Genomic DNA, 46131 nt, shown 5'->3' with positions numbered 1-46131 from the left:
CTTCCGGGACGGTGGATCAGGTGCGGTCCGAGCTGGGAATCCAGGGCCTGGCCCCGGAGGAAAATCCCCCGGATTTATCCGTGGGGATCGTTAAGCTGTTGGCCTCGGCGGACGAGCCGCCGCCCTGCTGGCTGCGCAGGGAGACGCGGAAGTAGTCGTTGAACTCGGAGCCGAACCAGCCACCCGGCACCTCGCTGGTGACGAACCGGTAGCGGACGCGTACCGCGGTGACGTCGGCGTCGGTGGTGAACGCGCGGGACACCGACTGCTCGCCCTCCCCGGCGGTGCCGAGGGTCAGGTCGTTGTCGACGATGCTCGACGGGGTCGGCTTCGCGTCGGTGGCGGGAGGCGTGGCCGGGGTCATCGGCGGCGTTGCGGCGCGCTGTCCGCGCTGCGCCGACAGGCCGTCGGCGGTGGCCAGGCTCGGGATGCCCTCCACGTGCGGGGCGATGGTGACGGGGGCGGTGCCGGTGTTCCAGCCCGCCGTGCCCTGGCTGAAGTCGTTGTTGGCGACCGTGCTGGGCGGGGCGAAGCCGAGCAGCGTGACCCGGACCGACCCGTCGCCGGCGTACACGCCCGCGACGCCCTGCCGGTTGCCGCTCGCGGTGGCCTTGACCAGGACGGTGCGGGACGGCACGTTGGGCACGGTCAGGTGGCCGGTGGAGGTGGCGTCCTCGGTGAAGACGTCCTGGTCGTCGGTGAGGCTGACCCGTACGGTCACCGGGTCGGTGACCGGCGCGCCGGTGTCGTCCACGACGTCGACCCGCAGGGTGTTCGCGCCCGCCCAGACGGTGGCGGTGTGGTAGAGGGGCCGGCCGATGGCGTCGACGCCGGCGAGCCGCAGCTCGTTGCGGCCGTCGGTCAGCGCGGAGGTCGCGGTGACCCGGTGCGCCTCGACGGCGATCCGGTCGGCCGGCACCCGGTGGCCGTTGACGGTGAGCGCCATCTCGGCCGGGTCGTCGTGGAACTGCGCCCCGGAGAGGCTGAACGCCACCGGGGTCGACACGGCGTTGAAGCCGTCCGGCGCGGCGCCGGTGAGCGCGAGCGCGTCGGCGGGCAGCGCCTCGTCGAGGGGGTTCTCGACGGTCAGCCGCAGTCGGGTCGCCGCGCCGAGGTTGAGCGCCGCGACGATCCGGTCGAACCGGTTGATCCTGCCGCTGCGGTCCACGTCGGCCCAGGGCGAGTACGCGGGCGCACCGTACGCGGTGCCGGCCAGCGAGTCGATGAGCACCAGGTCGTCCTGGTCGACCTGGAAGTCGGCGTTGGCGTCGCCGGCGAGGAACGCGGAGAGCTGGTATGCGCCGGAGGTGTTCCTGTCGGATCTGAGCAGGACGTCGTAGGCGCCGCCGGGGGCGAGGGCGGCGACGGTGAAGCTGGACTTGCTGCCGGGGGTGTCGGCCCGCCAGGGCACGGAGACGTACGGCGGCGGGCCGGACTTCGAGCGGACCACGATCATGCCCGGGTCGAGGGCGCTGCCGGGCGCGGCGTCGAGCGTGAAGCCGATGAGCATCCGGCCGTGCCCGGCCGGCGTGTAGTCGTCGGCGGCTACGGTGAACGGCACGCTGCCCTGCTGCCCGGCCGTCAGTTCGCCGCCGCTGACGCTGTAGATCGCGCTGGCCGCGGCGTCCACGGGTTCGGCGGTCGTCGCGGCCAGCGCTGGGGCGGCCGGGATGACGAGGCAGAGCGCGGCCAGCCCGATCAATGGTCGAGCACGTCTCATGTCCCCTCCAACACATGTGTCGGGATGCCTGTCGACATAAGGCGATCACCGAGTCCAGGCACGAAAAGTAACAGCCTGATTACGCAAGGTGCATCGGCTGTTCGCGCGGCCGGTACCGTCGATCGACAGCCGGTGGGGACACGTCCAGCGGCCGCGTGCACCGGGTGGGGTATTGACGGCCGCCGAGGGCCCCCGCGCGGTGGACCGAACGTGTCCCCGCGCGCGGGCCTTCCGGGCGCTGTCGGGAGGCCGGTCAGAAGTAGTCGAGCAGGTGGGCGGGGCCGCCGGCGGCGAGCAGGTCCAGGGCACGGGGGTCGACGCCGGGGCCGTGTCGCAGCTGGCCGGCGTGCACGAGGCTCTCGGCGGTGGTGGCGCCGGCGTAGAGCTGGGCGAAGCCGCGCACGCTCAGGTGCAGGGCTGGCTCGCCGGTGGCCGGGCGCAGCTCGGCCGCGCCGTCGGCGACCTCCAGGCGCCAGGCGCCGGTGTTCCAGTCGGCGAGGTCGTCGTCGAGGGTGAAGTCGACGACGCCGCGCGCGTGCGGCGGCCAGCCGCGCTCCCGTACGGCCCGGGTCAGGTCGACGGGCCGGTGCATCCAGGGCTGCTGCCGGTGCTCACGGACCGTATCCAGGGGCAGTTGGGCGGTGACGGCGTCGCCGTCGAGCAGCCGCAGCCGCAGGGTGGGGGCGACGCTGCGCCACCTGGCGAGGACGCTGACGAGTTCCCGGGCCGCGTCGGCGGTGGTGGCGAGGACGTCTTCGACGGTGAGGACGGAATCGGGCCCGTAGCCGCCGCGGCCGCGGTCCCAACTGGCGTAGCCGACCAGTTCGCCGGCGTCCTCGACGAGGGTGACGCCGTCGGTGGGCAGGGCGGTGGTGGCGCCGAGGTGGTCGAACAGTTCGCCGCGGCGGGTGAGCAGGCCGCGGCGGTGGCGGGCGACGCGGTCGTACAGGCCGGCGACGGCGGGCATGTCCTCGGCGCCGGCGGCGCGGACGCTGGGGCGGGCCGGTGGCGGGGCAGGTCGGCGGCGGCCAGGTCGACGGTGCGCAGGGTGCCGGCGACCTCCCAGCCGCAGGCCCGGTACGGGCCGGTGGTGGTGGGATACAGGGCGCTGACGGCGGCGCCGCGCTCGCGGGCGCCGCGCAGCAGGGCGGCCAGCAGGGTGCGGGCGACGCCGCGGCCGCGGGCCTCGGGGGCGACGGCGACGCCGGCGACGCCGACGGCGGGCACGGTCCGGCCGGACCACCACTGCTCGTGGTGCAGGTCGACGGCCTTGCCGCACAGCCGCCCGGCGGGGTCGAACGCGCCGTAGCCGGTCATGCCGGGCCGGGCGCGGGTGGTGGCGTCCGGTGGGGGTTGCGGGTCGGAGCCGAACGCGTGGCCGCCGAGGGTCCAGGCGGCGGGAATGTCGTCGGGGGTGAGTTCACGGATGGCGGCGACGGGGTGCACCTGCCGACGGTAGCCACGGCTCGGCCGGCGCCAAACCGGTTTTTCCGTGGCCGGGGGCGGGTCCCCCCGGCCACGGGGTGGGTCAGTGCCGCGGGATGTGGGCGACGCCGATGCGCCTGCGGAACACCCAGTAGGTCCAGCCCTGGTAGGCCAGCACGATCGGGGTGAACACGACGGCGACCCAGGTCATGATCTTCAGGGTGTAGCCGGTGGAGGCGGCGTTGGCGGCGGTCAGGGTGCCGGCGGGGTCGGCGGTGGAGGGCAGCAGGTTCGGGTACAGCGCGGTGAACAGGGTCGCCACGGTCAGGGCGACGGCCACGGCGGTGCCGGTGAACGCCCAGCCCTCGCGGCGTACGCGGGCGGCGGACACAGCGGCGAGCAGGGCCAGCGCCGCCACGGCGGCGAGCGCGACGGCGGCCGCGCTGGAGCGGATGCTCAGGGTCCAGGCCAGGAACGCCACGGCGAGCACGCCGGCGCCGGCGCCGGCGCGTACCGCGAGGGCGCGGGCGCGGTGGCGGATGTCGCCGACGGTCTTGAGGGCGACGAACACGGCGCCGTGGGTGAGGAACAGCGCGCCGGTGGTGGCGCCGCCGAGCAGGGCGTACGGGTTGAGCAGGTCGAGCAGGCCGCCGACGTACTCGTGGTCGGCGGAAAGGGGCACGCCGCGCAGGATGTTGGCGAACGCGACGCCCCACAGCACGGCCGGGACGAGCGAGCCGAGGAAGATGGCGGTGTCCCAGCGGCGCTTCCACCACGCCTCGGGGCGCTTGTGCCGGTACTCGAAGGCGACGCCGCGGGCGATGAGGGCCAGCAGGATCAGCAGCAGGGGCAGGTAGAAGCCGGAGAAGAGGGTGGCGTACCACTCGGGGAAGGCGGCGAACATGGCGCCGCCGGCGGTGATGAGCCAGACCTCGTTGCCGTCCCAGACGGGGCCGATGGTGTTGATCAGGACGCGGCGTTCCCGGTCGTCACGGCCGAGGACGGGCAGCAGCATGCCGACGCCGAAGTCGAAGCCCTCGAGGACGAAGTAGCCGGTGAAGAGCACGGCGACGAGGAGAAACCAGACGGTGGTCAGTTCCACGGTGGGCTCCGCAGGTCAGTAGGCGAAGGCGAGCGGACGCTCGGCGTCGTCGGTGTCGGTGGGTTCGGGCGCGGGGGTCAGGTCGGGTACGCCGGCTTTGGCGTACCGCAGCAGGAGCTTGATCTCGACGACGGCGAGGGTGGCGTAGACGAGGGTGAAGGCGGTGAAGGAGGTGAGCACCTCGGTCAGGGAGACGCTGCGGGACACGCCGTCGCGGGTGAGCATCTCGCCGAAGACGATCCAGGGTTGGCGGCCCATCTCGGTGAAGATCCAGCCGAAGGCGTTGGCGAGCAGGGGCAGCACGGGCATGGCCAGGCCGGCGCGCAGCAGCCAGCGGCTGGTGGGGGTGCGGCCGCGGCGCTGCGCCCACAGGACGAGCACGGCGATCGCGGCGGCGGCCAGCCCGAAGGCGATCATGAAGCGGAAGCTCCAGTAGGTGACGGGGATGATCGGGGTGTAGCTGCCGGGGCCGTACTGGCTGGCGTACTGGGCCTGCAGGTCGTTGATGCCCTGCACGGTGCCGTTGGGGTCGCCGGTGCCGAGGAACGACAGCAGGTAGGGGATCTTGATGGCGAAGACCTCGCGGCTGCCGTCGAGGCTGCCGACGGTGAGCACGGAGAACGCCGCGGGGCTCTCGGTGGTGTAGAGGCCCTCGGCGGCGGCCATCTTCATCGGCTGCACCTCGGTCATGATCTTGCCCTGGATGTCGCCGGTGACGAGCACCCCGGCGGTGGCGATCATGACGACCCAGGCGCCGAAGCGGGTGGCGTAGCGGTAGGCGGGGGTGTCGGCGCTGTCGCGGTTGCGGACGAGGTGCCACAGGCCGACGGCGACGACGAGTGACCCGGCGACGAGGAACGAGCCGGCGATGGTGTGGGGGAACGTGACGAGGGCGACCTTGTTGGTGAGCACGGCCAGGAAGTCGGTGAGCTCGGCGCGTCCGGTGTCGGGGTTGATCCGGTAGCCGACGGGGTTCTGCATGAACGAGTTGGCGGCGAGGATGAAGTAGGCCGACAGGTTGCTGCCGATGGCGGCGGCCCAGATGGCGGCCAGGTGCAGGCGTTTGGGCAGCCGGTCCCAGCCGAAGATCCACAGTCCGATGAAGGTGGATTCGAGGAAGAACGCGACGAGGGCCTCGATCGCCAGGGGGGCGCCGAAGATGTCGCCGACGAAGCGGGAGTAGTCGCTCCAGTTCATGCCGAACTGGAACTCCTGAACGATGCCGGTGACCACGCCCATGGCGAAGTTGATGAGGAACAGCTTGCCGTAGAACCTGGTGAGCTTGAGGTAGCGCTCGTCGCCGGTGCGGTGCCACCGGGTCTGCAGGATCGCGACCAGCACGGACAGGCCGATGGTCAACGGCACGAACAGGAAGTGGTAGACGGTGGTGACACCGAACTGCCAGCGGGCGACGTCCAACGCGTCCACCTGGAACCCCCCAGCCTTCGTACTACGGGACGTAGTAAATACTACTCGCCGTCGTAGACGGATCGGCAGGGCAGCAGGTCCCGATCCCGCCCGGGACCAATGACCTTGCTCACCCCGGCCGCCCAGCCCGGGATCCCGCCCGGCCGCGTCCGGCCGGCGCGGCCGTGCGACGATCAACCGCTGATGGACACCCCGACCGACACCTGGCGCCCGCCCCTGATCTGGCGCGGCGCCCAACTGCTCGCCCGCGCCGTCGTCGGCGCCCTGGCCCGCCTGCGGGTCAGCGGCGAGGTTCCCGCGCACCTGCGCCGCGGGCCGCTGATCCTCGCCGCCAACCACATCAGCCCGTTCGACCCGATCGTCATGGCCGCCGCCTGCCGCGCCCGGGGCGTCGCGCCACGGATCATGGCCACCGCCGGGCTGTTCCGCGCCCCCGTCGTCGGCGCCGCCATGCGCCACGCCGGGCACATCCGCGTCGACCGGGGCACCGCCGCCGTGCACCAGGCCCTCGACGCCGCCGCCCGTGCCGTCGCCGAGGGCTCGGTGGTCCTGGTCTATCCCGAGGGCCGCATCGGCCTCGACCCCGGCATGTGGCCCGAGCGCGGCAAGACCGGCGCGGCCCGCCTCGCCCTGGCCACCGGCGCCGTCGTGATCCCGGTCGCCCAGTGGGGCGCCCACGAGGTGCTGCCGTACCGGACGCCCCGCGGCCTGGCCGGGGCCGTCGGCCGGGCCCTGCTGCGCCGCCCCGTGGCGCACGTGCGCTTCGGCGACCCCGTCGACCTGGCCGACATCGACCCCGCCGCGCCGGGCGCCGCCCTGCGCGCCACCGAGCGGATCATCGACGCGATCACCGACACGCTCGGGCCGCTGCGTCCCGACGAGCCCGACCGGCCCCGGCACGTCGACCCCGGACGCCCCAGCGACACCAGCCGCTCCCACCGCCGCCGGCCCCCGGCGTGACCGCCCGCCGGGTCCGCCCGGAACGCGATGTCGCCGACATGGCGCGGTCCGGGCGACCCGGTTCGCGCCATGTCGCCGCCATGACGCGCATAACGTCGCCGGCCGGTCACCGGGAGGCCACCCACGCCCGGCATACTGCCGGGCGTGCAGCCCCCGTCCGGCTACCTCGACGCCCCCGCGCCGCTGGCCTTCGCCCACCGCGGCGGCGCCGCCGACGGCGACGAGAACACCGCCGCCGCGTTCGCCCGCGCCGTCGCCCTCGGCTACCGGTACGTCGAGACCGACGTACACGCCACCGCCGACGGGATCGCCGTCGTGTTCCACGACCCCACCCTCGAGCGGGTCACCGGTGAACGCGGCCGCATCGCCGACCTGCGCTGGGCCGACCTGACTTCGGTACGCGTCGGCGGGGCCGCCCTGGTGCCCCGCCTCGACGAGGTGCTCGGCGCCTGGCCCGACGTGCGGTTCAACATCGACGTCAAGGCCGACCGCGCGGTCGAGCCGACCGCGCACACCGTGCCCCGGGCCGGCGCCGGTGACCGGGTGCTGCTGGCCTCGTTCAGCGACGCCCGGCTGGCCCGGCTGCGGGTGCTCACGCAGGGGCGCGTCGCCACCGGCCTCGGCATGCGCGGCGTGGCCCGGCTGCGCATGGCCTCGCTGCACGGCCGGCCGGTGCGGCTGCCCCCGTCGGTGGTGGCCGCGCAGGTGCCGCCCCGCTACGGACGCGTCCGGGTGGTCGACCGCCGGTTCCTCGCCTACGCCCACCGGCTCGGGCTGCACGTGCACGTCTGGACGATCGACGAACCTGCCGAGATGCACGAGTTACTTGATCTTGGGGTGGATGGCATGATGACCGATCACGTCGGCGTGCTGCGCGACGTCTACCGCAGCCGCGGCCACTGGGCCGCCTGAGACAAGGAAACCGATGGCCGAGACCGTCACCCCGGCGGTGGACACCCCACCGCCGGCCAGCACCGCCCGCGAGCGGCGCGGCTGGTACCTGTACGACTGGGCCAACTCGGCCTTCCAGACCACCGTCATCACCGTGTTCCTCGGCCCGTTCCTGACCACCGTCGCCGAGCTGGCCGCCGGCTGCGAACTCGGCGCCGACAGCTGCGACGGTTACGTCCACCCGCTGGGCATCCGCGTCGCCGCCGGCTCCTACTACCCGTACCTGATCTCCCTGTCGGTGTTCCTCACCGTGTTCGTGCTGCCCGTGGTCGGGGCGATCGCCGACCGGACGACGCACAAGCGGAGGCTGCTCGGCGCCGCGGCGTTCACCGGCGCCGGCGCCACCATCGGCATGGCGTTCGTCACCGGCGACCGGTACCTGCTCGGCGGGGTGCTGTTCCTCGTCGCCAACATCTCCTTCGGCGCCGCCGTGGTGGTCTACAACTCGTTCCTGCCGCAACTGGGCGGCCCCGACGAACGCGACGCCATCTCCAGCCGCGGCTGGGCCATCGGCTACCTCGGCGGCGGGGTGCTGCTCGCGCTGAACCTCGTCGCGGTCAGCACGCTCAGCGAGGAGGGCAACCCGCAGCGCACCCTGGACCTGGCCCGCTGGTCGATCGTCTCGGCGGGGGTGTGGTGGGCGGCGTTCACCCTGCTGCCGCTGCGCTGGCTGCGCGACCGCCCCACCGCCGAGGCGCTACGCGGCGGCGGCAACGTGCTCACCGACGGGTTCCGGCAACTCGGCCGCACGGTGCGGGAGATGAAGGCGTACCCGCTGACGCTGTTCTTCCTGCTGGCCTTCCTCGTCTACAACGACGGCATCCAGACCGTCATCACCCTCGCCAGCCAGTACGGCACCGAGGAGCTGCGGCTGGAGCAGGGCACCCTGATCGTCACCATCCTGCTGGTGCAGTTCCTCGCCTTCGGCGGCGCCCTCGCCCTCGGCGCCCTGGCCCGCCGAATCGGCGCCTGGAAGACCGTGCTGCTCAGCCTCGTACTGTGGACGGGGGTGATCGTGGCGGCGTTCCGGCTGCCGGCGGAGGCCCCGCTGCCGTTCATGGTCCTCGGCGGGGCCATCGGCCTGGTCCTCGGCGGCAGCCAGGCGCTGAGCCGGTCGCTGTTCAGCCAGCTCATCCCCGCCGGCAAGGAGGGCGAGTACTACGGGTTCTACGAGATCAGCGACAAGGGCACCAGCTGGCTCGGGCCGCTGGCGTTCGGCCTGGTGTTCCAGCTCACCTCCTCCTACCGGGTGGGCCTGGTCTCCCTGCTGATCTTCTTCGTGCTCGGGTTCGCGCTGCTGGCCGCCGTACCCATCCGGCGGGCCATCGTCGCCGCCGGCAACACCCCGCCCCGGGTGCTGTGACCGTCCGCTGGTGCGGCGCCGGCCGGCGCCGCACCAGCCTGATCGTCGAGGGTCGATCGACTAGGCTGCCCGGACGTGACCGACGACGCCGCTGCCGCCCCGATCTGCCTGGCCCGCCCCCTACCGGGCCCGGACGACCTGCGCGCCGGCTGCGCCGCCGCCCGCGCCGTCGACGGCCGGCCGCTGCACGCCGCCGCGCTGAAGTTCTTCTGGGGGCCGATGGACTGCGGCAAGTCCACGATGGCGTTGCAGATGAACCACAACCACGCCCGGCAGGGCCGCCGCGGCCTGGTCACCACCCGCATCGACCGCTCGCTGGGCCCACAGGTCACCACCCGCATCGGCCTGGCCCACGCCGCCGTCGAGGTCACCGACACCCTCGACCTGCGTGACCTGGTCCGCGACGCGTGGGCCGAGGGCGTACGCGTGGACTACCTGATCTGCGACGAGGCGTCGTTCTACAACCTCGAACACATCGACCAGATGGCCGACCTGGTCGACAACTACGACGTCGACGTGTACGCCTTCGGCCTGGCCACCGACTTCCGGTCCTGCCTGTTCCCCGCCGCCCAGCGGCTGTTCGAACTGGCCGACTCCGTCGCCCGCATCCAGGTCGAGGTGCTGTGCTGGTGCGGCCGCGAGGGGCTGCTCAACGCCCGCGTCGTCGACGGCCGGGTGGCTCGCGAGGGCGAACAGGTCGTCATCGGTGACACCGTCGACACCGCCGAGGTGCGCTACCAGGTGCTGTGCCGGCGGCACTACCGCGCCGGCGACCTCGGCGGCCGCTAGCCTCGCCGGCCCACCCTCCCCCGCCGGCCCGGTCACCGGCGGATCACCCGCGCGGGTGATCCGACCCGCGCGCCGCCCGGAAGGACGGGCGAATCGGGAGACTTCGCCAGCAAACGCCCATATGGTCGACCCGTCAACCGCGCGAATACGCCAACGAGCCGGGCACCGGCGCTGACCGTCGCGTGACACATTGTGCGGCGCAGCCGCTCGTGTTGAGAGGTGCATGATGGGACTGGAACTCGGCGACCACGTGTGGTATTGGAACCACCGGATCTCCTTCGACCAGAACATCCCACGTGCGCAGTGGTTTCCGGGTTCGGACCCGCACGACCCGAACGACTACCAGGGGCACGGTAAGGAGATCTGCAATTTCGTCGTCCACGCCGACGAGATCGCCCGCGGCCGGCCGCACATGCGCAACTACGAGGGCAGCTTCGCCTGGCTCAACAACAACCCCGGAAACATCACCGGGCGCCCCGGCGGCCCCAACTTCGGGCAGTACCCGGGCAAGTTCAACTGGCACAACTTCCTGATCTTCCCCACCTGGGCGGCCGGCTACCAGGCGATCGCCCTGCTGCTGCGGTCCGACCAGTACGTGAACCTGTCCATCCTGGACGCGTTCAAGAAGTACGCCCCGGCCTCCGACGGCAACAACCCCGTCGCGTACGCCAACGCCGTGGCTGCCGCCCTCAACATCCCGGTGTCGACGCGGGTGGGGAACCTCACCGACCGGCAGATGGAGGTCATGCAGGACAAGATCCAGGAGGTCGAGGGCGTCATCCCCGGCGCGAGCCTGGCCTGGGACTCCGACGAGATACCGGTCGAGATCGCCGCGCTGCTGCCGCCCTACGTGCGCAAGCCGACCCGCCGCGACGCGCTGATCCAGTCGGCCAACCCCTTCACGATGGACATGTCCGCGCCGGTGGACACGGCCGGCTTCACCCAGGGGCACGGCGGCCCGAATCAGGGCGGCCATGTCGGGGTGAACTGGTACATCAGGTACGGCATGGACATCGGCGGAGTGCAGGGCACCCCGGTGTACGCCGCGTTCGACGGCCACATCACCCGGTTCCAGCCGCACAACCCGGCGCAGGACAACGGCAGGGTCTACGGCGCGCAGATCTTCATGCGCTCCCCGAACGACATGATGGGCGGCTTCTACACCCACCTGACCAACCTGCCGGATGGGCTGGGAGTGGGCTCGACGGTCGCCCGCGGCGACTTTCTCGGCACCATCCACCGCTTCGGCGGAATCCCGCCGCACCTGCACCTGGCCCTGGTCGAGATCATCGGCGGCGCGCCGAACGGGCAGTACCAGGGCTTCGACCTCTACCAGTTCTTCCTCGGCCTGCAGACAGCCGACCCGTCGACCGTCGTGCCGGTACAGTTCTGGCAGGACGGCCGACCCCCCGAGCCGCTGTGGGGCGTCCGCAAGACCGACACCTCCCAGGCGCAACTCCCGCCGACGGCGCAGACGCCGGCCTACGACACGGCCGCCGCGGGAACGCGCAGCGCGCCGTGAGCGACCTGCCGGACGCCGGCGCGCCGCCCGCCGACCCGGCGGCGGGCGGCGCCGGCGATCCCCCCGTCGCTGCGGCCCGTCGTGACCCGGCCGCGGCGACCGCCGCCGCCGTCACCGCGCTGCGTCCCCGCGACCTCGTCTCGTTCACGGTGCGCACGACCGGGCTGCGGGAACGGGTGAGCGCCACCGGCGTCGCGGAATGGGTCGCCGCGGACGCCGACGGCCAACTGATCGTTGACCTGCCGCCGCAGCACCTCGCCGAGTCCGTGCTCGCCCCCGGCTCCACGACCAGCCAGGGACGGCTGGCGGGCCCGTCCAGCCTGTACTTCCGGGTGCCCCGCAACCAGGTGGTCGCCCAGAGCGTCGAGGGCGTGCTCGCCGCGATGAACACCCTGCCGCTGATCGTCGAACCCCGGGAGCGCGGGCGGGCCAGCGCCCTCGAACTGCCGTGGCGGCTGCTGCTCGCGCTCGACGTCAGGGCGCGGTGCCGGCACCGCAGCGCCCCGCCGCCCGCCGGCGACGCCGTCAGCCCGATGTGGCACACCCGCATCGTCGCGCCCACCGCCTCCGGGTACGCCGACGTCTACCCCTTCGCGAGCCTGCCGGTGGAGAGCTCGTTCGGCACGCCGCTGGGCACCAGCGTGACCACGATCGCCGACCAGGGCTGCAGAAACCCCACCCAGCCCGTGGCCACGGAGAAGCTGATCCTCACCGCCTGCGGCGCCTGGTTCTCCGGCTCGGTCGACTACCCGGCGCTGCAGTGGACCCACCGGGCCGCGATGGGGCGCGACTACTACGTGCGGCTGCACAAGCGCGGCGCGCTCTTTCCGTTCGGCCACCGGGCGGCCGTGGTGGAGGTGACCGAGCGGCGCTTCGACACCGCCACGAAGGTCGCAGGCCTGCAACGCACCATCGCCCTGATCGTCACCGAACCCGTGTGCCGGTACGGCATCGACGCCAGCCACGAGCGGGAGTTCCCGTTCCAGCGGGTCGAGATCGAGCCCGTGCAGATCGTCCCGTTGGACCAGCCCGACGACGAACACACCTTCTGGCCCAGGCAGGGCGGCACCGCCGTGCAGTTCACCATCCGCGCCTGGGCGGCCGGCGAGGCCGTCACCATGCGGCTGCCCCTGCTGTTCGGCGACGGCACCCTGACCGCCCAGCAACTCGGCGACACGTACGCCCGCGGCCCCCGCACCGGGATCGCCGCCGCGGCACCCCCGGCCGCCGTCGTGAACCGGTTCATACCGCTGGCCGTGCGCCGGACCGCGCAACAGACCGTGGAGGCCGTCGAGGGCGCCAGCCAGCAGGTCGCCGCGCTGGTCTTCGGCGCGAACCCCGTCGCCAGCGGCGTGGGCTTCCACCCCCGACTCGCCCAGATCGACGTGACGCTGCCCGCCGTCAAGCAACTGCTGGGGCAGGACATGCCGGCCATCCCCGCCACACTCGCGCCGGAGGTGCGCGCCTCGACGGCCACCACCCCGCCCGACTTCCTGCTCCAGTTCGCCTCCCGAAGCCTGAACCTCGGCTTCGCCCAGACCGGCGCGATCGCCTCGCCCAACATGGCCGTCAACCGGATCCACCGGGTGCTGGGCGCCACGGTCGCGAACCTGCCCACGAACCCCGCCCAGCTGTTCGACCGAGGCGCGAAGCTGCTCGGCATCGTGCCGCTGGCGGAGATCGTCTCCACCGTCGACCGCCCGCCGACCATCGTCTGGTCGCAGACCCCCACGCCGCAGGCCACCCTCGAATGGACCATGAAGCCGACCAGGAGCAGCGGCCCGTTCCAGCCCGTGACCGCGCCGCCGGCCAAGGCGTGCGAGGTGAGGATCACCGCGCGGACGGGCACCGGCGACGGCTCGCCGAAGACGACCGTGTTCGGCGCGGTCACCAACTTCGTCATCGGCATCCCCACCCCGGCCGACCCCCTGGTCCGGCTCGACTTCTCCGAGCTGACGTTCCGCGCCGAGACCGGCAAGCTGCCGACGACCGCGTTCACGATCACCTCCGCGGCGCTGGGCCGCAAACTACGGTTCGTCCAGCGGCTCGGCAAGCACCTGGCCGCCGTCGGCCGCAGCGCACCCACGGTGGAGATCTCCGCTCGCGACGTCCGGGTCCGGTACGCCGTCGCCATCCCCACGCCGCTCGGGATGGGACTGTTCACGCTGCAGAACCTGCGCCTGCAGGCCGGCGTCACCCTGTCGTTCGTCGGGGAGCCGGTCACGCTCGACTTCGCCTTCGGCACCAGGGGCAGCCCGTTCCTGGTGACCGTGATGGGATTCGGCGGCGGCGGCTACCTGGAGTTGGGCGTCCGGGCCGGGGGGACCGACTCAGGGCTGGAACGGTTCGTCGGCGGCATCGAGTTCGGCGCCAGCGTGGCGATGAGTTTCGGCGTCGCCTCCGGCGAGGTGCACGTCTTCGGCGGCATCGTGTTCGTCAAACAGCGCGGCGAGGTCGAGATCACCGGCTACCTGCGCATCGGCGGATCGGTGCGGGTGCTCGGGCTGATCTCCGTATCGGTCGAGCTCACCATCAGCCTCACCTACGTGGTGCCGAACAAGCTGCGCGGCGCCGCCAAGCTCGTCATCGCGGTGGATCTCACCTTCTGGTCGACCTCCGTCGAGATCACGTGCGAGAAGACGTTCGTCGGCTCGGAGCAGACACTCGCCGCCGAGGCCGTGTGCGCCCCCGCGACCGGGTTCTCGGTGGAGAAGGCGCTGGGCCCGGTCGGATCGTCGTTCCCCTGGCGCGACTACTGCCAGGCGTTCGCGGGAGGATAGGAATGGCACCACCGCCGAACCTGAGGCGCCAGTTCGTCTGGACCGTCATCCCCAGCGGCCGGGTCGAGCCCGACGGCCAGCAACGGGCGCTGTTCTCGCTGCTGCTCACCCCGAAACTGATCGGCCCGCCCGGAACGCGGCTCACGCTCGGGCAGTTCGGGATGCAGTCCTGGCCGCAACGGCTGGCCGCCGTGCGCTTCACCGCGTACCGGACCGACCGGCAGCTCACCGCCACCCCCGTCCCGCTGGTCACCGAGGACGACCGCAAGGTCCAGTTCACCACCGACCAACAGACGGCCGCATGGCGGCAGATGTTCCCCGCCACCATGCCGGTGCGGCCCCACGCCCTGACCACCTACCAGGGCCGCCGGTACCACGACTTCCCCGCCCGCGACGCCGGCGCGGAGATCAAGAGCGCCTTCCGGGCCACCGCGCGCACCCTGGCCTACCTCTCCGGCGACGACCACGAGCAGAGCGAGCGCCGACAGACGGCGCTGCGGGACATCACCCAGTCCTGGCAGGCGGCGGCCCTGGGCGGCCCCGACGCCGACGCGGCGACCCGGGCCGCCGCGCCCCTTCAACGGGCGTACGAGTTCTACCGCCGCGACGGCGTCACCCCGTTCGAGGCGGAGGCGACGGCGCAGGAGCTGGACTTCCACGACCAGGTCGCCCGCCTGGCCGACCACCCCATCCTGCTACGCGCACTCGGGCTGCTGATGGACTTCGCCGTGCCGGTGCCGGAGCTGACCGGCGCGGGCGCCAACGAGATCCGGGTCGAGCCGCGGTGGCCCAGCGCGGACCCGAACCCGGCCGACGGCTGGGCGCAGGCGCTCCAGGAGGACGTACGCCCGAGGACCGCCTACACGCTGACCGGGTCGCGATTCGTACCGGCACCGTCCGGGGGACAACGATCGCCGGGCATGCTGCCGCTGGCGGGCACCAAACTGCTGGGCGAGGCACCGAACCTGCGGTTCGAGATCGTGCCGTTCGACGTCGACGGCGCCGCGCTGCGCATGGTCGCCGCCGCGCGGTCGGACGGCGGCGCGCCGCCGTCGACGGCGGCGCCCACCGCGGGACTGCCTGCCCTGCGCTCGATGGGGTTCGCCCTCGTGGACGGCAACCGCAAGGGCGACCACGAGGCGCGGCTACGCAGGGCCGGCGAGCGGGACACGCCGAGCAAGCTCGAGGGCTCGCCGTTGACGGCGGACAATCTCGTCGCCGGCTACCGCGTCGACGTGCTCGACGGCGGGCAGTGGCGGTCGCTGTGCCAGCGCCGGGTGGGGTACACGGTCGGTTCGGTGCAGATCGGGTCCGGGACGGGCCTGCTCGACGAGGGCTATGTCCGCCCCGAGTCGGCCGCCACCGGCGCCGGCGCGGCCGACGCGCTGTACATTCACGAGACGGTGGCCCGCTGGACCGGCTGGAGCCTGGTGGTCCCCCGCCCGGAGCGGGTCGACGACCAGACCGGCGGGGCCACGCCGCCCGTGCCGTTCACCGCGCGGGTCGACCTGGAGCGCGGCTCGCTGCCCCGGCTGCGGTTCGGACGCACGTACCGGCTGCGGGTGCGGCTGGTCGACCTCGCCGGCGGCGGGCTGCGCCGACAGCAGGTCGGCGCCGACGAGGAAGTTACCGAGCCGTTCGTCCACCGCCGCTTCGAGCCGCTGCTGCCGCCGGAACTGGCCCCGACCGCCCCCTACGTCGACGGCGCCGGGCAGGACCAGATGGTCATCCGCAGCGACCGGGGCGTCACCGCGGACGCCTACGCCGCGCGGCACGGCTACCGGGCGGTCGACTTGCGCTACCTGTACGCGCCGAAGAGTTCCCTGGAACTGGCCCTGCAACACCCGACGGCCCTCGACACGGCGCTCGGCCCCGGGGCAGCCGACGACGTGGTCCGCCGACAGTTCGACCTCGCCCGGCGCGCCGACGGCGACCTGGGCGACCTGGGAGCGGTCCTGACCCAGGGCGGCGGCACCGAAGCCGGCTGCTACTTCGTCGTGCCCGAGGCGCCCGCCGCCCTGCCGTGGCTGCCGGACTTCGTGGTGGCCTCCGTCGCGATGCGGGTACGGTCCCGGCCTACCGACCCGGGCACCGGCGGGGCCGGTGGCACGGCCGGCTTCGACCGGTTCCACTTCTCCTGGAAGGGCGACTGGCCCGACCGACGGCCCATCGCGTTGAAGGTCGTGGCCGCCGCGGCGGGTTGCACCGCCCGGCACTCGATGGTCGGCAACGACCGCACCTTCACCGTCGAGTTGGGCCCCGCCGAGCAGGTGACCGTGGACATCGTCTCCTGCCCCGCCGTCGACTACGTCTATTCCTGGCTCGGCGTCGCATACTGGGCCGGCGCCTCCCCGCACGACACCGGCCATCCGGTCAACGCGAGCATCTACTACGGGCGCAACCCGCTGGTGACCCCGCCCCGGACGGTGACCATGGTGCACGCCGTGCAGCGCCCCCTGCGCGACCCGAGCGGCCAGCTCACCGCCGAGCGGTCCATGGGCGACACCCATGCGGTGCTCAACACCTCGAAGCTCGCCATCGACGTGCGCAGCACCGGCCGCATCGACCTGCGAGCCGAGTGGACCGACATCGACGACCGGCCACCTGCGGCCCCCCGCCGGACCGCCGTGGCGGTAGGCGTCGGCTCGTACGACATCGCGCACAAGCCGCCGCTGGTGGCACCGCCGAACGGGGCGTTCCCCCGGATCCGCCAGGAGTTCGCCGACACCCGCCGGCGCAAGGTCCGCTACACGGTCGCCGCGATCTCCCGATTCCGTGACTACTTCCAGCGGGTCACCGACCGGGACACGGGCGCGTGCACGGTGCACGGCACCCTGGACGCCACGGACGTGCCCAGCACGGCCCGGCCACCCGCGCCCAAGGTCCGCGGCGTCATACCGACGTTCCGGTGGTCCCGAAGCGACGGCGGCACCGTCATCCGCTCGTCACGCCGCGGCGGCGGGCTGCGGGTCCTGCTGGAACGACCCTGGTTCGCCACCGGGGTGGAGGAGGCGCTCGCCGTCGTCGTGTGGCCGCAGCCGGCGTCGCCCCCCGCGGTCAGGGAACTCGCGTACCTGAGCCTTGCCGGTCGGGACCCGTTACGCACCACTGCGGCACCGGCGGCCATCCTGGACCCCGGCCACTTCACGGCCACCGTCAAGGAGTCGGTGCACCTGCCGGAGCTCGGCAAGACGGTCACGGCGGTGGTCACTGCCCTGGACTTCGACCGCAACTACGACAAGGACGCCGACTGTTGGTTCGCCGATCTCGACCTGGCCCCGCTGGCGGAGGCGGCGTACTTTCCGTTCGTCCAGCTGGCGCTGTGCCGCTACCAGGCCGAAACCGCCGACCGCGGTCAACGGCTGTCTCCGCCGATCCGCACCGAGCCGCTGCAGCTCTTCCCGCACCGCGACCTCACCGTGACGCGCGGCGCCGGCCGGGTGACGGTCGTCCTCACCAGCCCCAGCCCGGGCGGGGCGGCGCCGACCACCGTCCGCGCGGAACTCCAGGCGTTCGCCGGTGATCCCCGCGGTGCCTCGGACGGCCTGATCGGGGCGTCCGGCTGGACGACCCTCACCGCGGCCGCCGGAAAGTTGGGCGACAGCCTCGCGCTCGACGTGCCGCAGGCCCAACGGCGTCCGCTGCGGATCGCCGTCACCGAGACCGAGTCCTACGCCGGCGGGGACGCCGGCACCGCGAGCCGGATCGTCCACGCCGACACCGTGGCGCTTGCACCAGCGGGATGACCGCCCTGACGTTGAGGAGCAGATGATGTTCGAAATCTACCCGCCCGCTGAGCCGCTGGAGATCCCCGGCGGAGGGACGGGACCCCTGTCGGGGTTCTTCGTGCCTTTCGAGGCGCGGGAGACGTACCTGAGGGTGATCGCGTTGTGGCGCGACAACGCTCCCCTCGTCGGCCACGCGCCGACGTTCGAACTCAAGTCGGGCCGCGATGGCGAGCTGACGGCGGTGGACGCGGAGGGGAAGACCGTCGGCATCCGTGGCGCCGGCGACAGCTTCGTGGCCAGCGCCCACTGCCAGCGGCTGCCGGGTGACACCTACCTCATCACCATCTCCGACATCGACGAGGAGGCGGGTCCCTGGTACCTGCGGATCAGGAACAACGACCCCGAGCCGCTGCGGTTCGTCTGGGTCGGCTCACAGCGGGAAAGCGACACCCTGCAACCCTGGATGGCGCTGGATGTCCCCGGGGCCGAGCAGACCCCGGGCACGCTGTCCCTGCTCAGCGATGGGCCCCCGACCGAGGTCAGGGTGCGCAACCAGGGCACCGCCCCGCTCGTCATCAACGACGAACCCGGCACCCAGCTGGACGCCGGGCGGTCGCCCGCCGTGCTGGTCAGCCGCCCCGCGCCGATCGCGCCCCACGACGTCGGCCAGCTGACCATCCAGTGCGGCACGGTGTCCTCCGCCGTCACCGAGTTCGAGCACGTCTTCGACGCCAATGACCCACGGGTCGAGCACCGGACGTTGCGCTTCCAGACCCTGCCCATCTCGGCCGGGACGCCGCTGGGCGGGCAGGAGTCCGAGTCCTTCTGCCGGTGGTGCGGACGGTGCCCGGAATACCTGCCGCCGTCCCCGCCGGGCCTGCCCGGCGGGCCCTGCCGGCGCGCGGGCTGCGCAGACCCGGCCGCCGCCCACTTCGACGTCCCACCCGATCTTGGCAGCTTCGGCGCAGCGGGTCTCGGGCAGTGAGGCGAGGGCGACGCCATGGTGTTTCAACCTTTTTGCACTGATCGGTTGGCGGTGGCGCAGACCAGTTCGCCGGTCGAGTTCGTGGTGTTGTTGGACGCGGCGCGGACGTTTCTGCGTGTGTTGGCGCACCTGCGCGAGGGCGTCGTGCACGGCGGCGCGCCGCCGACCTTCTGCATCCAGGCCGGTACGGGTGCGCCAGCGGAGGTGGACGAGGGCGCCGGGCCGGTCGCGATCATCGGCAGCACCGGCGCGACCGTGGCGACCGCGACGTGTCTGCGCACCCCGGAGGACGACGACACCTACCTGGTCACCATCGACCACAGCGCGCCCTCCGGGCCCTGGCGGCTGCGGATCCGCAACAACGAGCCCGAAGCCCTGACCTTCTACGGCTTCGCCGCCCACGAGGAGGAGGAGACCCGTCACCCCTGGATGCAGTTCTCCGGCTCGATGCGCCTCGGCGGGCTGGAAACCACCAGAGGCAGCGTGCTCGTCTACAACACCGGGACCGCCGACCTGACCTTCCAGCAGTTCCCCGGTGACAAGTTGGGCCCGCAGAGCTCCCCTACCACCATCGTGGAGGTCCCGCCCCCGATCGCCCCGCACCGCGCCTGCCCGCTCGTGGCCGAGTGCGAACCGCTCTTCGAGGTGGTCGAGGCGCGCACCGACATGTTCGAGCACACCCTCGCCACCAACGACCCCGACCCGACGCACGCCGTACTCCGCTTCGGGATCAGCCCGCCGGTCCTGCCGCCCACCCGCTGCCGGGAGAACGACGGATGCCGGGAATTCGTCCCGCGACCAGACCCGGACGAGTTCCAGTGCGCGACCTGCTTCCACGACGCTGGCTTCCACGGGCTGTCCAGCGACCCCGATCGGACTCCCGAATAGTGGTATTCCAGGCTTTTTATACTTATCGGTTGGCGGTGTCGGAGACGAGTTCGCCGATCGAGTTCGTGGTGTTGTTGGACGCGGCGCGGACGTTTCTGCGTGTGTTGGCGCACCTGCGCGAGGGCGTCGTGCACGGTGGCGCGCCGCCGACCTTCTGCATCCAGGCCGGTACGGGTGCGCCGGTGGAGGTGGACGAGGGCGCCGGGCCGGTCGCGATCATCGGCAGCACCGGCGCGACCGTGGCGACCGCGACGTGTCTGCGTACGCCGGAGGACGACGACACCTACCTGGTCACCATCGACCACAGCGCGCCCTCCGGGCCCTGGCGGCTGCGGATCCGCAACAACGAGCCCGAAGCCCTGACCTTCTACGGCTTCGCCGCCCACGAGGAGGAGGAGACCCGCCACCCCTGGATGCAGTTCTCCGGCTCGATGCGCCTCGGCGGGCTGGGAACCACCACCGACGACATCCTCGTGTTCAACACCGGGACCGCTGATCTGATCATCTGCCAGTCTCCCGGCGACAGGCTCGGCCCGGAGGCGTCGCCCGCCACCATCGTGGAGGTCCCGCCCCCGATCGCCCCGCACCGCGCCTGCCCGCTCGTGGCCGAGTGCGAACCGCTTTCCGAGGTGGTCGAGGCGCGCACCGACATGTTCGAGCACACCCTCGCCACCAACGACCCCGACCCGACGCACGCCGTACTCCGCTTCGGGATCAGCCCGCCGGTCCGGATCAGCCCGCCGGTCCTGCCGCGTACCCGCTGCCGGGAGAACGACGGATGCCGGAGATTCGTCCGGAGTCTGTCGAATCCGTACATGTGCGCGACCTGCTTTCACGGCTCCGACCTGCACGGACTGCCCGGTGATCCCCTTGACCAGTACGACCGCCCACGCTGAGCGGGACCAGTCCTTCGGCCACACCTGCGACGGGAGTCCGACGTGGAGTTCCAGATGTTTCCGCCCGACGAGCCGTTGGCACTCGCACCCGGAAAGACCGGCCCGCTGTGCGCGTTCTTCGTGCCGATCCAGGTCGAGAGGACGTTCCTGCGGCTCATCGCGCTCTGGACCGACAACGCGGCGCTGGAGGGCGCGGCACCGACAATCCAGATCAAGGCCAACGACGGCGTCATCACCTCGGTGAAGGCGGACGCGGGCGACGTCGACATCCCGACCACCGACGACGTGGCGGGCACGGCGAACTGCCGGCGCCTGCCCGGCGACGTCTACCTCGTCACGATCGCCAACCTGCCAGGCCGGGACACCCACTGGCAACTGCGGGTGCGCAACAACGCCGACCGGGACCTGCGCTTCGTCTGGGTCAGCTCCCACGAGGAGGAGGCCACCCTGCAACCCTGGATGGCCGTCGGTGACCAGCGGGACGAGACCGGGCGCCGCGTCGTGTCGCTCGTCGGCCGACGCACCGACCAGTTCGTCGCCGTGCGCAACTTGGGCACCAGGCCGCTGGAGATCCGCGACATGCTAGACACACCGGTCGGTGGGCAGGACTCCCCCGTCCGCCTCGTCAGCCGGCCGGCCGTGGTGGCCCCGCACGGCGTCGACCACATCGTCCTGCGGTGCGAGGAGATCGACGCCCCGCTCGACCTGTCGCACACCTTCGACGCCAACGACGAGGAGCCGACGCACCGGACGCTGCGGATCACGGTCACCCCGCCCTGACGCCGCGCGGCTCAGAACGGGTCCCCGCACACCCGCCACCGGCCGTCCTCGCGTACGACCGGCAGCCGGCGATCCTCGCTGCCCCCACCCTCGCGGGTCAGGCGCACCGTCACCGTGCCGAGGGGCCGGCCGCCGCGGGTGGCCACCGACACGTCGGTGATCTCGTAGCCGGTGACCTGCGGCGGGGTACGCACCCAGGCGCTGAAGCCGCCCGCGCTCCACTTCCCGCGGGCCTCGGCGCACAACCGCTCGTACGCCCGGTCGACGTCCCCGGCGGCGACCTCGTGGAGGAATCCGTCCGCGGTCCGCCGCACCGGCTCGGTCGACCGCGTGATCAGCTGAAGGTTCCACGCGCCGAGGCCGGCCACCCCGATCAGGCACAGCAGCAGCCCCAGCCCGGCGAACAGCAGGCCGGCCCGCGCCGGCCGGCGGCGCCGGACCGGCCGCGTCCACGACTGCTGGCTGCCCACATCTGTCGACCGTAGACAACCGGGCCGCCGGTCCGCAGCAACTCGCCCCTGTCGCCGCCGGCCACGCATCGTCTACCGTCGGCGCACACAACGCCACCGCACCCCCGGAGCGAGACGATGACCCGTTACGTGCAGCCGGTGCCCGCCCCCGACGACCCGTACACCGGTGACGGCCTGCTGCGGTCCTGGCTGGAACGCCGGCTCGGCCCGGCCGGGCACGCCGCCGCGAAAGCCCGCCTGGCCGACCTGGCCGCCGACGTGGTCGGGCCGCTGCGCGCCGCGCACGCCGACGCCGAGGCGCACCCGCCGACGCTGGTGCGCTACGACCCGTGGGGGGCCCGCGTCGACCGGATCGACACCTCCGCCGGCTGGCAGGCCCAGCGCGCCGCCGCGGCCCGGCACGCCGTGGTCGCCCTGCCCTACCTGGACTCCGCGCGCGGCACGTGGGGCGCCGCCGCCCGGGTCGTCCAGCACGCGCTGCTGCACCTGTACGGGCCGGAGTCGGCCACGTTCTCGTGCCCGGTGGCGATGGCCGACGGCGCCGCCGCGCTGCTCAGCCTCCCCGAGGTCGACGCGGGCGTGCGCGACGCGTGGCTGCCCCGGCTGACCTCCACCGACCCCGGCACCGCGATCGTCAGCGGGCAGTGGATGACCGAGTCGCAGGGCGGGTCGGACCTGTCCCGCTCGGGCACCACCGCCCGGCCCGCCGGCGACGGTTCGTGGCGGCTGACCGGCGAGAAGTGGTTCTGCTCCGCCGCCGACGCCACCATGGCCGTGGCCCTGGCCCGGCCTGAGGGCGCCGGGGCGGGCAGCCGCGTCCTCGCGCCGTTCCTGGTGCCCCGCTACGCCGCCGACTCCCCCCTCGCCGACGCCGACGCCGACGCCGACGCCGACGCCGCGCCGTACGCGCCGGCGCCCGGGGTCACCGTGCACCGGCTCAAGGACAAGCTCGGCACCCGCGCGTTGCCCACGGCCGAGGTCGGGCTGCGGGAGGCGTACGCGCTGCCGCTGGGCGACCCGGCCGTGCCCGGCCTGGTGCGGGCGATGACCCTGGTCGTGGTGACCCGGGTGCACAACGCCGCCGCGGCGGCCGGCGGGATGCGCCGCGGCCTGGCCTACGCCCGCGCGTACGCCGACGCCCGCACGGTCGCCGGCGGGCGGCTGGTCGACAATCCGCTGCACCGGGCCACCCTCGGCGCGCTCGCGGTCGACGCGGCCGCCGCGTTCGCCCTCGCCGGGCACGCGTTCGCGCTGCTCGGCCGGGTGGAGGTGGGCGCCGACCCGGACGCCGCCGCCGAACTGCGCGTCGTCGCGCCGCTGGCCAAGCTCGCCACCGGCCGGCTCGCCGTGTCCTCGGCCAGCGAGTACGTGGAGGCGTTCGGCGGCGCCGGGTACGTCGAGGACACCGGCGTGCCCCGGCTGCTGCGCGACGCGCAGGTCCTGCCGATCTGGGAGGGCACCACCAACGTCCTGGCCCTGGACGTGCTGCGCGCGGTCACCCGCGAGGACGCCGGCGCGCCGCTGCTGCGCCGGCTGAGCGCCGCCGTGGACCTGGCCCGGCCGATGTCACCCGCCCTGGCCGACACCCTCGCCGCCGCCACCGCGGACCTGACCGCCGCCCTCGCGGACGCCGCCGCCGACCCGCGGGCCGTCGACGTGGTCGCCGGGGCGCGCGGGCTGGCGCTGCGGGCCGCGGCGGCGCTGACCGCGGCGCTGCTGGTGGAGCACGCCGCGTGGGGCGACGAGCAGGCGGAGGTGGCCGCGCGGCTGTGGGCGCGGTGCCGGCTGCGCCACGAGGACATCGCCGCCGACGCCCACCAGCACCTCGACCTGCTCTGCTGAGCCGGAGCCCGCCGCGGGACCTGCCAGCAGATGTCAGGTACCCGCGGCGGGCCCGCACCGCCGCGCGGTCCGAGACGCGGTTGACCCCTGTCGATAGCATCGGCCTGGCCGATACCGCGATACGACGGGAGTCGACCGTGGAGCCGACGACGCGACACGAGGACGGACGGGCCGAGCGGACACCACGGCTGGTACGCGACGCCGTGCGGGACGTCGTCGCGGAGGTGGCCCCCGACGAACTGGTACTCGCCGACGCGCTGCGGCGCTTCGACGACGACACCGCGCTGCGCCGGCTCACCCGCGCACGCCAGTCCCGGGACATGCTCGGGTTCGGGCTGGGCGAGGCCGCGGTCCTCGTCACCCCGCTCGTCTGGATCGCCGTCGACGAGGTCGTCCGGGCGGCGGTCGGGGCCGGGATCACGCGGGTGGGCACGGGAGCGCGTACCTGGCTGCGCGCCCGTCTCCGCCGGCCGCAACCGCCCCGGGCGATGCCGGCGCTGACCGGGGAGCAGTTGCGGGCCGTACGGGACCGGGTGGGTGAACTCGCCGTCGCCGCCGGCCTCGCGCCCGCAGAGGCGGCGACGCTGGCGGACCGGGTGGTGGCCCGGTTGGCGCTGGCCGTGGACGACGGCCCGCGCGACGACGACACCGACCGGGGGTAGGGCCGGTGGTGTCCGAGGCACCCGGACGTGCCCCCGCGCACCAGCGGGCGCCGGGCGCGGGTTCCCTGCCACGCTTCGTCCTGCTGCTCGTCCTCTTCGTCGGCATCGCCGCGGCGACCGCCGGCACCATCATCGACGCCATCGCCGACCAGGACGGCGTGCGGGTCGGCTGCGGGTTGGCCGCCGGGGGCGATCCGGGGCTCAGCGACCTCGACGTGGTGGTCCGGATCGCCGAACAGCAGTCTGCGTACGACGACTGCGTGGACCGTTTCGTGCCGGCGCAGGCGTGGTGGTGGAAGCCGGGCGCCCTGATCCTGCTGCTGGTCTGCGCCGCGGTGGTGTACTGGATCCTGCCTGCCTGGAAGGGGCGGCGGGGCCTGGTCGTGCCGATCGAGGAGGTCGAGGGGCACGCCGAGCTGCGGGCCGTGCTGGCGGAGCTGGTCACCGTCGCCGGGCTGCGGCGCCAGCCCCGCTTCGTCATCGCCCCCGCCGTCTCCACCACCGGGGCGGTCGTCTTCGGTCGGCTGCGTCACCACACCGTCCGCCTCAACGGTGGCCTCCTCGCCCGGCGGCGCCGTGATCCCGAGGGCTTCCGCGCCGTGGTGCTGCACGAGCTGGCGCACCTGCGCAACCGCGACGTCGACATCACGTACGCGACCGTCGCCCTGTGGCGCGTCCTGCTCGGGGTGGTCCTCCCGCTCGACCTGGCGTACATCCTCGCGGTGTCCCTGCCCGAAACGGCGGGCACCTACATGCAGACGCGGGAACAGTCCCGGGTCGTGCACCACCTGGCGATGCTGGCCGTCACGGTCGTCCTGGTCTACCTCGCCCGCGCGGACATCCTGCGTACCCGTGAGTTCCACGCCGACCTGACGGCCAGGCGGTGGGGCGCGGACGTGCGACTCTGGCAGGCGGCGGCCGGGCGCGACCCCGCGGGCGGCCACCGGTCCGCCCTCGGGCGGCTGGTGGCGCGCGGGGCGGCCCTCTGGCACACCCATCCCAGCTGGCAGCAGCGGTTGAGGTCGCTGGCCGACCCGGCGGCGCTGCTCGCGCCGCAGAGGCTGCCGTTCTTCCTGACCGGTGCGACGGCGGCGATCACCGCCACCCGGATGCCGGCGTTGCTGGCCCTGCTCGGCGTCGGGCAGCAGTGGCGGACGTGGGTCATCGCGGCGACCGTCGCGGTCCTGGTCACGGCCGTCACCGGTCTGCTCCTCCGGCCGGGGTCGGCGGACGCGGCGCACGCCGGCGGCCCGGCGTCCGGACTGCGGGCCGGCTGGTGGCTGAGCGTCGGCCTCGTCGTCGGCGAGATCGCGGTCGGCCGCGCGGGCAGCGTCTGGGACCTGCTCCCCGAGCAACCCGCCTTCCTGCTGCTGCTCGCGCTCGCCGCGTTCGGGGTCACCTGGTGGACGGCGGAGTACGCCCGGATGTCGGCCGCGCCGACGGGGTCACGGCCGCGTTGGCCGACGCTGCTGGGGCTCGGTGTCAGCTGCTTCGTCCTCGCCCTGTGGTGGGGGTGGTGGGAGGCCGACGGCACCATCTATGCGGGCGGCATGCTGTCCTTCTTCGGCGACGCGGCGGTCGGCAGCCACGAGCAGGTCCTGACGGGCGGCCAGGGCTACGAGGGGCCGCTGCTGGAACTCGTCCCCGGCCTGCCGGTGCTGCTGGCCCTGACCCGTCGTCCGGACCTGCTGTGGGCGGCCGGCGCGCTGTGGCTGCTGCCGCTGCTGGCCTGGCTTCGCCGCCCGACGGTCGTCGCCCGGCTACGCCCGACAATCGCCGCGGCGGGCATCGGCGGGCTCGGCGCCGTGGCGGTGACCGCCTGCGTGCGGGCGTGGTCCCCGCCGGTCGACGGCCGGGAACAACCCCACCTGATCGCCTACACGATGTGGGTCATGGTCGCGGTGCTCGCGTGCATGTGGCTGGCGGCCGCCGCCACCGCCGCGACGGCCTCCCCCTTCCCGCTGCTGCGCGGCCTGGTCGTGGCGGGTACCACGGGGCTGGCCGGGCTGGGCGCCCTGGCCGTGCTGGTCACCGTCGACGGCTGCGTCCGTCCGCTCGCAGTCCTCGGGTCCTCCTGCGACCCGGACCCGTGGGCAGGCGAGTGGATCGTCGAGCTGCTGGCCCCGACCACGCTGGGCCTGGGACTGTTCCTCGCCGTTCCCGTCGCCGCCGTCGCCGCGGTGGCCGGGGGGTCACTGCGTCGGCTCCGTGCCCGGGGCGCGCCGGCCCCGGCAGGACAGGCAACCGGCGGGGGTGTCACGGCGCGCCCACGGTGGCCGGCCGTCGTCGGGGTGGTCGGGCTGTGCCTGGCGGCGACCGCGACGAGCACCGCGGTGACCGTGGCGCACCTCCGCTCGCCCGCCCCGGCGGCCACCGACTCCGGCGGACTGAGTCCCGCACTCACCGACCGGCCCACCTCACCGGCCGTACGCGCGGCGCAGGTGCGGGCCTGGCTCGCTCTCGGCGGGAACGAGCTGGTCATGCAGATCGCCGGCAGCTTGCTGGAGCTGTCGAAGCCGTTCGGCAGCGACGACGCCGACGAGGCGCGGCGGGCGTTGACGGACTGGGCATTCATCGACGCCGAGATACGGCCCCGCTGCGCCGCCGTCACGGAGCGCGTGGCCCACGCCCGTCGGTACTTCGACCATCCCGAGCCGGGCGGGCAGGCGGCGTGGACGGCCCTGCTGTCCCGCGCGGAACAGATGGGCGTCGACTGTGACCTCGCGGTCCGGCAGCGGGACCGGCTCCGGTACGCCGCCGCGCTCCGGCAACTGGCGGCGATCGTCGAGGACGCGCCCGCCACGGTGCGGGCCGTCGTCGGCTGAACCGCCCGGCGTGCGGGTCAGCCGACGCGGCGCGCCCGGGCGGCCCAGAGGACGTACGCGGGGTCCCGGTCCAGGTTGTGCCGGTCCCGGTCGTAGCGGCGGGTGGTGCGCGGGTCGGCGTGACCCATGGCGTCCTGCACGTCCTCCAGCGGCACGCCCTCCGCGCGGGCGGTGGTGGCGAACGCGTGCCGCAGCGAGTGCGGCGACAGCTTCGCCCAGGCCGGGATGCCGGCCGCCCGGGCCAGCCGGCGCACCAGCCGGAACACCGAGTGCCGGTCCAGGCGGGCGCCGGTCGCGGTGACCAGCAGCGGCCCGGTCAGCTCGTGCGGCGCCACGCCCCGCGCCGCCGCCCGCGCCGCCAGGTAGGCGTCGACCGCGTACGCGGTGGACGGGGTCAACGCGCGCCGCCGGTACCTGCCGCCCTTGCCCACGAACCGTACGCTGCGGTGCCCCCGCTCGGCGCCCAGGTCGGCCACGTCCAGCGACACCAGTTCCCCCACCCGCAGCCCGAGGTCGGCCAGCAGCGCGATGGCCGCCCGGTTGCGGACGGCGGTCGGGCCGGTGTCCGCCTCGGCGGCGGCCAGCAGCGCGTCCACCTCCTGCGGGGTGAGCCCCACCGTCGCCGAGTGGTCCCGGTCGACGCGGGGCCGGTCCGCCCCGGCGACGGGGTTGGCGTCGACGGCCCGCAGCTTGACCAGGAAGTCGTACCAGCTGGACAGGGCCGACAGCCGGCGGGCCACGGTGGCGGGGGTCAGCGGCCGCCCGCTGCGTGCGGTCGGGGTGGCCTCCAGCGCCCGGCCGTAGGCGTTGACGTCGAGGAACGTCGCCCGCAGCGGGTCCAGCTCCCGGGCGGTGCACCAGGCCAGCCAGCCGGCCACGTCCCGCCGGTACGCGTCACGGGTGTGCTCGGACAGCCGCCGGTTGCGCAGCCACGCCTCGGTGAAGTCCTCCGGTCCCGCGCCGGGCAGGACCGGACGGGCCGACGGGCGGGACAGCACCGGGACCTCGGGACGCAACATGCGAAAAAGGCTCTCAGTTCGGGGTCGGATCGGCGGTGAGGCGCGCCGCGCACCCGTGCGCTCATCCGGCGGCGGACCGGGCCGGCTGATCGACCAGCCGGCCGTCGGCCAGCAGCCAGCGCCGGTCGACGCCGACCGCGTCGGCGAACCACGCGTCGTGGGTCACCAGCACCGCCGTCCCCCGGTACGCCCGCAGCGCCTCCTCCACCACGTCGAGGGAGTCGAAGTCGAGAAAGTTCGTCGGCTCGTCGAGCAGCAGCATCCGCGCGCCGCTGTTGACCAGGGCCGCCAGCAGCAGCCGGCGCAGCTCCCCGGCGGACGGTACCCGCAGCGGGGTGTCCCACTGGTCGGGGCCGAACAGGTGTGCGTCGAGCAGCCGCTCGGCCTCGTCGACGTACACGGGCACCCGGGAGCGGAAGAAGTCCAGGACCGTGACGTCGGTGCGCAGCGCGTCGTGGGTCTGCGGCAGCAGCCCCACCTGGGTGGCGGCGGTGACCGTCCCGGCGTCGGGGGCGAGCTGACCGGCGAGGATGCGCAGCAGGGTGGTCTTGCCGGCGCCGTTGGGGCCGACCAGGCCGACCCGGTCGCCGGGGTTGACGATCAGGTCGACGCCGGTGAACAGGGGCTCGGCGTCGTACTGCTTGCTGACGGACACGACCTTCAACACGGTGATCCTCCGCGGGCGGCAGGCGGGACGGACCGACCCGCGGCGGGTCGGTCGGTACGCGTGGCGGCGGGTGGCACCCGGCCGCGTCCTGCGGATCACATGTGTCGGTCGGCTCCCTGCGGGTCGACAAACGGTTCCGGGGCCGAGTCTCGCAGCACGTCCGGGCACCCGCCGCCGGTATTCCCTGGTTCCGGAGGCTTCGGTTCGGGGCGCCCGCGCCGGGCGCCCCGAGGTCGACCCGTGAGGTGGGTCAGGGCCCGGTCGTAGTTTCCAGCGGAAAAACAACGACAGGCCGTTGATCTTGTCTTGGCGTGGCTCGTAGCCTCGACGTCCACATTGGTGTTGATCGAGGTAAGGGCGGGTGCCGGGTGGCGACTCGGGATGTGTTCTCGGCGGAGGAGCAGGTACAGCTTCGGGGCTTTCCGGAGATCGACCGGGCGGAGTTGATCCGGCACCTCACCTTGACCGGGGCGGACGAGGCGTTCGTGCGCCGGTTCCGGACGAGCCGGAACGTGCTCGCTGTCGCGGTGCAGTTGTGCACGCTGCCGTGGCTCGGATTCGTGCCCGACGATGTGCCGTCAGCGCCGGGTGCGCCGATGGGTGAGTTGCGCGGCTACGGGGATCGGGAGCAGACGCGTACGGATCATCTGTCTGAGGTGCTCGCGTACACGGGGTGGCGCACGATGGACCCTGCGGGTTGGAAGGATCTCGACGAGTTCCTGTTTAGCCCGGGCGATGGAGCACGACGGACCGAAGGTGTTGTTCCGGCTGGCCTGCGAGTACCTGTTGTCGTCACGGGTGGTGCGCCCGGGCGTGGTGCATCTGCTGGAACACATGGCCACGGCCCCGGCCAGGGCGCGGGAGGAGACCTGGACGGCGGTACCCGATCCAGCTCACCCTGATCGCGCAGTCGGCCGTCGACGTGCTCGACGAGACGTTGCTGCTGTTCGACCAGGCGATCACCGGGCCGGAGGCCGCCGCCAAGCAGCGGATGAAGGGGCTCTGGAGGATCGGGCCAAGGGTGGGGAGAACCGGCAGGCGCTGCTGGACGAGATCCTGACCATCGTGCTGGATCCAGCCATCGGCGACGAGCAAGTCGGTGGGGTGCTGCGCTCGGCAATCGGCATGGACCGGATGCGGGCGGCATGGGAGGCGCGCCAGCAGCGGCTGCCGCGCGATCACGGCATCTGGCGATGATGGACGCGTCGATGTCGTATCTGCGGCAGTTCACACCGGCGGCGCTGGCCGCGGTGCGGTTCGCCGGCGGGCCGGGCACCGACGAGCTGCTGCGGGCGGTCAGCATGCTGGCCGAGTTGTACGCCACCGGTACCCGCAAGGTTCCGGCCGGTGCCCCGGTCGGGTTCGTGCCGGCCAAGTGGGCCGGCTACCTCGTGGACCCGTACGGTCTACGCCGCTCGCTACCTGGCCGACAAAACCTATCGGCGGCGGATCGCCCGGAAGCTGAACAAGGGCGAGAACCTGCACGCCCTGCGCCGCAGCCTCGCCTACGCCGGCGAGGGCGCGCTGCGCCGGCGCCATCACGAGCAGCAGACCGAGCAGATGTGGTGCCTGACCCTCGCAACCAACGCGATCGTCTGCTGGTCGACCGAGTACCACGGCCTGGCCGTCGGTGCCCTGCGGCAGCAGGGACGCATCATCGACGACGAGGTCCTGGCCCACATCTGGCCGACCCACCACGAGAACATGCGCTTCTACGGCACGCACTCGGTCGACACCGACGGATACCGGCCGCTGCGCCTGGTCACCGACGGCGGTGCCTGGTAGCTGCGGGGTCGGCACTCAGGCCACCGCCAGCGGAAATGCCGAACAGCGGCCCGCTGAACCAGTCGGGCCGCTGTTGGCTGAACGGGGATCAGAGCGAGCGGATGTTCTCCGCCTGCAGGCCCTTCTGACCCTGGGTGATGTCGAACTCCACCCGCTGGTTCTCATCAAGGCTGCGGAAGCCGCTCGACGAGATCGCGGAGAAGTGGGCGAAGACGTCGGCGCCGCCGCCGTCCTGGGCGATGAAGCCGAAGCCCTTGTCACCGTTGAACCACTTCACGGTACCTGTAGCCATGTCTGCTCCTTCGCAGGCTGTTGGAGGCCGCGGTGTGCGGACTCTTACGCCGCCGCGTTGATCGCCCGCGCCGAACCGACACGACAAACGAAAAGGCGCCTGGCCGGGTTTCAGATAACCCGTCAGGCACCGGAAACGTCTACGGAAATCAAAACTGCAACAAGGAGACCGTAGCACAGACGGGTAGCAGTCTCAGTCTCCCTGTGAGCGTTCCTGTCCTGGCGGCGCAGCGGTGCGCGGCCTTCGCAGGTTCTTCGGGGTACGACAGACGGTCCTTCTCGTGGTGGAGAAGGACCCGTGCGGCGTGGGGTCAGGCGGCGCCGGCCTGCTGGCGGCACTGGTGGTTGCGGTTGTGCTGGAGGGCTTCCTCGAGCTGGTCTTCGAGGATGATGATCCGGCAGGCGGCTTCGAGGGCGGTGCCGTGGTCGACCATCTCCCGGGCGCGGGCGGCCAGGCGCAGCTGGTAGCGGGAGTAGCGGCGGTGTCCGCCGGCGGAGCGGAACGGAATGATCAGTTTCGCCTCGTCGAGGCGGCGCAGGAAGTCCTGCGAGGCGCCCACGATCTCGGCGGCGCGGCCCATGGTGTAGGCGGGGTAGTCGTCGTCGTTGAGCATGTCGTCGGGTTGGGCCACACATACCTCGTCATGAACGAGGGCCCCGGCACAGAACGTGCCGGGGCCCGGGGTTACGGGTTGAAAACACCATCTACCGACAGGTTCGTCGGGTTCTCGTTTCCGCACCGTGCCGCTGTCGGCAGACGGTGCGAGGATCGCATAAGCGTGACCGGAGACCACCTCACGTTCGATGGGACAACGGTGTCCACCGTAGAACTGCAACTACGTCCTGACGGCGGGCGATCCAACGGCGTCCAGCCCTCCCTTTCCTCTTCTTCCATTACCTGCGGTGCCACCCGCCCAATGTTGAGCCCACGCGACTTCATGGCCCCGCACACGTGCGGCGGATCCTTCCTGCATCAGGCGGAGCCCCGAACCTCCATCGGCCCTGCCTGCGGTTGCCCTGACCTGGAGTTACGTCAAGGTCTTGTCGTGCACTTGCCGTGTTGCGTGCGGTGATGCGGTTCCACCGCAGTTACCGAGCGAGCCGCGAGAAGTTCCGGGCCCTGCTTTGATGCTCGGCCTGTTTCGTCGGCGTCTTCAACCGATCTCTGTCGTCAACGGAGGCAATACTACCCGCCCCCGCCAAGAATGTCTAGCCTCGGCGGACCAGATTTTCTCGGCCGAGGCTCATGGCTTTCCCGACCGTGCCGCAGGAACGCGGGCGGTCTCATCGAAGAACCGGTAGATATCGCGCACGATCCGGCTCAGGTCCGTCAGGTCGCGAGGCTTGGTGATGTAGGCGTTGACGTGCGCGGTGTAGCTGGCGGTGACGTCACCGGGATCCGTCGAGGTGGTGAGCACGACCGGGATGGCACCCGGTCGAGGATCGGTCTTGATCTCGGCGAGCACGGCCCGACCGTCCAGACGGGGCATGTTGAGGTCCAGCGGGATCAGGTCCGGCCGAGGCGCCTGGTCGTACGGCGGCTGCCGGTGCAGGAACGCCAGAGCGTCCGCACCATCGACGGTGGCGTGTAGCCGGGCCGCTAGCTGGTGAGTCCTCCATGCCTCGGCTATCAACGCCCGGTCGCGTGGATCGTCGTCGACCAGCAGTACCTCGTGCACCGGCGCCGGCAGCGCGGTACTCATGCCGTAGCGGCGCGTTCGAGGACCCGGTACACCCTCGGCCGCGAGACCTCGAACAACTCGGCCAGCTCGGCGATGGTGTGCTCCCCGGCGGCGTGCAACTTGACCAGATGCGCCTGCCGGGGCGCGGACAGCTTCGGCGCGCGGCCCTTGAGATTGCCCTTCGCTTTGGCGATCGCCATGCCTTCGCGGGTGCGCATGCGCAGCAGGTCGACCTCGAACTCGGCGAAGGTGGCGAGGATGTTGAAGAACATCTTGCCCCTCGGGTCGGCCGGGTCGTAGACCATCGTGCCGAGCTACAGCCGGATGTTGCGGGTGGCGAGGGAGTCGCCAATCTGCCGGGCGTCGGGTACGGACCGGGCGAGCCGGTCGAGTTTCGGCACAACGAGGGTGTCGCCGGGGCGAACGGCGGCCAGGGTGTGGTCGAGGCCGGGCCGCTCCCGGGTGGTGCCGGAGTATGCCCGGTCGAGGTAGATGCGGTCTTCGGGTACGCCGAGGTCGAGCAGGATCTGCCGGTCGGCTTGCAGGTCCTGTTTGTCGGTGGAGCAGCGGGCGTAGCCGATCGAGATGCCGGCCACGACACGGAGTGTAATGGATCGCCCCCGCTCACCGTACAAATCATCGGACGCCCTATGTCCCCGCCCACGGCGCGCCTGACTTGCCCGGTCGACAGAACCGCCTTCGCCTCCAGGCCGGATCTGACTGACACAAGATCAGCCGGTGATGACACCCGTGCGGGCCCTGTCGTTGTCTTCTCGCTGGAAACTACGACCAGGCCGTCAGGCGTCGATCTGCTTGCGGCCGTTGCCGTTGCCGGCGGTGCCCGCCGCGGCTTGGCCCGCTCGGCCACCGGGATGCGTAGCGTCAGTACGCCGTTGTCGTAGCCGGCCTCCAGGCCGTCGGTGTCGAGGGGTCGCTGCGGCCCGTCCTCGACCGCGGCGGGCGGCGTCAGGCAGGGTCCGGCCGCCAGTAGACGCCCTGGTCGCGGGCGAGCAGCCGCTCGTCGACCAGGTACCGGCGCAGCGTGACATGGTCGGCCTCGCCGCCGTCGCACCACGCCCGCAGCGCCTCGTCGACCGCCCGCTCCGGGTAGCGCGTCCCGGGCTCGAAGGACCGGGCGGCGATGTGCTCCAGCAGGTGCCGCCGTCGGCCCCGCTGGGCGGGGAAGCGGATCAGGACCCCGTCGCGCAGAAAGGTCCGCAGCACCGCCGCGGCCGGCGACTCCGCCGCCACGGAGTCCCCGGTACGGGTACGCGCCATCTCCCGCAGCCGGCCGTCGTCGACGCGCAGGCCCGGCCCGGCGTCGGTGACCAGGCCGGCGTCGACGAGCCGCCGCACGGCGGTGGCGACGTCCCGCCCGCCCAGCCCGGTACGCGCCGCGACCGCGGCGGCGTCGGAGTCGCCGAGGGTGATCGCGGCGAAGACGAGGCGGCGACGCTCGTCGGCGAGTGCGCCCGCCAGGGCCCGTGCCGTCATGGCGGCCACCCTGCCAGCGCGCCGGGGCGCGCCGCCACCGGATTTCCGCGTCCGAGGGTCAGCCGGTCGGGCCGACGAGTTGGACGGCGGACTGCCAGGGCCAGCCGTTGCGGGCGTTGAGGGTGATGTTGAGGAAGGCCATCTCCTCGAGGCTGCGGGCCATCCGCAGGCCGCCCGCGTCGATCGGCCGGTAGCCCAGCGACTCCAGCAGCCGTGCCACCGTGGCCTTGGCCTCGAGGTCGTCGCCGGCGTAGAAGCCGTCGAGGCGCTGGCCGTCCTCGGTCGGGTTGCCGTGTCGGGACGCGAAGAGGGTGTTGAACGCCTTGACGATCCGCGCGTTCGGCGCCTGCGCCGCAAGCTGCTCGCTCACGCTGGTGCCGAAGGTGGTCAGGTCGCTGTAGGAATCGTTGAGCGGGTTGGTGACGTCGACGACGACCGGGCGGTTGGCCTCGTCGCCGAGCGAGCGCAGCACCGGGGCGGCCACCTGGGCCGGGACGGCCAGGACGACGACGTCCGCGTCGCGGGCCGCGTCGGCGGGGCTGTCCGCCGCCCGCGCCTTGGTGCGCTCGGCGACGGCGTCGGCGCGTTCCCGGTGGGCCGCGACGACGGTGACGTCGTGCCCGGCGCGGGTGGCGGCGTCGGCGAGCGCCCCGCCGACGTTGCCGGCGCCGATGATCGCGATCCGCATGGCGAAGCCCCTTCCGGCTGCGCGACGTCACCCGTCCGTCGGCGGGCGTGGACGCAGCCCACAGCCAACGTAAGCCCGCACGGCGCACCGGCGGGCGCGGTTGACGATTACCGGCCGGGACGTTCGGCGAGCAGGGCGACCCGGCGCAGCAGGTCCGACAGCAGCCGGCGCTCCTCGCCGCTGAGGGCGCCGAGCAGGCGCCGTTCCTCGGCGGCGACCACGTCGATCGCTGCCCGCCAGGCCGTCCGCCCCGCCTCGGTCAGTTCCACGTCGACGCGGCGCCGGTCCACCGTGGACGGGATCCGGCGCACGAGTCCGCGCCGCAGCAGGGCGTCGACCCGCGCGGTCACCGACGCCGGGGCGAGACCGAGGTCGGCGGCGAGATCGGTCGGCGCGGCCCGGCCGCGCCGACCGACCAGGGCGTGCAGCGTGTCGTACTCGTGGGCCGCCAGGGCGTGGTCGGTCAGCGAGCGTTCCTTGACCCCGCGCAGGTGGCGGGTGAGCGCCGACATCCGGACGACGGCGCCCTCGGTGTCCGGGTCCAGGTCCGGCAGCACGGGCAGCCAGCGCGCGACGTGCTCGTCCACCCGGTCGCGGTCGGTCATGCGCCGAAGGGTACGCCCCCACAAGAATTTCGATAGCGAAATATTCGACCTCGAAGTACTGTCCTCGGCGTGACCCATCCCCTCCGCGCGCCGGCCTTCCGGCTGCTCTTCATCGGCCGCACCGTCTCCGCCGTCGGCGACGCCGTCGTACCCGTGGCCCTGGCCCTCGCCGTCGTCCGCGCCACCGGCTCCGCCGCCGCCCTGGCCCTCGTGCTGGGCTGCGCCATGCTGCCCCGACTGCTCCTGTTACCCGTCGGTGGCGTCGTCGCCGACCGGTACGACGCCCGCCGCGTCGCCATCGCCACCGACCTGACCCGCTGCGCCACCCAACTGGCCGTCGGCGTCGAACTGCTCGGCGCCGCGCCGTCGCTCACCCACATCGCCGCGGCGTCCGCGCTCACCGGAGCCGCCTCCGCGTTCGCCCTGCCCACCCGGTCCCCGCTGGTCGCCGGCACCATCGAGGCCGCCGGACGGCAACGCGCCAACGCCCTGCTCGGCGTCACCGCCAACACCAGCCGCCTCGCCGGCCCCGCCCTGGCCGGGCTGCTCGTCTGGGCAGCCGGCCCCGGCTGGGCGTTCGTCATCGACGGCGCGTCCTTCGCCCTCAGCGCCCTGCTGCTGGCGGCGACCCGCGTACGCCACGTCCCCGCGCCCCGCCGGTCCCTCCGCGCCGACCTGGCCCTCGGCTGGCGGGAGGTACGCTCGCGGGACTGGTACCGGACCAGCCTGCTCGCCCACGGCGTGTGGAACGGCGCCGCCGCCGTCCTGCTCACCATGGGCCCGCTCGTCGCCGTCGACCGGCTCGGCGGCGAGGGCGTCTGGGTGCTGCTGCAACAGGGCGGCGCCGTCGGACTGGTGACCGGATCCCTGCTCGCCGGGCGGCTGCGGCCACCCCGGCCGGTGCTGGCCGCCAACCTCGGCCTCGCCAGCTACGCCGCCCCGCTGCTGCTGCTCGCCCTCGCCGCCCCCGCGCCCGCCGTCATCGCCGCGTACTGCCTGGCCATGACCGCCCTCGGGTTCCTCAACCCCGTCTGGGAAACCGTCGTGCAGGACCAGTTCCCACCGCAGGTGCTGGCCCGGGTCACCTCGTACGACTGGCTGGTGTCCCTCGCCGCGACGCCGCTCGGCTACGCCCTGGCGCCCCTGGCGGCGCGGGCCTGGGGCACGCCCGCGCCCCTGACCGCCGCCGCGGCGCTGGTCGCGCTCGCCTGCGTCGGCACCGCCGCCGTCCCCGGCGTACGCCGGGTCGCCTGGCCCGCACCCACCCCACAGCCGCGACCCGAGGTCGCCGGCGCGCGCCCCTGAGCAGACCCGCCGCACCCCGGCGGGCCTCCCGCCGCCGGTCGACACCCCCTCCGCGCGGGTACCCGCGCGACGCGACCAGGCTCGACAATGGAGCCGTGACCGGAACAGCGACCGGCCCGCACCCGGCGCGGGTCACCCCCACCGCCGAGCCGGGGCCGCCCACCAACCTCCCCTGGCTGGTGGGCGGCGGCCTCGCCGTCGTGCTGCTGCTGCTCGCCCCCCGCTACGGCTACCACCGCGACGAGCTGTACTTCCTGCTGGCCGGCCGCCACCTCGACTGGGGATACGTCGACCGGGGGCCCCTGGTGCCCGCGCTCGCCCGCCTCGCCGACACCCTCGCCCCCGGCAACCTCGTCGCGCTGCGTACCCCGTCCGCCCTGGTCGCCGCCGCCGCGGTCGCGGTCAGCGCGGCGATCGCCCGGGAGTTCGGCGCCGGCCGGGGCGCCCAACTGTTCGCGGCGCTGCTCGCCGCCCCGACCGTGCTCTGGCAGGCCACCCACGGGTTTCCGCAACTGGATGTCGCATCCGCGATCTCCGATCGGGACAGCTCCTACAGCGGTCGCCTCGACGCGCTCGTCCTCCAGTTCGTCATCATCAGCCCGTACGTGGTGCCGATCTGGGTCGCCGGGCTCGTGGCGCTGCTGCGCCGGCCGGCCTGGCGGGCGCACCGGGCCGTGGCGTGGGCGTGGCTCGTCGTCGCCGCCGTCGTCCTGGCCGGCGGCTGGCAGCGCCCCGACCAGCTGCGCCGCTGGTTCACCGACGTCACCGAGGCAGGCCGCGTCGACCAGCGCGTCGGTGTCGACAACGACGAGAACCGCGGCCCGATCTGGCTGTGCCGGGGTCTGCGCCGCCCCTGGGCCGACATCTGGCACACCGAGGTACGCCACGCCGGCTGACCGCCTGTCAAACTGGACGGCGTGCTCTGGGGTGTCGACGGTCCGCCCTTCCTGCTCGACTACGCCGCGGCGGTCGCCGCCGCCCTGACCGTCGCTTTGGCGGTGCGCGGGCTCACCGGCCGACGCACCCGGGGCCCCGAGCCCGGACTGGTCGCCCGCGCGTACCTGACCGACCGGGCCGGCCTGGCCTGCCAGGTCGCCGCCGCCACGCTGCGCCGCGCCGGGGCGCTGCGGCTTGCCGAACTGTCCACCATGGTCGCCGCCGGGCCCGCCCCCGACGGGTCGGCGCCGCTGGTCCGGGCCGTGCACGCCGCCGCCCGGCAGCCGCAGACCTGGGCGGCCGTGCTCGCCAATCCGGGTGTCAACCAGGCCCTGCGCCGGCTCGCCACCCGCCTGCTGCGCGACGGCTGGCTGCTCACCCGAGGGCAACGCCGTCGCATCGTCCTCGCGGCAGTGCCGCTGTTCGCCGTCGCCGCCGTCGGGATCGTCCGGCTCGCCGAGAGCGCCGTGTGGCACCGCGACGCCGGTGGCCCCGCGTCCGTGGTGGGCCTGCTGCTGGGCTGCGGCGCCACCCTGTTGGGTGGGTGGCGGCTGTGCGAGGTGCCGGAGACCAGCGCCGCCGCGCGCCGGCTGCTGCGCCGCGCCCCGCCGCGCCCACGCCGACCTCGACCCGCAGCGGCGGCCCGCGTGGAGCGAACGCGACCCCGGGGATGTGCTGACAGCGATGGCGCTGTTCGGGTCGCGCCCGCTGCTCGCCGTCGACCCCCGCTTCGCCGAGACGGTCGGCGTTGCCGACGAGCGCCCGCGACCGCCGACGCCGAGGCAGGCCGCCCGGCAGGAACGACGCGACACCGTCGGCCGCTGACCCGGCCGTCGGGCGGCCTCTTTACAGTCGGGACATGCTGTCGGACATCAAGGGTCTCGCCCGCCACTTCACCGCCGAGAGCCTGCGGGAGTATCTGCTTCGGCGCTCGGTGCGTACCGACGACGGCTGTCTCATCGTGCGCGGCTACGGCGGCCAACGAGGCGTCTACCAGAAGGTGGCAGGCCGCGCCTGGGCGCACATCGCCGCATTCGTCGTGTTCGTCGGCGACTACGACCCCACCCTGGACGTGCACCACGTCTGCAACGTCAAGGACTGCATCGAGCCCACCCATCTGAGGCAGGTCACCCGGGCGGAGAACTGTCGCATCCGGTCGCGCAGCCCCCGCTGCCGCAACGGACACGAGCGGGAGATCGACGACCGGACCGGCCAGTACCGCCGCGCGTGCCGGGCCTGCAACCGGGAGGCGCAGCGGCGCTGGCGCGAACGGCAGGCGGCCGAGGTGGCCCGGGCCCGTGCCGGGTACGGCGCACCCTCGCGCGCTGACGAGTTGTCCTAGGTCCGAGCTACGGCAGCGGTCGAGGCCGCACCACGCGTATCGGCCAGATGCGTACGAGGAAATCGGGTTGAGGCACGTTGCTCGGCCCCGGCTAGATTAGGTCGCATGCGCACCATCGCGAGCGACCGCCTCCTGCTGCGGCCCTGGCGCGATGAGGACGCCGACTTCCCTCTGGATCTCGAGTCGCGCTGGGACGTCGTGCGGTTCTTGGGCGCGCAGCCCACGATCATGAACAACCGCGAGGAGGCCCTCGCCTCCATCGCACGCCGATGCGCCATCGACGATCCGATCCACGGGATCTGGGCCATCACCACAGCGGCGGACGGCCGGCTGGTGGGAAACCTCCTGCTCAAGACGATTCCCCTGTCGGCCAGGGAACCGGCCGGCGGGCCGACCGAGGCCGAGATCGGCTGGCACCTGCGTCCGGACGCGTGGGGACACGGCTACGCCACCGAAGCAGCGGCGGCGGTCCTGGACGACGCGTTCAGTCGGGGTCTGACGAGGGTCATCGCGGTCACGCATCCGGACAACCGTGCCTTCCAGGCCGTCTGCCGGCGGCTCGGCATGACGCACGTCGGCCGGACGACGAGGTACTACGACACGCCGAACGAACTCTTTGAGAAGCTGGCCAGCTGATCGGCAACGACCGCCGCGACCGCCTCCGCCGGTCGCCACCGCCACATCCGCAGACCGGCATGATCGGACGGCACTGTTCTACCAGCCAGCGGATCGCCAGCGGGCTTCGCAATGACCACCACGCGTGGATCACGTCCAGGTCGACATCGGTGCCGTAGCCGGCGACGACCTCGCCAAGGTGCTCCTCGTGTCCGAGCGTCAAGCTGCGGCGGCACCGGTCAAGGGTGCCCCGACCGCACCATCCTAGGTCCTTAGTAGCAAGAACAGTCATTATGATGTGTCTACGGTTTGTCCATTTTGTGGTGCTAAATTTTTGGATTTGTGTTACCGGTAATCCGATAATTAGGCGCGAGCGTGTGGGACGGGTTGGGGTGCCGGTAACGAACGTGTCATCAGCCGCCAAATAGTTGATCTTGTCTTGGTGGCGGACAGTCACCGGTGAGCATCTCCACTGGTGTCCCGTTTGGGGTCCCTTCACCGGGCACCTTGCGCCGAATTCTCCATAGCCGTCGCGACGCAGGCCGGCCCGTCCCGTAAGCCCCGCCCGGTGACATGCCCGGTGAGCGGGGGGTAAACGCTACAGTCGGCCCGTGACTGGGCTTCACATCGGATACGCGCGGGTGTCCACTGACGAGCAGGACCTCACTGCGCAGCTCGACGCGTTGACCGTGCTAGGTGTCGACGCGGAGCGGATCTACGTCGACAAGGGCCTGACCGGAACCAATCGGGCCCGGCCAGGCCTGCGGGAAGCCCTCGCTGCGTGCCGGGCCGGCGACATCCTGGTGGTGACGAAACTGGACCGGCTCGCCCGGTCGGTCGCCGACGCGCACGACATCGCCAAGGAGCTCACCGCGCGCGGAGTGAGGCTGAATCTAGGCGGGTCGGTGCACGACCCGACTGATCCGGTGGGCAAGCTGTTGTTCACGGCGTTGGCCATGGTGGCGGAGTTTGAGGCTGACCTGGCCCGAATGCGCACCCGGGAAGGCATGAAGGTCGCCAAGGCCAAGGGCCGGCTGCGGGGCAAGCAGCCGAAACTCAACGCGCGGCAGGAGGCACACCTGGTCGCGCTGCACCACGCCGGCGAGCACACCAGCGCCGAGCTGGCCGAGTTGTTCGGCGTCGCCCGCTCGACGGTGTACCGGGCGATCGAACGTGCCACCGTTCGACAGGCCGCGCGGGCTGATAGGGATGCCGGCCAAAGATGAGAGTGCGCCAGTAGCCAGGCGTCGACGAGAAGCGCGTCAGGGCCACAATCACTCAGCAGCTGCCGGATACCCCGCCCGCTTCAGGCTCATGTCGAGGTTCCAGCGGGCGGGTGCCCTGCCTAGTTCCCGGTTGGTGGTCAATGCTCCGTGTCGGAGTAGACCTCGATGTCGTACAGCAGCTGCACGTGACGACGACCGTTCGTGATGCCGACGAAGATCGGGTCGCCGGCCGGAATGCGCCCGTGGCGCCATACCTGCTCGCGGGCTGCTTCCCGCGACTCGTGATGGATCTTGCCCGCCTGATGCAGCTGCATGACGCGACGGGCGGTGATCCGGTCACTGTCGAGGTGGACCCGAAGCAGAGGCATGACGTGATCCCTTCTCCACCCCTCGGCAGCGAGTGTTCCATCGTTCAATCAGCTTACCGGCGTTAAGTTGGCTGCGCACTGCACTACATTGATCGGATGAGCACAGCGGAGTTCGGTACCCCGGCGCAGCGCCCCGCCAGGGGAGGGGACAGCCGCACCACACGGTCGGTGTGGCTACGCACCGAATCCTCGCGCCCGCGACGCGCACTGCCGCTGACCCTCGAGCGCATCGTGGCTGCAGCGGTGATCCTGCTGGACGAGCACGGTATCGAGGGCCTCACGATGCGCCGCCTCGCTCAGCAGCTCGACGTGACGTCCACCGCCTTGTACTGGCATGTGAAGACCAAGGATGACGTCCTGGACCTGGCTGTTGACCGGATCTTCGGTGACGTGCCCATTCCGGAAGCGAGCGCCGACTGGATCGACGACATCCGCGCGCTCGCCCGAGCCTGGCGCGCAGCCATGCTGCGCCATCCCTGGACACCCAGGCTGATAGGACGACCGATGCTCGGGCCCAACGTCCTAGCCCGTACCGAGTTCCTGCAATCGGCACTCGTGCGCGGCGGACACGCCGGGCTCCATCTCGCGGTGGCCACGCGCATGCTGGCCAACTACGTCATCGGCGCAGCGCTCACCGAAGCCACCTGGCGTCAGACCGCGGATCCTCAGGCAAGGATCTCAGCCCGGGACCATATCGCCGCAAGCGCCGATGCCTACCCGACCCTCAACGCCTCCGGCCACCTCGACGACAGCCGATGGAACGACGACGTGCTGTTCGAGGAGGGCCTCAACCGCGTCCTCCTGGCAACAGCACCCACAGGCTGCCGGAACGACAGCGCGCAGGACTGGGCCGACCGCCACACCACCTGACCTGCAACAACGCGCCATCGTGAGACGTGTGGGAGGGAGCGCCGCCGTCGAGACAGCGCCCCGCCGCCGTTAGACCTGAGCTTGGTCACCGCGCAGCGCCAGGCGCTTGCCCATGTTCAACTTGACCTCGCCGTACGGGGCGACGTGTGTCCAGAACAGCGGTGTGAGCCCGCGACGGTCTTCTGCCGTGAGCGTGTCTGCCCAAGCGGGTTCGGCGAGGACGTCCTGCACGAGCAGGGTGTTGACGTAGGCGACGGCGGCCTGCAGTACGTGCAGGCACGCCACCGACAGTTCCTGCTCGTCGCGGCGGTTGGTGGCGATGTCGCCGCCCTTGCCGTAGAACAGCACCTGGTTGCCGCCGTTCCAGCCCTCGGCCACATTCAAGCCGTCGTGGATTTCGCGCTGCAGGTCCCGGTCACGCAGGTACCGCGCCACGAAGGCCGTCTTGACGGCGCGGCCGACCTCCAACATCGCCTGGTACGTCGGGTGCGACGCGGCGCGGGTGAACCGGCGCAGGATCGCCTCGGTCGACGCGGTGCCCGTCCGGATTGCCGTCGCGTACTTGATCATCTGGTCGTACTGCTCGGCGATGAGGTCCCAGCGGATCGCGCGGCCCATCATCGCTGGCGCCAGTCCTGGCCACGCCGACGCTTCGCCGGCGCCGGATCGGTAGAGCTTGACGTGGTTGATGCGCTTGATGCGCGGCAGCAGGTCGAAGCCGAGCAGCCGGGTGATGCCGAAGCCGATCTCGGACTGGCCGTGGCTGTCGGTATAGTTGGCCTTGACCTGCATGGTGGTGCCGTGGCGTACCGCGCCCTCGACCATCGCGGCCACCTCGGACGCGGTGCAGGAGATCAGCTGCGAGTGGATCGCCATGGACTTGCGTTCGACGTGCCAGTAGATGAGTACGCCGCGGCCGCCGTAGCGGGAGTGCCACTGGGTGAAGATGTTCTGGTCGTAGGCGCCGAAGTGCGTCGAGTCGCTGGCCACGGCGGTCGAGCCGGTGCCCCATACCTGCTCGGAGCGCACGGCGAAGGTGGCGTTGGCGATCTCCACGGCCATCGCCCGCGTACTGTCGGCGGACAGGAAGCGGCGGCGCACGTAGCGCAGGTCGTCCTCGCTGTGCCCGTGGTCGCCGGCCGCGGCGGCCTTGATGCCGGTGTTGGTGCCGTAGCCGTACACGCACAGCAGCAGCCGCTCCGCGAGCACGGCCGGGTCCATGCCGGAGCGGGCGCCGACGTTCGTGGCGGCGGTGAGGCAGCCGGTGCGCAAAGCGGCCTCCTTGAGCATGTCGATCAGCGCCACGGTGCCCCACTGCCGTTCGATCTCGCGCTTGAGCCGGCGCAGGTTCGCAGGCTCCGGCAGCGCGTCCAGGGGCTGCAGCTTGATGCCGGCGCCGCCGGGCCGTGCCTTCACCGACAGCCAGGGCAGCTGGTCCAGGTTGTCGTGCAGGGCGGTGAGCTCGGCGCGCATCTGCTGCTGCAGCTCGGCGATGAACGCCGTCGCATCCAGCGGCTTGCGCAGAGCGCCGTAGTGCTCGGCCCGGCGGGCCTCGAAATCGGCCGGGAGGTCCTCGTCGGGGTTGCGGAAGGTGTCCGCGCCGACTACCCGGATCTCCTTGCACCGCAGTGCCTCCCGCAGCGCCTGGAACGTGCACACCTCGTAGACCATCCGCACGACACGGCGCCGGCCGCGCTGGTCAACCTTGACGACCAAGTCGGCCCAGTCCCCGCCGATGCCGCGGTGCGCCGGCACGTCCTCACCGTCGGGGTAGTACCGACCCCGCCGCTGTTCAGCCCGCCCACCGACCCGTATGCAGGAACCGTCCGCACCTTCTCGCTCGCCTCCGTTGACGAGGTGGCCTCGCCCCGCCACCACCGTTCTCGGTCCATCCCACCAGCGCGTTGTATCAAGAGGCGCAGCGAGTCAACGACGCCGGAAAGACACTCACCGACGAGCAGCGGGACACGGTGTTTTTCTGGGCCGATGCTACGACTGGGCTGACCGGGTTCGATGCCCCCGGCGGCACTCCGGGACCTGCCGGCCATTGGCTGTACAACGCGTGCTCCATCGAGCTACAGCATGGGATCGACCCTCTGCGCGGCTGCAGGATCCGCGCCAGCGTCGCGGTCGCGATGCACGACGCGTTCACCGCTTGCTGGCACTTCAAGTTCCGGCACAACCTGATCCGTCCCGAGACGTACATCAACCAGCACATCGACCCCGAATGGCGACCGGTGCTGATGACGCCGAGCTTTCCCGAGTACCCGTCAGGCCACTCAGTCGTCTCCTACAGCGCCGCACAGGTGCTGTCCGCCGCGATCGGCAACCGACCGTTCACCGATGAGACGTTGACCCATCTCGGCATCCCCGGAGCCCGGTTCGCCTCGCCGCACCAGGCCGCCGAGTGCGCGTCGTCTTAACGCCTGTTCGGCGGCTTGCATTTCCCAATCGGCATCACAAGCGGTGCCCGACTACGTCCAATCGCCGAGCCGCATGCAACAGCAGCGCACCAAAGTTGTCGTAACGATCGTCATCAGGACTGCTGCCATCGCCGGTGAACCACTCGTACGCAGCCCAGTCACCGTCCTCCGCCGCGTCGTCGGGATATAGCAGCCAGCAGACACCGGGACCGCCATCGTCTTTCGCGATCAACAAGCTCCGCTCGAGCATCTGGCGATTACCGTCGTCAAGGTCGCAGCTCCAGATTTCCACGAGGTCTGGGTCGCGTTCGGGAAGCCACCCGATTTCGTCCACTTTGAGCAGATCGACATGGTCGACATAGCCAAAGCCGTTGCTAGCCATCAGGAAGTTCCGGTACGCCGGCGGCAGTCGAGTGCCGAGCCGCTCTTCAGCGGCCACGACCGCGTCCGCACTGGCCGGCTCGTAGCCAATCCATCCCTCACGCTGGACGTGACTCCTGACGAACGTTCCGGCCCCGTTCTTTTCGATCATGCGCAGCAAACTCGAGTTGTCCAGGAACTTCGAACTGTAGTCACGCAGGAACGTGCGCCACTCGGTGATGCTGAAGGGTGGAATGTCCACGTTTGAACTCCTCTGGCGAGCATGCTCGGCACGGCGTGTTCTTTGAGATCAACAGGCAGGTTTCGCTCCTTGACACGTCGGACAAGTCAGCCCAGGTTCATTCGGACTCGTGGAACGATGAGCAGCAGGGTGCAAGCCACGTCGATCAGACCGCAGGAGCGGTCCCGCCAGGCCAGGTGGAAGAAGCCGAGTTCCTGTTCGCCCGTGCGGTGTTCTTCGCCGGGGTCATCCTGCAGGTGGTGCCCGCCGCAACCACGCCACCGAGGCGGGGCCGCGGGCGATCTCCCGCGACCGGTTGGCCGTGCACTCCGGCGAGCTGACCAGCGCGTCGGAAACCATCCGTGCGGCGCTCGACGCCGCGCTGCACCTGTCGCACAGCAGACCCGCAGGCTCTGGCCTTGGCCGATCTCGCCCACCAGCTCGCGCGCACGCGGAGAAGCTTGCAGTCCCACCACGAGAAGCAGGCCGACGCTCCGGGAGCCGCGTGCGGCCTGCCCGGCTAGTTGTTCCCCGTCCGCCGCGCCGGCCAACCCCTCACCCTCGACACGATCGCCCCGCTCATCCGGGACCTCGGTATCCCGACCGTCCCCGGCCGCCTGGCCGCACCGCGCCAGCTCGTGCTCCAAGCCCCAGCACCGGTCGTCGCCCAGGCCCTCGGCTTCCACCACCACACCACCCAACGGCACCACGCCGCCGCCAGCGGCACTTGGAACCGCTACAGCCCAACCCGCAACGCACCGTGACTGGCAAGCGGTGAATACAAGACGATTGGATTACCACACCCTGCCAGTCTCAAGCGCCGACCTGCACCGACCAGCCGATGCGGTGCAGCAGGTACGACGTGCCGCGCAGCGTGTACCGGGTGTGGAACATCCGCGCGATCAGATCCGACACCCGCGCCAGGGTCCAGCGTTGATCGTCACCGAACCCGTGCGCGGTCGGCCCCTCATCCAGGGCCTCAGCCAGACGCCGTAACCGCGGCTCGTCGAGGCGGCACCGCGACCCGCCGGGGCCTTTCGGCGCGAGGGCGTCCTCGCCTCCGGCCCGCCACTGCTGCCGCCAGCCGTACACCGCGGT

At 72.3% G+C, this 46131-nt stretch carries 43 protein-coding genes and 4 pseudogenes (1 of these 47 running past the window's edge); 27 read left to right on the top strand and 20 right to left on the bottom strand.

The features are described 5' to 3' along the window. Positions 1-16: 16 nt before the first annotated feature. The 5 genes and pseudogenes from ACGFIZ_RS20980 to ACGFIZ_RS20960 all read right to left on the bottom strand — a co-directional run bounded on the left by ACGFIZ_RS20980 (position 17) and on the right by ACGFIZ_RS20960 (position 5675). On the bottom strand, positions 17-1720 hold the full coding sequence (locus ACGFIZ_RS20980) for a hypothetical protein (RefSeq protein ID WP_393421569.1): 1704 nt from the start codon (positions 1718-1720) through the stop codon (positions 17-19). A gap of 253 nt (positions 1721-1973) precedes the next feature. Continuing rightward, positions 1974-2687 carry an enhanced intracellular survival protein Eis gene (gene eis / locus ACGFIZ_RS20975; RefSeq protein ID WP_393421567.1) on the bottom strand — a complete coding sequence of 238 codons (714 nt, stop codon included), beginning with the start codon at positions 2685-2687 and terminating at the stop codon, positions 1974-1976. A 146-nt stretch (positions 2688-2833) separates the two neighbouring features. Then, positions 2834-3166: pseudogene (locus tag ACGFIZ_RS20970) on the bottom strand (GNAT family N-acetyltransferase); the annotation flags it as partial. Positions 3167-3248: 82 nt separating this feature from the next. Continuing rightward, positions 3249-4247 carry a cytochrome d ubiquinol oxidase subunit II gene (gene cydB, locus ACGFIZ_RS20965; RefSeq protein ID WP_393421565.1) on the bottom strand — a complete coding sequence of 333 codons (999 nt, stop codon included), beginning with the start codon at positions 4245-4247 and terminating at the stop codon, positions 3249-3251. Positions 4248-4262: 15 nt separating this feature from the next. After that, entirely contained in the window at positions 4263-5675 is a 1413-nt protein-coding gene (locus ACGFIZ_RS20960) for a cytochrome ubiquinol oxidase subunit I (RefSeq protein WP_393421563.1), read from the bottom strand. A 183-nt stretch (positions 5676-5858) separates the two neighbouring features. Here ACGFIZ_RS20960 and ACGFIZ_RS20955 point away from each other — a divergent pair, with 183 nt between their 5' ends. The 11 genes from ACGFIZ_RS20955 (at position 5859) to ACGFIZ_RS20905 (ending at position 21317) form a co-directional block, all read left to right on the top strand. Then, entirely contained in the window at positions 5859-6635 is a 777-nt protein-coding gene (locus ACGFIZ_RS20955) for a lysophospholipid acyltransferase family protein (RefSeq protein ID WP_393421561.1), read from the top strand. Between the two features lie 144 nt (positions 6636-6779). Next, complete coding sequence (locus ACGFIZ_RS20950) at positions 6780-7547, top strand: glycerophosphodiester phosphodiesterase (RefSeq protein ID WP_393421559.1); 768 nt, start codon at positions 6780-6782, stop codon at positions 7545-7547. 13 nt (positions 7548-7560) lie between these two features. Continuing rightward, complete coding sequence (locus tag ACGFIZ_RS20945; RefSeq protein ID WP_393421557.1) at positions 7561-8949, top strand: MFS transporter; 1389 nt, start codon at positions 7561-7563, stop codon at positions 8947-8949. A gap of 75 nt (positions 8950-9024) precedes the next feature. After that, positions 9025-9738, top strand: coding sequence for a thymidine kinase (locus ACGFIZ_RS20940; protein ID WP_393421555.1), 714 nt, complete (start codon positions 9025-9027; stop codon positions 9736-9738). A 223-nt stretch (positions 9739-9961) separates the two neighbouring features. Then, the gene (locus ACGFIZ_RS20935) at positions 9962-11260 is read left to right on the top strand and encodes a peptidoglycan DD-metalloendopeptidase family protein (protein ID WP_393421554.1); all 1299 of its coding nucleotides are present in this window, start codon (positions 9962-9964) and stop codon (positions 11258-11260) included. Then, positions 11257-14040 (top strand): hypothetical protein, encoded by a 2784-nt coding sequence (locus ACGFIZ_RS20930; RefSeq protein ID WP_393421552.1) that lies wholly within the window; start codon positions 11257-11259, stop codon positions 14038-14040. The genes ACGFIZ_RS20935 and ACGFIZ_RS20930 overlap by 4 nt, the downstream gene beginning before the upstream one ends. A 2-nt stretch (positions 14041-14042) precedes the next feature. Beyond that, a complete protein-coding gene (locus tag ACGFIZ_RS20925; RefSeq protein WP_393421550.1) occupies positions 14043-17786 on the top strand; it encodes a hypothetical protein in 3744 nt (1247 codons plus the stop codon). 22 nt (positions 17787-17808) lie between these two features. Further along, positions 17809-18753: a hypothetical protein gene (locus ACGFIZ_RS20920; RefSeq protein ID WP_393421548.1), complete on the top strand. Its 945-nt coding sequence runs from the start codon at positions 17809-17811 to the stop codon at positions 18751-18753. A gap of 45 nt (positions 18754-18798) precedes the next feature. Then, on the top strand, positions 18799-19641 hold the full coding sequence (locus ACGFIZ_RS20915) for a hypothetical protein (RefSeq protein WP_393421546.1): 843 nt from the start codon (positions 18799-18801) through the stop codon (positions 19639-19641). Between the two features lie 29 nt (positions 19642-19670). Next, positions 19671-20537, top strand: a complete 867-nt coding sequence (locus ACGFIZ_RS20910; protein WP_393421544.1) for a hypothetical protein — start codon at positions 19671-19673, stop codon at positions 20535-20537. A gap of 42 nt (positions 20538-20579) precedes the next feature. Next, on the top strand, positions 20580-21317 hold the full coding sequence (locus tag ACGFIZ_RS20905; RefSeq protein WP_393421542.1) for a hypothetical protein: 738 nt from the start codon (positions 20580-20582) through the stop codon (positions 21315-21317). A gap of 11 nt (positions 21318-21328) precedes the next feature. On the opposite strand, the gene ACGFIZ_RS20900 is transcribed toward ACGFIZ_RS20905, so the two are convergent. Next, positions 21329-21787, bottom strand: a complete 459-nt coding sequence (locus ACGFIZ_RS20900) for a hypothetical protein (protein WP_393421540.1) — start codon at positions 21785-21787, stop codon at positions 21329-21331. A 117-nt stretch (positions 21788-21904) separates the two neighbouring features. On the opposite strand from ACGFIZ_RS20900, the gene ACGFIZ_RS20895 reads away from it, so the two are divergent. The 3 genes from ACGFIZ_RS20895 to ACGFIZ_RS20885 all read left to right on the top strand — a co-directional run bounded on the left by ACGFIZ_RS20895 (position 21905) and on the right by ACGFIZ_RS20885 (position 27116). Next, positions 21905-23629, top strand: coding sequence for an acyl-CoA dehydrogenase family protein (locus tag ACGFIZ_RS20895; RefSeq protein ID WP_393421539.1), 1725 nt, complete (start codon positions 21905-21907; stop codon positions 23627-23629). Positions 23630-23766: 137 nt separating this feature from the next. Beyond that, complete coding sequence (locus tag ACGFIZ_RS20890; protein ID WP_393421537.1) at positions 23767-24291, top strand: hypothetical protein; 525 nt, start codon at positions 23767-23769, stop codon at positions 24289-24291. Positions 24292-24299: 8 nt separating this feature from the next. Then, on the top strand, positions 24300-27116 hold the full coding sequence (locus ACGFIZ_RS20885; protein WP_393421535.1) for a M48 family metalloprotease: 2817 nt from the start codon (positions 24300-24302) through the stop codon (positions 27114-27116). A 17-nt stretch (positions 27117-27133) separates the two neighbouring features. Here ACGFIZ_RS20885 and ACGFIZ_RS20880 read toward each other — a convergent pair whose 3' ends face one another. Further along, complete coding sequence (locus ACGFIZ_RS20880) at positions 27134-28135, bottom strand: tyrosine-type recombinase/integrase (protein ID WP_393421533.1); 1002 nt, start codon at positions 28133-28135, stop codon at positions 27134-27136. A 61-nt stretch (positions 28136-28196) separates the two neighbouring features. Beyond that, positions 28197-28802, bottom strand: a complete 606-nt coding sequence (locus tag ACGFIZ_RS20875) for an ATP-binding cassette domain-containing protein (protein ID WP_393421531.1) — start codon at positions 28800-28802, stop codon at positions 28197-28199. 368 nt (positions 28803-29170) lie between these two features. Between ACGFIZ_RS20875 and ACGFIZ_RS20870 the strand changes: the two are divergent. Further along, positions 29171-30196 (top strand): annotated as a pseudogene (locus ACGFIZ_RS20870) (DUF4158 domain-containing protein); the annotation flags it as partial. After that, positions 30150-30587 (top strand): Tn3 family transposase, encoded by a 438-nt coding sequence (locus tag ACGFIZ_RS20865; RefSeq protein ID WP_393421529.1) that lies wholly within the window; start codon positions 30150-30152, stop codon positions 30585-30587. The pseudogene ACGFIZ_RS20870 and the gene ACGFIZ_RS20865, both read left to right, overlap by 47 nt. 88 nt (positions 30588-30675) lie before the next feature. Here the strand turns inward: ACGFIZ_RS20865 and ACGFIZ_RS20860 are convergent, their stop codons facing one another. From ACGFIZ_RS20860 to ACGFIZ_RS20825, 8 genes and pseudogenes are all read right to left on the bottom strand, one after another. Continuing rightward, positions 30676-30879 carry a cold-shock protein gene (locus ACGFIZ_RS20860; protein ID WP_265009673.1) on the bottom strand — a complete coding sequence of 68 codons (204 nt, stop codon included), beginning with the start codon at positions 30877-30879 and terminating at the stop codon, positions 30676-30678. Positions 30880-31189: 310 nt separating this feature from the next. Beyond that, positions 31190-31492 (bottom strand): MerR family transcriptional regulator, encoded by a 303-nt coding sequence (locus ACGFIZ_RS20855; protein ID WP_393421583.1) that lies wholly within the window; start codon positions 31490-31492, stop codon positions 31190-31192. A 630-nt stretch (positions 31493-32122) separates the two neighbouring features. After that, positions 32123-32581, bottom strand: coding sequence for a response regulator (locus tag ACGFIZ_RS20850; protein ID WP_393421527.1), 459 nt, complete (start codon positions 32579-32581; stop codon positions 32123-32125). Continuing rightward, a complete protein-coding gene (locus tag ACGFIZ_RS20845) occupies positions 32578-32760 on the bottom strand; it encodes a helix-turn-helix domain-containing protein (protein ID WP_393421581.1) in 183 nt (60 codons plus the stop codon). The genes ACGFIZ_RS20850 and ACGFIZ_RS20845 overlap by 4 nt, the downstream gene beginning before the upstream one ends. Further along, positions 32746-33156: pseudogene (locus ACGFIZ_RS20840) on the bottom strand (recombinase family protein); the annotation flags it as partial. The pseudogene ACGFIZ_RS20840 and the gene ACGFIZ_RS20845, both read right to left, overlap by 15 nt. 370 nt (positions 33157-33526) lie before the next feature. Beyond that, positions 33527-34054, bottom strand: coding sequence for a DUF2087 domain-containing protein (locus ACGFIZ_RS20835; protein ID WP_393421525.1), 528 nt, complete (start codon positions 34052-34054; stop codon positions 33527-33529). 58 nt (positions 34055-34112) lie between these two features. Further along, complete coding sequence (locus ACGFIZ_RS20830) at positions 34113-34742, bottom strand: NADPH-dependent F420 reductase (RefSeq protein ID WP_393421523.1); 630 nt, start codon at positions 34740-34742, stop codon at positions 34113-34115. 107 nt (positions 34743-34849) lie between these two features. Further along, on the bottom strand, positions 34850-35347 hold the full coding sequence (locus ACGFIZ_RS20825; protein ID WP_393421521.1) for a MarR family winged helix-turn-helix transcriptional regulator: 498 nt from the start codon (positions 35345-35347) through the stop codon (positions 34850-34852). 69 nt (positions 35348-35416) lie between these two features. Here ACGFIZ_RS20825 and ACGFIZ_RS20820 point away from each other — a divergent pair, with 69 nt between their 5' ends. From ACGFIZ_RS20820 to ACGFIZ_RS20790, 7 genes and pseudogenes are all read left to right on the top strand, one after another. Then, the gene (locus tag ACGFIZ_RS20820; protein WP_393421519.1) at positions 35417-36652 is read left to right on the top strand and encodes an MFS transporter; all 1236 of its coding nucleotides are present in this window, start codon (positions 35417-35419) and stop codon (positions 36650-36652) included. A gap of 95 nt (positions 36653-36747) precedes the next feature. Beyond that, positions 36748-37548 (top strand): hypothetical protein, encoded by an 801-nt coding sequence (locus ACGFIZ_RS20815; protein WP_393421517.1) that lies wholly within the window; start codon positions 36748-36750, stop codon positions 37546-37548. Positions 37549-37569: 21 nt separating this feature from the next. Further along, positions 37570-38160 (top strand): annotated as a pseudogene (locus ACGFIZ_RS20810) (TIGR04222 domain-containing membrane protein); the annotation flags it as partial. Between the two features lie 112 nt (positions 38161-38272). After that, a complete protein-coding gene (locus ACGFIZ_RS20805; RefSeq protein WP_393421585.1) occupies positions 38273-38413 on the top strand; it encodes a hypothetical protein in 141 nt (46 codons plus the stop codon). Between the two features lie 34 nt (positions 38414-38447). Further along, the gene (locus ACGFIZ_RS20800) at positions 38448-38930 is read left to right on the top strand and encodes an HNH endonuclease (RefSeq protein WP_393421515.1); all 483 of its coding nucleotides are present in this window, start codon (positions 38448-38450) and stop codon (positions 38928-38930) included. A 105-nt stretch (positions 38931-39035) separates the two neighbouring features. Then, positions 39036-39566: a GNAT family N-acetyltransferase gene (locus ACGFIZ_RS20795; protein ID WP_393421513.1), complete on the top strand. Its 531-nt coding sequence runs from the start codon at positions 39036-39038 to the stop codon at positions 39564-39566. 590 nt (positions 39567-40156) lie between these two features. Then, entirely contained in the window at positions 40157-40771 is a 615-nt protein-coding gene (locus ACGFIZ_RS20790) for a recombinase family protein (RefSeq protein WP_393421511.1), read from the top strand. Between the two features lie 137 nt (positions 40772-40908). Here ACGFIZ_RS20790 and ACGFIZ_RS20785 read toward each other — a convergent pair whose 3' ends face one another. Next, positions 40909-41139, bottom strand: coding sequence for a hypothetical protein (locus ACGFIZ_RS20785; protein ID WP_393421509.1), 231 nt, complete (start codon positions 41137-41139; stop codon positions 40909-40911). A gap of 96 nt (positions 41140-41235) precedes the next feature. Between ACGFIZ_RS20785 and ACGFIZ_RS20780 the strand changes: the two genes are divergently transcribed. After that, the gene (locus ACGFIZ_RS20780) at positions 41236-42009 is read left to right on the top strand and encodes a TetR/AcrR family transcriptional regulator C-terminal domain-containing protein (RefSeq protein WP_393421507.1); all 774 of its coding nucleotides are present in this window, start codon (positions 41236-41238) and stop codon (positions 42007-42009) included. A 69-nt stretch (positions 42010-42078) separates the two neighbouring features. Here the strand turns inward: ACGFIZ_RS20780 and ACGFIZ_RS20775 are convergent, their stop codons facing one another. After that, the gene (locus tag ACGFIZ_RS20775; RefSeq protein WP_393421505.1) at positions 42079-43764 is read right to left on the bottom strand and encodes a transposase; all 1686 of its coding nucleotides are present in this window, start codon (positions 43762-43764) and stop codon (positions 42079-42081) included. A 149-nt stretch (positions 43765-43913) separates the two neighbouring features. Between ACGFIZ_RS20775 and ACGFIZ_RS20770 the strand changes: the two genes are divergently transcribed. Then, positions 43914-44432: a hypothetical protein gene (locus ACGFIZ_RS20770; RefSeq protein WP_393421503.1), complete on the top strand. Its 519-nt coding sequence runs from the start codon at positions 43914-43916 to the stop codon at positions 44430-44432. Between the two features lie 34 nt (positions 44433-44466). On the opposite strand, the gene ACGFIZ_RS20765 is transcribed toward ACGFIZ_RS20770, so the two are convergent. Further along, a complete protein-coding gene (locus ACGFIZ_RS20765) occupies positions 44467-45054 on the bottom strand; it encodes an SMI1/KNR4 family protein (protein ID WP_393421501.1) in 588 nt (195 codons plus the stop codon). A 35-nt stretch (positions 45055-45089) separates the two neighbouring features. On the opposite strand from ACGFIZ_RS20765, the gene ACGFIZ_RS20760 reads away from it, so the two are divergent. Together ACGFIZ_RS20760 and ACGFIZ_RS20755 are read left to right on the top strand one after the other, a co-directional pair. Then, complete coding sequence (locus tag ACGFIZ_RS20760) at positions 45090-45374, top strand: hypothetical protein (protein WP_393421499.1); 285 nt, start codon at positions 45090-45092, stop codon at positions 45372-45374. 183 nt (positions 45375-45557) lie between these two features. After that, positions 45558-45797, top strand: coding sequence for a hypothetical protein (locus ACGFIZ_RS20755; protein WP_393421497.1), 240 nt, complete (start codon positions 45558-45560; stop codon positions 45795-45797). A gap of 49 nt (positions 45798-45846) precedes the next feature. Here the strand turns inward: ACGFIZ_RS20755 and ACGFIZ_RS20750 are convergent, their stop codons facing one another. Further along, a protein-coding gene (locus tag ACGFIZ_RS20750; protein WP_393421495.1) for a transposase crosses the window boundary here: on the bottom strand, positions 45847-46131 show its 3' portion. 135 nt of this gene lie beyond the right edge of the window; the window shows 285 of its 420 coding nt (coding positions 136-420); its start codon lies beyond the right edge, outside the window; the stop codon is at positions 45847-45849.

This window comes from Micromonospora sp. NPDC048830, assembly GCF_043198215.1.
Classification (GTDB): domain Bacteria; phylum Actinomycetota; class Actinomycetes; order Mycobacteriales; family Micromonosporaceae; genus Micromonospora.
Note: the sequence above shows the minus strand (reverse complement) of the source record. Positions and strands in the feature narration are given on the sequence as shown.

Coding starts and splice junctions, on each gene's coding strand:
- ACGFIZ_RS20980 (WP_393421569.1), bottom strand. CDS start 1,720: ATGAGACGTGCTCGACCATTGATCGGGCTGGCCGCGCTCTGCCTCGTC.
- eis (WP_393421567.1), bottom strand. CDS start 2,687: ATGCCCGCCGTCGCCGGCCTGTACGACCGCGTCGCCCGCCACCGCCGC.
- ACGFIZ_RS20955 (WP_393421561.1), top strand. CDS start 5,859: ATGGACACCCCGACCGACACCTGGCGCCCGCCCCTGATCTGGCGCGGC.
- ACGFIZ_RS20945 (WP_393421557.1), top strand. CDS start 7,561: ATGGCCGAGACCGTCACCCCGGCGGTGGACACCCCACCGCCGGCCAGC.
- ACGFIZ_RS20935 (WP_393421554.1), top strand. CDS start 9,962: ATGATGGGACTGGAACTCGGCGACCACGTGTGGTATTGGAACCACCGG.
- ACGFIZ_RS20925 (WP_393421550.1), top strand. CDS start 14,043: ATGGCACCACCGCCGAACCTGAGGCGCCAGTTCGTCTGGACCGTCATC.
- ACGFIZ_RS20920 (WP_393421548.1), top strand. CDS start 17,809: ATGATGTTCGAAATCTACCCGCCCGCTGAGCCGCTGGAGATCCCCGGC.
- ACGFIZ_RS20895 (WP_393421539.1), top strand. CDS start 21,905: ATGACCCGTTACGTGCAGCCGGTGCCCGCCCCCGACGACCCGTACACC.
- ACGFIZ_RS20880 (WP_393421533.1), bottom strand. CDS start 28,135: ATGTTGCGTCCCGAGGTCCCGGTGCTGTCCCGCCCGTCGGCCCGTCCG.
- ACGFIZ_RS20860 (WP_265009673.1), bottom strand. CDS start 30,879: ATGGCTACAGGTACCGTGAAGTGGTTCAACGGTGACAAGGGCTTCGGC.
- ACGFIZ_RS20855 (WP_393421583.1), bottom strand. CDS start 31,492: ATGCTCAACGACGACGACTACCCCGCCTACACCATGGGCCGCGCCGCC.
- ACGFIZ_RS20850 (WP_393421527.1), bottom strand. CDS start 32,581: ATGAGTACCGCGCTGCCGGCGCCGGTGCACGAGGTACTGCTGGTCGAC.
- ACGFIZ_RS20845 (WP_393421581.1), bottom strand. CDS start 32,760: ATGGCGATCGCCAAAGCGAAGGGCAATCTCAAGGGCCGCGCGCCGAAG.
- ACGFIZ_RS20835 (WP_393421525.1), bottom strand. CDS start 34,054: ATGACGGCACGGGCCCTGGCGGGCGCACTCGCCGACGAGCGTCGCCGC.
- ACGFIZ_RS20830 (WP_393421523.1), bottom strand. CDS start 34,742: ATGCGGATCGCGATCATCGGCGCCGGCAACGTCGGCGGGGCGCTCGCC.
- ACGFIZ_RS20825 (WP_393421521.1), bottom strand. CDS start 35,347: ATGACCGACCGCGACCGGGTGGACGAGCACGTCGCGCGCTGGCTGCCC.
- ACGFIZ_RS20805 (WP_393421585.1), top strand. CDS start 38,273: ATGGCGCTGTTCGGGTCGCGCCCGCTGCTCGCCGTCGACCCCCGCTTC.
- ACGFIZ_RS20800 (WP_393421515.1), top strand. CDS start 38,448: ATGCTGTCGGACATCAAGGGTCTCGCCCGCCACTTCACCGCCGAGAGC.
- ACGFIZ_RS20795 (WP_393421513.1), top strand. CDS start 39,036: ATGCGCACCATCGCGAGCGACCGCCTCCTGCTGCGGCCCTGGCGCGAT.
- ACGFIZ_RS20785 (WP_393421509.1), bottom strand. CDS start 41,139: ATGCCTCTGCTTCGGGTCCACCTCGACAGTGACCGGATCACCGCCCGT.
- ACGFIZ_RS20780 (WP_393421507.1), top strand. CDS start 41,236: ATGAGCACAGCGGAGTTCGGTACCCCGGCGCAGCGCCCCGCCAGGGGA.